This window comes from Bacteroides sp. An19, assembly GCF_002160215.1.
Taxonomy (GTDB): Bacteria; Bacteroidota; Bacteroidia; order Bacteroidales; family Bacteroidaceae; genus Phocaeicola; species Phocaeicola intestinalis.
Genome location: NZ_NFKD01000035.1, coordinates 1 through 45,188, shown reverse-complemented (window position 1 = coordinate 45,188; position 45,188 = coordinate 1). Strand labels below are relative to the sequence as shown.

The 45,188-nt window shown below is 46.1% G+C and carries 36 protein-coding genes and 3 pseudogenes; 24 read left to right on the top strand and 15 right to left on the bottom strand.

Annotated features, from left to right (window positions below; translation table 11 throughout):
* Positions 1-230 precede the first annotated feature (230 nt).
* Positions 231-581: a CidA/LrgA family protein gene (locus B5F25_RS13120; protein ID WP_022039627.1), complete on the top strand. Its 351-nt coding sequence runs from the start codon at positions 231-233 to the stop codon at positions 579-581.
* On the top strand, positions 562-1,257 hold the full coding sequence (locus B5F25_RS13115) for an LrgB family protein (RefSeq protein WP_022039626.1): 696 nt from the start codon (positions 562-564) through the stop codon (positions 1,255-1,257). Before B5F25_RS13120 ends, B5F25_RS13115 begins: the two co-directional genes overlap by 20 nt.
* Here B5F25_RS13115 and B5F25_RS13110 read toward each other — a convergent pair.
* A complete protein-coding gene (locus B5F25_RS13110) occupies positions 1,226-1,423 on the bottom strand; it encodes a hypothetical protein (protein WP_087250033.1) in 198 nt (65 codons plus the stop codon). The genes B5F25_RS13115 and B5F25_RS13110 overlap by 32 nt on opposite strands.
* 398 nt (positions 1,424-1,821) lie before the next feature.
* Here B5F25_RS13110 and B5F25_RS13105 point away from each other — a divergent pair, with 398 nt between their 5' ends.
* The gene (locus B5F25_RS13105; protein WP_022039625.1) at positions 1,822-2,793 is read left to right on the top strand and encodes a type I phosphomannose isomerase catalytic subunit; all 972 of its coding nucleotides are present in this window, start codon (positions 1,822-1,824) and stop codon (positions 2,791-2,793) included.
* Positions 2,794-2,925: 132 nt separating this feature from the next.
* A complete protein-coding gene (locus B5F25_RS13100; protein WP_239466183.1) occupies positions 2,926-4,200 on the top strand; it encodes an acetylxylan esterase in 1,275 nt (424 codons plus the stop codon).
* Between the two features lie 165 nt (positions 4,201-4,365).
* Here the strand turns inward: B5F25_RS13100 and B5F25_RS13095 are convergent, their stop codons facing one another.
* From B5F25_RS13095 to B5F25_RS13085, 3 genes are all read right to left on the bottom strand, one after another.
* On the bottom strand, positions 4,366-5,832 hold the full coding sequence (locus tag B5F25_RS13095) for an MFS transporter (protein WP_191764811.1): 1,467 nt from the start codon (positions 5,830-5,832) through the stop codon (positions 4,366-4,368).
* Positions 5,833-5,893: 61 nt separating this feature from the next.
* Positions 5,894-6,814 carry a 5-dehydro-4-deoxy-D-glucuronate isomerase gene (gene kduI / locus B5F25_RS13090; protein ID WP_087250031.1) on the bottom strand — a complete coding sequence of 307 codons (921 nt, stop codon included), beginning with the start codon at positions 6,812-6,814 and terminating at the stop codon, positions 5,894-5,896.
* 36 nt (positions 6,815-6,850) lie between these two features.
* Positions 6,851-8,239 (bottom strand): PTS transporter subunit IIC, encoded by a 1,389-nt coding sequence (locus B5F25_RS13085; protein WP_087250029.1) that lies wholly within the window; start codon positions 8,237-8,239, stop codon positions 6,851-6,853.
* Between the two features lie 277 nt (positions 8,240-8,516).
* On the opposite strand from B5F25_RS13085, the gene B5F25_RS13075 reads away from it, so the two are divergent.
* Positions 8,517-10,619 carry a pectinesterase family protein gene (locus tag B5F25_RS13075; protein WP_087250027.1) on the top strand — a complete coding sequence of 701 codons (2,103 nt, stop codon included), beginning with the start codon at positions 8,517-8,519 and terminating at the stop codon, positions 10,617-10,619.
* 87 nt (positions 10,620-10,706) lie between these two features.
* Here B5F25_RS13075 and B5F25_RS13070 read toward each other — a convergent pair whose 3' ends face one another.
* The 6 genes and pseudogenes from B5F25_RS13070 to B5F25_RS13050 form a co-directional block, all read right to left on the bottom strand.
* Positions 10,707-12,431, bottom strand: a complete 1,725-nt coding sequence (locus B5F25_RS13070; RefSeq protein ID WP_087209237.1) for a pectinesterase family protein — start codon at positions 12,429-12,431, stop codon at positions 10,707-10,709.
* Between the two features lie 19 nt (positions 12,432-12,450).
* Positions 12,451-13,563 carry an alpha/beta hydrolase family protein gene (locus tag B5F25_RS22490; RefSeq protein ID WP_239414079.1) on the bottom strand — a complete coding sequence of 371 codons (1,113 nt, stop codon included), beginning with the start codon at positions 13,561-13,563 and terminating at the stop codon, positions 12,451-12,453.
* Positions 13,564-13,596: 33 nt separating this feature from the next.
* Positions 13,597-14,556, bottom strand: a pseudogene (gene pelA / locus B5F25_RS22485) (pectate lyase); the annotation flags it as partial.
* A 98-nt stretch (positions 14,557-14,654) separates the two neighbouring features.
* On the bottom strand, positions 14,655-16,112 hold the full coding sequence (locus B5F25_RS13060) for a pectate lyase (RefSeq protein WP_140406940.1): 1,458 nt from the start codon (positions 16,110-16,112) through the stop codon (positions 14,655-14,657).
* A gap of 13 nt (positions 16,113-16,125) precedes the next feature.
* Entirely contained in the window at positions 16,126-17,703 is a 1,578-nt protein-coding gene (locus B5F25_RS13055; protein ID WP_087250023.1) for a pectate lyase, read from the bottom strand.
* Positions 17,704-18,018: 315 nt separating this feature from the next.
* The gene (locus tag B5F25_RS13050) at positions 18,019-19,263 is read right to left on the bottom strand and encodes a TonB family protein (RefSeq protein WP_239414077.1); all 1,245 of its coding nucleotides are present in this window, start codon (positions 19,261-19,263) and stop codon (positions 18,019-18,021) included.
* A 208-nt stretch (positions 19,264-19,471) separates the two neighbouring features.
* Between B5F25_RS13050 and mscL the strand changes: the two genes are divergently transcribed.
* Together mscL and B5F25_RS13040 are read left to right on the top strand one after the other, a co-directional pair.
* A complete protein-coding gene (gene mscL, locus B5F25_RS13045; protein ID WP_022039613.1) occupies positions 19,472-19,897 on the top strand; it encodes a large-conductance mechanosensitive channel protein MscL in 426 nt (141 codons plus the stop codon).
* A gap of 183 nt (positions 19,898-20,080) precedes the next feature.
* Entirely contained in the window at positions 20,081-21,487 is a 1,407-nt protein-coding gene (locus B5F25_RS13040) for a glycoside hydrolase family 28 protein (RefSeq protein ID WP_087250022.1), read from the top strand.
* Between the two features lie 127 nt (positions 21,488-21,614).
* Here B5F25_RS13040 and B5F25_RS13035 read toward each other — a convergent pair whose 3' ends face one another.
* A complete protein-coding gene (locus B5F25_RS13035; protein ID WP_087250020.1) occupies positions 21,615-22,016 on the bottom strand; it encodes a DUF6249 domain-containing protein in 402 nt (133 codons plus the stop codon).
* A gap of 324 nt (positions 22,017-22,340) precedes the next feature.
* Here B5F25_RS13035 and B5F25_RS13030 point away from each other — a divergent pair, with 324 nt between their 5' ends.
* Positions 22,341-22,904 carry an RNA polymerase sigma factor gene (locus B5F25_RS13030; protein ID WP_087213288.1) on the top strand — a complete coding sequence of 188 codons (564 nt, stop codon included), beginning with the start codon at positions 22,341-22,343 and terminating at the stop codon, positions 22,902-22,904.
* Positions 22,891-23,244, top strand: coding sequence for a hypothetical protein (locus B5F25_RS13025; RefSeq protein ID WP_022039609.1), 354 nt, complete (start codon positions 22,891-22,893; stop codon positions 23,242-23,244). Before B5F25_RS13030 ends, B5F25_RS13025 begins: the two co-directional genes overlap by 14 nt.
* Positions 23,245-23,363: 119 nt before the next feature.
* Here the strand turns inward: B5F25_RS13025 and B5F25_RS13020 are convergent, their stop codons facing one another.
* Complete coding sequence (locus tag B5F25_RS13020; RefSeq protein ID WP_087250018.1) at positions 23,364-25,661, bottom strand: glycoside hydrolase family 2; 2,298 nt, start codon at positions 25,659-25,661, stop codon at positions 23,364-23,366.
* A 737-nt stretch (positions 25,662-26,398) separates the two neighbouring features.
* Here B5F25_RS13020 and B5F25_RS13015 point away from each other — a divergent pair.
* The 12 genes and pseudogenes from B5F25_RS13015 (at position 26,399) to B5F25_RS12960 (ending at position 39,721) form a co-directional block, all read left to right on the top strand.
* Positions 26,399-26,710: a hypothetical protein gene (locus B5F25_RS13015; RefSeq protein WP_225226457.1), complete on the top strand. Its 312-nt coding sequence runs from the start codon at positions 26,399-26,401 to the stop codon at positions 26,708-26,710.
* 7 nt (positions 26,711-26,717) lie between these two features.
* A complete protein-coding gene (locus B5F25_RS13010) occupies positions 26,718-27,854 on the top strand; it encodes a DUF4377 domain-containing protein (protein ID WP_162614418.1) in 1,137 nt (378 codons plus the stop codon).
* Positions 27,855-27,964: 110 nt separating this feature from the next.
* Positions 27,965-28,420: pseudogene (locus B5F25_RS13005) on the top strand (AraC family ligand binding domain-containing protein); the annotation flags it as partial.
* Between the two features lie 112 nt (positions 28,421-28,532).
* Positions 28,533-29,047, top strand: a pseudogene (locus tag B5F25_RS13000) (AraC family transcriptional regulator); the annotation flags it as partial.
* 152 nt (positions 29,048-29,199) lie between these two features.
* The gene (gene rimP / locus B5F25_RS12995) at positions 29,200-29,667 is read left to right on the top strand and encodes a ribosome assembly cofactor RimP (RefSeq protein WP_022039701.1); all 468 of its coding nucleotides are present in this window, start codon (positions 29,200-29,202) and stop codon (positions 29,665-29,667) included.
* A 5-nt stretch (positions 29,668-29,672) separates the two neighbouring features.
* Positions 29,673-30,935: a transcription termination factor NusA gene (nusA, locus tag B5F25_RS12990; protein ID WP_022039702.1), complete on the top strand. Its 1,263-nt coding sequence runs from the start codon at positions 29,673-29,675 to the stop codon at positions 30,933-30,935.
* A 142-nt stretch (positions 30,936-31,077) separates the two neighbouring features.
* Positions 31,078-34,026 carry a translation initiation factor IF-2 gene (gene infB / locus B5F25_RS12985; RefSeq protein ID WP_022039703.1) on the top strand — a complete coding sequence of 983 codons (2,949 nt, stop codon included), beginning with the start codon at positions 31,078-31,080 and terminating at the stop codon, positions 34,024-34,026.
* Positions 34,027-34,179: 153 nt separating this feature from the next.
* Positions 34,180-34,641 carry a CvpA family protein gene (locus B5F25_RS12980; RefSeq protein ID WP_022039704.1) on the top strand — a complete coding sequence of 154 codons (462 nt, stop codon included), beginning with the start codon at positions 34,180-34,182 and terminating at the stop codon, positions 34,639-34,641.
* 3 nt (positions 34,642-34,644) lie between these two features.
* A complete protein-coding gene (sufB, locus tag B5F25_RS12975; protein ID WP_087211022.1) occupies positions 34,645-36,096 on the top strand; it encodes a Fe-S cluster assembly protein SufB in 1,452 nt (483 codons plus the stop codon).
* Positions 36,097-36,206: 110 nt separating this feature from the next.
* A complete protein-coding gene (gene sufC / locus B5F25_RS12970; RefSeq protein ID WP_087211019.1) occupies positions 36,207-36,959 on the top strand; it encodes a Fe-S cluster assembly ATPase SufC in 753 nt (250 codons plus the stop codon).
* A gap of 4 nt (positions 36,960-36,963) precedes the next feature.
* Entirely contained in the window at positions 36,964-38,307 is a 1,344-nt protein-coding gene (sufD, locus tag B5F25_RS12965; RefSeq protein WP_087250013.1) for a Fe-S cluster assembly protein SufD, read from the top strand.
* Between the two features lie 199 nt (positions 38,308-38,506).
* Complete coding sequence (locus tag B5F25_RS12960) at positions 38,507-39,721, top strand: cysteine desulfurase (RefSeq protein ID WP_087211014.1); 1,215 nt, start codon at positions 38,507-38,509, stop codon at positions 39,719-39,721.
* Here the strand turns inward: B5F25_RS12960 and B5F25_RS12955 are convergent.
* Positions 39,718-40,320 carry a lysine exporter LysO family protein gene (locus tag B5F25_RS12955; RefSeq protein ID WP_022039709.1) on the bottom strand — a complete coding sequence of 201 codons (603 nt, stop codon included), beginning with the start codon at positions 40,318-40,320 and terminating at the stop codon, positions 39,718-39,720. The genes B5F25_RS12960 and B5F25_RS12955 overlap by 4 nt on opposite strands.
* Complete coding sequence (locus B5F25_RS12950) at positions 40,317-40,595, bottom strand: LysO family transporter (RefSeq protein WP_087250011.1); 279 nt, start codon at positions 40,593-40,595, stop codon at positions 40,317-40,319. The genes B5F25_RS12955 and B5F25_RS12950 overlap by 4 nt, the downstream gene beginning before the upstream one ends.
* A 294-nt stretch (positions 40,596-40,889) precedes the next feature.
* Between B5F25_RS12950 and gpmI the strand changes: the two genes are divergently transcribed.
* Positions 40,890-42,404, top strand: a complete 1,515-nt coding sequence (gene gpmI, locus B5F25_RS12945; RefSeq protein WP_022039711.1) for a 2,3-bisphosphoglycerate-independent phosphoglycerate mutase — start codon at positions 40,890-40,892, stop codon at positions 42,402-42,404.
* A 144-nt stretch (positions 42,405-42,548) separates the two neighbouring features.
* The gene (locus B5F25_RS12940) at positions 42,549-43,130 is read left to right on the top strand and encodes a DUF3109 family protein (protein ID WP_087211037.1); all 582 of its coding nucleotides are present in this window, start codon (positions 42,549-42,551) and stop codon (positions 43,128-43,130) included.
* Positions 43,131-43,201: 71 nt separating this feature from the next.
* Here B5F25_RS12940 and B5F25_RS12935 read toward each other — a convergent pair whose 3' ends face one another.
* On the bottom strand, positions 43,202-44,530 hold the full coding sequence (locus B5F25_RS12935) for a FimB/Mfa2 family fimbrial subunit (RefSeq protein WP_087211009.1): 1,329 nt from the start codon (positions 44,528-44,530) through the stop codon (positions 43,202-43,204).
* 109 nt (positions 44,531-44,639) lie between these two features.
* Here B5F25_RS12935 and B5F25_RS21820 point away from each other — a divergent pair, with 109 nt between their 5' ends.
* On the top strand, positions 44,640-44,843 hold the full coding sequence (locus B5F25_RS21820; protein ID WP_162608555.1) for a hypothetical protein: 204 nt from the start codon (positions 44,640-44,642) through the stop codon (positions 44,841-44,843).
* Positions 44,844-45,188 lie beyond the last annotated feature (345 nt).

Genomic DNA, 45,188 nt, shown 5'->3' with positions numbered 1-45,188 from the left:
TTTTGTATTGCCGGATGACCCTGATTCCGGGCTTCCACCGCCTTCCTCCGCCCTTTTCGCTACGCTCCAAGGACGGAGGAAGGCGGTGGCGGAGTTGCACTTCTAACTTGACGGTGGGGAGAATTTTAATATGTTTGACAGCAGGAAAAATAAAAAAGCCCGTTTCTGTACAAGATAACACCAGAATGTTTACCTTTGCGTCCGTTTTCAATAGTTAAAGTTTTTAGGATATGGTTCGTCAGTGTTCAATTTTATTTGGATGCCTTGCGCTGGGGGAACTGGTAGTTTACCTCACGGGAATCCACCTGCCTTCGAGTATCATCGGGATGCTTCTGCTCACGTTGTTCTTGCAGCTGGGATGGATTAAGCTGGAATGGGTACAGGGGCTGAGCAATTTCTTGGTTGCAAACCTGGGTTTCTTTTTTGTTCCTTCGGGAGTTGCGTTAATGCTTTATTTCGATATTATCCGGGCGCAGTTCTGGCCCATAGTCGTTGCTACGCTGGTCAGCACAGTACTGGTATTGGTCGTTACAGGTTGGGTACATCAAATCGTCAGAAAACATGGATTTTTTCACAAATAAGTTCTTTTTGCTTGCCATTACTTTCGGGTTTTATTTTCTTTCGAAAGTGATACAGAAGAAGACGGGATGGCTCATTCTGAATCCCATCCTGTTGGCTATCGCATTGCTGATATGCTTTTTGCAATGTACGGACGTTTCTTACGAGACTTATTCCGAGGCAGGATCGCTGGTCGAGTTTTGGCTGAAGCCTGCCGTGGTAGCATTGGGGGTTCCCTTGTATTTGCAGTTGAAAATGATAAAGAAACAGCTTATGCCGATTCTCATTTCCCAGTTGGCGGGTTGTGTGGTAGGGCTGGTTGCCGTAACGGTTATTGCCAAGGTGATGGGGGCTTCGCCCGAGGTGATCATGTCTTTGGCTCCGAAGTCGGTTACGACACCGATTGCCATGGAAGTGTCGAACGCCGTAGGCGGCATTCCTTCCTTGACCGCAGCCGTAGTGATTGTAGTAGGGCTGTTTGGTGCCATCTGTGGATTTAAGGTGTTGCAGGTGGGGCATGTAGGAAGCCCTATCGCACAAGGCTTGTCGATGGGTACGGCTTCGCATGCCGTAGGCACTTCGCGAGCAATGGAAATAAGCGGCAAATACGGTGCATACGCCAGTCTGGGGCTGACATTGAACGGTATTCTGACCGCCTTGCTGGCTCCTACCATCCTGCATCTGCTGGGACTTTATTAGAAGCTGTTTTGAATTTCTCCAAAAAGTTTTTCTTGGCTTGATGTATCCGTTTTCGTGTGTGCTTTGGGCGATTTTTTGGTCCTTTTCGCTCCTGTTCTTCGTCAGATAGCCCGCTATCTTCCTCATCACAGAAGCGAAAATGCCTCAAAAACTCATCCCAAATCATCGCACGATAAATTCAAAACAGCTTCTTAACCGTTTCTTCTGTTATGCACAAGTTATCAACAGGCTGTTCATAACTGTTGATAACTTGTGCATAGCCTTATGGCGGGCAAAAGTCTCGGTTGATTTTGTGTGATGCAGTTACTTGCGGAGCAGGGCGCAACTATATACATTGCGTGCTATATATAGTTGCGCGGATAAATGCAGATAAGTGCATGGTTGGTAAGATTATTAATCTTCCGGCTGTAAGATTATTAATCTTACGCGTGCAAGATTATTAATCTTGCAGAAAGGTCAGTTATCTGGTGCGTTTGTCCTGTAAAACCATCCGAATGTATTTCGCAATTCCATAAGTTTTCTTACCTTTGCCGTAGTAATAAATTAACCTAATCTTTTAGTTCTATGTATCCATTAAAGTTTAAACCGATTTTAAAATCGACCATTTGGGGAGGAGAGAAAATCATTCCGTTCAAACACCTTGATATCCAGCAAGAGCAAGTAGGAGAAAGTTGGGAAATCTCGGACGTTCCGGGTGATGAGTCTGTGGTGGCAAACGGTGCTGACGCAGGGAAAAACCTTACACAGATGGTAGATGAATATAAAGCGGCTTTGGTAGGGGAGAGCAATTACAAACGTTTCAACGGCAAATTCCCTTTACTTATCAAGTTTATCGATGCTTGCCAGGACTTGTCTATTCAGGTGCATCCGGATGACGAACTGGCGATGAAACGTCATCAGTCGCTGGGCAAGACCGAGATGTGGTATGTTATCGGCAATGATGGCGGAAAAGCCCATTTGCGTTCGGGCTTGTCAAAGCAGATTACGCCCGAAGAGTATGCGCAGATGATTGCCGACAATACTATTTGTGACGCGCTTGCCGACTATGCGGTTCAGCCGGGTGATGTGTTCTTCTTGCCTGCCGGACGTATCCATAGCATCGGAGCCGGATGTTTTATCGCCGAAATCCAGGAGACTTCGAACATTACTTACCGTATTTATGATTTCAACCGTAAGGACAAGAACGGCAATACGCGCGAACTGCATACCGAGCTTTCGAAAGATGCCATCGACTATACGGTGAATGAAGATTACCGTACGCATTACACGCCGAAGCAGAACGAACCGGTAGAACTGGTGGCGTGTCCTTATTTCACCACTACGGTGTACGACTTGACCGAACCGATGGAAATGGATTATAGCGAGCTTGACTCGTTTGTGATTTATATCTGTATGGAAGGGGCTTGTAGTGTGACCGACAATGAGGGCAACCAACTTTCGCTTCAGGCAGGCGAGTCGGTATTGTTCCCGGCTACTACCCAGAAGCTTTCGGTAAAACCGGAAGGGCAGGTGAAATTCCTTGAAACTTATGTTTGATAATTGCGAGTATAAATGAAAGGTTAAGGCGCAAAAGAAAGTGTGTGGTTAAGAAAACATACTTTCTTTTGCGCCTTTATTGTGTATAAATGTAAAATGATGAATACGAAAAATTGGTTTATCTCTGTATGGATGTGTTTGCTTGTATGGGCGGTCACACCTCTTTTTGCGGAAAATTATCCTTATCGTAGTGATGTGCTGTGGGTAACGGTACCCGACCATCCCGACTGGCTTTATCAAGTGGGCGAGCAGGCAAAGGTGGAGGTGCAGTTTTATAAATATGGTATCCCTCAGGATGGAATAGAAGTGGCTTATGAGCTGGGAGAGGATATGATGCCGGCACACCGTAGCGGAAAGGTTGTGCTGAAAAACGGACGTGCCGTCATTCAGTTGGGTACGATGAATCAGCCCGGATTCCTGGATTGCCGGCTTACGGCAACCATAGACAGGCAGACCTACAGACATCATGTAAAGGTGGGATTCTCTCCTGAAAAATTGCAGCCTTATACACAGCTCCCTGATGACTTCGACGCGTTTTGGGAAAAGAATTTGGCTGAGGCTGCCAGGTGTCCGATGGAATATACCATAGAGCCAGCTCCCGAATATGCTTCGGAAACGACCGAATGTTTTCTGGTCAAGTTGCAATGTTTCCGTCCCGGTTCGTATGTATATGGTTATCTGACCCGTCCCAAGGCTTCGGGCAAATATCCCGTGGTACTTTGTCCTCCGGGTGCGGGAGTAAAGACCATTAAAGAGCCTGGGCGTCATATTTATTATGCCGAAGAAGGATGCATCCGTATGGAAATGGAGATTCATGGACTGAATCCGAAAATGACCGGCAAAGAGTTTAAGGAGATATCGGCGGCTTTCGGCGATTACCTGACGTTCGGTATTGATGACCGCGAGAATTATTACATGAAGAAAGTCTACATGGCATGTGTGCGTGCCATCGATTACCTCACTTCTTTGCCCGACTGGGACGGGAAGAATGTTATCGTACAAGGCGGAAGCCAAGGCGGGGCACTGGCACTGGTAACGGCTGGACTGGATAAGCGTGTAACGGCTTGTGTGGCAAATCATCCGGCATTGAGTGACATGGCAGGATATAAGGCAGGACGTGCCGGAGGTTATCCTCATTTTTTCAAGCGTTATCAGGATATGGATACACCTGCGAAAATCCGTACTATGGCCTATTATGATGTGGTCAACTTTGCCCGGCGCATCAAGGTGCCGGTCTATATGACATGGGGGTATAACGACAATACATGCCCTCCTACTACCAGCTACATTGTTTATAATGTATTGACCTGCCCCAAGGAGGCGCTGATAACCCCCATTAACGAACACTGGACTTCGGAAGCAACAGAATACGGACATCTGAAATGGATTCAGAGACATTTAAGGTAACCGTTGTATTGGGATTCAGTCTGTGAATGTGTTCTGGGACTCAAAGAATATCTTCTGAAAAAAGCGTGCCTGCATACTATGAGAACAATAGTAGTGCAGGCACACCGAAAATGAAAACCAAAATGTGCAAAAAATTAGAAACGGTTTCTAAATCCGTCTGGCGGATTATACTTCTACCAGTTTATATTTAGGTACCATGATCTTCATCATAATCCAACTGAACAGGTAGGCGAGCGATGCTACGATGAATACAATCATGTAGCCGGCATCGATACCCTGAAAACCAAGGAAAGACATGTTGGTTTCTTTCGAATAAGTAAATAGCAAACCCGAGCACTGGTTGAAAAGCAAGCAGCCTACACCACCTGCCATACCACCGATGCCTGTAACGGTAGCTACGGCCGATTTCGGGAACATATCACTTACTACTGAATAGACATTTGCACTCCAACTCTGGTGTGCTGCACCGATGATACCGATGATGATAATCGGATACCAGCAAGAAGCTGCACCGGTCGACTGGGCAAACAAACCTATCAATGGGAAGAACGAGAAAATCAGCATGGCTTTCATTCTGCCTTTATAGGGGTCCATTTTTTGCTTTTCAACAAAGAATGTAGGCAGATAACTTCCGTAAAGCGACAACATCGAAATCAGATACAGTGTAAAAATCAGCATCATTCCCATGGTAGAGTCTGAACTGTATCCGTATACATCACGGATATATGCCGGAGCCCAAAACAGGAAGAACCACCATACACCATCGGGCAGGAAACGTCCGAAGATGACCGCCCATGTCTGGCGGAAAGTGAAGCATTTCCAAAGTCCGATTTTCGGTCCGTCATTATTGTCTTTGCTGACCGTATTTTCGGCTATTGCATCCTGTTCGATGTATTCAAGTTCAGCTTTGTTCACATGCTTGTTGTCACGTGGCTTGTCGTAGAATTTGTAGAACAAAATCATCCAGAGCAGCCCGACTCCACTCATTACGATGAATGCCATTTCCCAGCCGAAAGCACGTGCAATGCCCGGTATGATGAACGGGGCTACCAGAGCACCTACTTGTGCACCTGCATTGAACAAGCCGGTAGCGAAGCCACGGTCTTTCTTCGGAAAATATTCGGCAGTAATCTTGATGGCTGAAGGGAAATTGCCCGATTCACCGATGGCAACAATGCACCGCATGAATACAAACAGCCAGACACTGACAGTTGATACCGCCAGTGCGATATTTCCAGTAGCTTTGATGGCGGCAAGGTTTTCGCGTGCGGCTCCGAAAGTGAACATCCAGTCGCCACTTACGATGCCATTGGTCAGTATGCCGGTAAAAGCATGTAAGAATGCACCCACTACCCATGTGCCGAAGGCAATGAGATAACCGCGGCGCGTACCTACTTTATCGATAAACTTTCCGATGAACAGCATACTGATGGCGTAAACTAACGAGAATACACCCGTGATGGTTCCATAATTGGCATCCGACCAGTTCAGTTCGGGAGCGATAAAGTCTTTATAGGTAAGCGATAGAACCTGGCGGTCCATATAAGTTGCTGCAGTAGCCAAGAATAGCATGCTACAGATTACCCAGCGGTAATTGCTCATCTTCGCTCCGGTATTAGTTGAATTGTTCATGGTATTGAATCTTGTTTTTATCGTTTAGATAGTTTTTAGTTAATAAATGACGGGAGGGTGCTTATCTCATTTCTGTGTAAGAAATCTTGTCCATATCTCCGTAGTCCAGGTTCTCACCAGCCATACCCCAGATGAACATGTAGTTGCTGGTGCCGGCTGCTGCATGGATAGACCATTCGGGTGACATGATAGCCTGTTCGTTGGCAAGCCATACCAGACGTTCTTCTTGTGGTTCGCCCATTAAGTGGCAAATCATGTTGCCTTCAGGAACGTTGAAATAGAAATACGCTTCGATGCGGCGGCTGTGGGTATGTGCAGGCATGGTGTTCCATACACTGCCGGGTTTCAGTTCGGTCAATCCCATTTGGAGTTGGCACGGGCCTTCTTCCAGTACGTTGTTCACAATCAGCTGGTTGATGACACGGTCGTTGCTTTCTTCCATTTTTCCGGCAGGGAATGAGTTGGCTTTCAAAGAGCCTTTGCGTCCGTCGATGGTAATCAGTTGTGTCTTGTACTCTTTATGTGCCAGTGCCGAGTTGATATAGAACTTGGCAGGCTTGCTGGCATCTTTGCTCTTGAATGTCACATTTTTGTTTCCACGGCCAACGTACAGGGCTTCTTTGAATCCCAGTTCGTATTCTTTGCCATCTACGGTTACGATACCTTCGCCACCGATGTTGATGACTCCCAGTTCGCGGTTGAACAGGAAATAAGGAGCTTTCAGTGCATCAAAGGTTTCCAGTGTCAGTTCTTTGGTTGCGGGAACGGCTCCGCCGAAGATGAAGCGGTCGTACATGGAATAAGTCAGGTTGATTTGGTCGGCAATCATTACTTTTTCCATCATGAAACTGTTACGAAGTCTTTGTGTGTCGTATGTTTTTACATCTTGGGGGTTGCATGCCGTTTGCATGCGTACGTTTACTTGTGCATTTGCCGATAAAGCGGCTGCACCTAACATCATTGCAATTGCTAATTTTTTCATGTTGCTTTCGTTTTTTATAGTTTGTTTTTTTATTGATTATTCAGCGTTGCGGCTTTCCTTGATAATCCGGCGTCGGTTAAAGATTGCCAAAGCCAGTGTAAAGGCAACAAGGATAATAGAACCTACAATCTTCATATTATATACAAGGTGGAAAATAGCCCATGAGAAGAGGCTTGAGGCAAAGTCGAGTGCACCTCCTTGGAACCCTTCGGGTATTTTTACGGCAGAGTCTTGTGTCTTTACATATACGTCTTGTGCGGCTTGGGTAAAGAAAGGAGCCAAATCGGTAACGAAATAGAGTCCTACAATCAAAGCTACCAGGCCGATGATGAATGTTTTCAATACGTTGCCTTTAGTGATGGGAAGGACCGCCGGAAACAAGTAGAACATACCAGCCAGCGAGGCAAGCGGCAAGAATTGGTTTCCGGGAAGTATAACCGATAAAAATAAAGTAACAGGAATCAGTAACAACGAGACAACAAGCGTTGTAGGATGGCCGATGACCAATGCAGGGCTCATACCAATGTTCAGTCCGCTTGCATTCTTGAATTTGCGGGCAATTAATTCACGGGTGGCATCCGAGATTGGGCGCAATCCTTCAATGAATAATGAAGTGATACGTGGAATCAATTCCATTACAGCTCCCATCTTAATGCCCAGTCCCAAAATGGCAGGAATGTTGTCGACCAGCTGCTTGCCGCTTTCACAAGCTAATGCACCAATGCCGCATCCCACGATGACACCTAGAAAAAGAGGTTCACCCATGATGCCGAATTTCTTTTTCATGCCTTCCGCATCGATGTTTAATTTTTCAAATCCGGGAATTTTATCCAGTGCCTTATTGATAACTACGGCAAAGGGTACAAAACCCTGGCAGAAAGGTTGAGGGATGGAGATGCCGTCCATCTTGTCGTAATAGGTCTGGAATTGTTTGCAGGTCAGGTCTGTCATTACCAAAGTAATAATGTAGCAGATAATGGCGGCAAAAAATCCCCACCAGATATTGTCTGATGCGAAATAGACCACAGCACCGATAAAAGCAAAGTGCCAATAGTTCCACAGGTCGATGTTGACGGTTTTGGTTGTTTTGGTCAGCAACATCACGATATTGACTGCAAGGCATACAGGAATGATGAAAGCACCTACAGATGTGTTGTATGCAACTGATGCAGCAGCAGGCCATCCCATGTCGAAGATACCTAGACTTAACCCATAGATTTCGGTGACTCGTTTCAGTGGTTCTCCCAGGCTGCTTGTCAACAAAGCGGTCACTACCGATAATCCTACAAAACCGACTCCGACGAGCAATCCGCTCTTGAGTGCTTTCCCGAATTTAATTCCGATACATACTCCTAAAATTGTAAAAATAATAGGCATCATCACCGCTGCTCCCAGACCGATGATATAGCTAAAAACCTGTTCCATACGTTACGTTTCTCTTTACTATAAATACGTTTATAAGGTTAATAATGAATGTAATTGCACCAAATGTACGGTCTTTTCTTTTAATTTGCAATTGATTTGGCAAGAAATTGCAGTATTTGTCGAAATTTTCCGTTATCGTACACGATAATTCTTGTTTCTTGAATAAATAATCCACTTTTAAGCCCAGAAAATCCACATGGCCCATCTACTTTTTCTTTACTTTTGTAACTGTTAAGGGAGTGTGGGCATTCATGCAAAAACAAATAAAAAACACGTTATGAGAAACAAGAGCTTTTTAGTTATGATGTTGGGGGTTGTGTTGGCAACTTTGGGTAAAATTCAGGCAAAGACCGATTCCTTCGAGCCGCAGAAGCCTTGGTCTGTCCGTATGGCAGAGTCGGAAATGGTAAGAAATCCTGAGTCGTGGCAACTTGATTTCCAACCGTCATTGAAATGGGATTATTGTCATGGGCTGGAATTAGGGGCTATGTTGGATGTGTACGACCGTTATGGCGACAACCGTTTTTTCGAGTATGCTTTGGCTTATGCCGATACGATGGTTAATGCAGACGGGACAATCAAGAAATACAAGGTAGAAGAATATAGCCTGGACCGTATCAATTCCGGAAAATTCTTGTTCCGCATTTATGAACAGACTAAGGAACCGAAGTACAAGAAAGCCTTGGATTTGATTCGCACACAGTTCGATGGACAGCCTCGCAATGCTGATGGAGGCTTTTGGCATAAGAAAGTATATCCTCACCAAATGTGGTTGGACGGTATCTATATGGGGGTTCCTTATTTGGCGGAGTATGCTTACCGGAATAATGAACCGGAAGATTATCAAGAGGTTATCAAACAGATAAAGTTGGCTGCGCGTCATACGTACGATTCAGAGACGGGCTTGTTCCGACATGCTTGTGATGTAAGTAAGACAGAAAAATGGGCGGATAAGACTACCGGTCAGTCGCAGCATTGCTGGGGACGTGCGTTGGGATGGTATACAATGGCAATCGTTGATGTGCTTGATTATCTTCCGATGCATGAACCGGGACGTGACTCATTGCTGGTGATACTGAACCACGTTGCCAAGACGTTGAAAAAATATCAAAGTCCGGAAGGATTGTGGTATCAGGTGATGGATCGTAGTGGTGATGAAGGAAATTATTTGGAGTCGTCCTGCTCTACGATGTTTGTCTATTCCCTCTTGAAAGCAGTGCGTAAGGGATATATCAGTTCTTCTTATTTCAATACGGCGCGTAAAGGTTACGAAGGCATTTTAAATCATTTTATAAAGGTGGACGAAAATGGGTTGGTGTCGATAACCCGTGCTTGCGCAGTTGCCGGACTGGGAGGCAAGAATTACCGGTCGGGTGATTATACCTATTATATAAATGAGAAGATTCGTGACAACGACCCGAAGGCTGTTGGACCGTTTATTCTGGCAAGCCTGGAATGGGAAAGTCTTCCTAAGGAGCAACGTCGTTTTGCCGAACCTAGAACGTTGATGGTGGCTCAGGATGGTTCGGGCGACTTTACTACTTTAAAAGATGCTTTGGAGTCGGCAAGAGCTTTTATGGATTATGATGTAAAGATTTATGTCAAGAATGGTGTTTATCGTGAAAAGCTGGTTGTGCCTTCGTGGCTTCAGCACATTGAGATTATCGGTGAAGATGCTGGCAAGACAATAATAACGAATGCCGATCATGCCAATATGAACAAAATGGGTACTTTCCGAACCTATACGGTGAAAGTAGAGGGCAATTACATCACGTTCCGTAACATAACTATTGAGAATAATGCACCCCGCTTGGGACAGGCTGTAGCCTTGCATACAGAAGGAGATTGCTTAAGATTCTATAATTGCCGGTTGTTGGGCAATCAAGACACAGTCTATACGGGGACAGAAGGAACTCGTCTTTATTTCGAAGGGTGCTACATAGAGGGAACTACTGATTTCATCTTTGGTCCTTCTACTGCTTGGTTCGAGGGATGCACCATTCACAGTAAAGCCAATTCGTATGTGTCAGCAGCTTCTACTCCTGCCTATATTTCTTATGGTTATGTGTTTAATAAGTGCAAACTGACTGCCGATGCCGGTGTAAATAAAGTCTATCTGGGACGTCCGTGGCGTCCGTATGCTTCTACCGTATTTATGAATTGCGAGTTGGGCAAACACATTGTTCCGGCAGGCTGGCACAATTGGAATAATAAGGAAAATGAGAAGACTGCTCGTTATGCTGAATACGGAAACACCGGTGAAGGTGCAATAACCGGCCAACGGGTCGGATGGGCAAAGCAGTTGACCGAAAAAGAGGTAAATGACATAACTTTGGACCGTTTTTATTTTATGTCAGGAAATTGGAATCCGTGCGAATAAAAGTCGTATAACTGTAAGAACTAATCAGGAGTTAAAAGTCAATAACCTTGTAGGTTTGGGCTTTTAACTCCTGATTAGTTCTTACAGTTACCGCTTGATGTCTGTCAATAGGGCATTGCCATTTTTAAGAGGATTCCATCCATCGTTTCCTGCCAATACCTTTTCGGGCTGGTATCTTGTGATGTCAGTCAGTTGGTGGCTATAGGGTACTCTAGTATTTGGGCTTGCTCCTTCGCCAGTGCTTTTGTATTCAGCGAAGAACGCGGTTTTTTCATTCGATGCTTTACCCCAGTTGTTCCAGCCTGCCGGAACAATGTGTTTGCCCAATTCGCATTCTATGTAAACCACTTGGGCATAGGGACGCCAAGGACGAGCCAGATAAACTTTGCTGGTTTCCTTGTCTGAAGTCAGGCGGCAGTTCCAGAATACATATCCATAGTCTTTCCCTTGGTCGGTAGAGGGAGCGGTCACATAGCCATCACCTAAGCTTCGTATCTCGCAATTTTTGAATAAGGCAGTGCTCCAGCCAAAGATGAAATCGACAGTGCCTTCTATGTAGCATTCCTCGTAGTATTGTCGGCTTTCTTTGCCATAGGTGTAGAGTGTGTCTTGGTTGCCCAGAAAACGGCAATGCCGGAAATAGGCACGATCGCCGTCGACAAAACATGCTACAGCTTGCCCTACCTTTCCTGCCGTATTGGCAAAAGTGATGTTTTCGGCATAAAAGTCGGGAGCGTAAATGTAGACGGTAGATGAACCGGAGGTAGACATTTCTTCGCCGAAAATATTTTTCTTCGAGGCATAATTGTCATCAGTGATTATGGCTCCCTCTTCGCCGATAAGTGATACATTGATTTTTGAGGCAGGGACGATGACACGTTCTTTGTATTCGCCTTTCCGTACAAGAATGGTAGTGCGATGTTTTTTGCGGAAATCGGGTACGGCATTAATTGCTTCCTGAACGGTGAAGAAATCGCCGCTACCATCTTTTGCTACTACAAAATCATAATAACGTACGTACTTGCCCAATTCGGGAATTTGCTTCTCGATGGCTTGTACGGCAAGTCTGGCTACCTGTCTGGCACCGTATACGTTGAAATGGGTATTGTCTTGGCGTCCTTTGGGGCAAGCGGGTGAAACACCTGCCGGAATCCACATGAAAAGTCTTTTTGAACCTTCTACGCCCATTGATTCTACCAGTTCCTTTGTGGCACGGTTGAGATCGATGAATACTACATCCAGTTCTTTTGCCACATTGCGTGGCGAGTCAAGATATTTTCCATGGGTATCTATCAGCGTATCTCCTTCTTCGATGGCATCTGTCTTTTCGGGACGGAGGTCATCAGCAGCAATCGCATTGGGGTTTTCACCGAAATTGCGGCGTACTACAGAATTAAACAAGACGGGAATACCTCCTTTTTCGCGTGTCTCACGTACGAATTTCCGGAGGTTTTCATCGAAAGTTGTACCTGGTTCGGTATGACGGTCAGGGTTCGTTTTCTCGTCATTATGTCCGAACTGGATAAATACATAGTCACCTGGGCGGATTTTGTTTACCACTTCTTCCCAGTGTCCTTGGTCAATGAAACTTTTCGAGCTTCTTCCGTTTAAAGCATGGTTGTCTACGCGTACGTCTTCGGTGAAAAATCCTCCTAAAACGTGTCCCCAGCCTCGTTCTAAATTACCGGCATCCAACGATTTATTGGCCATGGTGGAATCACCTATCATAAAAATCGTGATAACCCGGTCTGACTTGAATGCTGACAGGAACAGAACTGTCAGTAAGATGCAGAACAAATGAACTTTTTTCATAAAATGATGGTATATGTTTTCAATGGTTGAATTCTTTATTGAAAAACTCTAATACGGCTTGCTGGATTTCTTTGCTGCAGAAATGGGGCAAGTCGTAGAGTTGGGTATGGAGGTGTTTATCGGCTCCCTGGCTTTCCCATACTTTGTGCAGGATTTCGTATGCAGACTTTACCCCGTCTACCGGAAAAAGTTTGTCTTTCAGTCCGTTGGTGAATAACATTGGCTTGGGACAGGCGATGCTTGCTACGTGTGGATAATCCATGTAACGCCGGAGGTTCGGGATAATCATGGCGTATGCCGAACCACCTTTGTTCTGGTTGTTGGTTAAAGTCATCAGACTATCGGTGGTATTCATCCAGCATACGGCAGCTCCGGCTTTTACGGCATCGGTGGCCGCCATGGTCATCCATGCCCGATGTGCTCCCATAGAGAAGCCCATTGTACCGACTTTTTCCTTATCGACATTAGGAAGAGAACTCAAGAACTCAGCACTTCGGATATCGTCCCACGTGATGAGTGCTCCCCATGACATGCCCATCTGAAGCAAATTAGCAGATAAAGCTTGTTGCGAATCGTAGCGTGGATATTCTTTTCGTCCGCGTTCGCCCCAGAACAAGGCATCTACTGCCAGCACGATGTATCCGTGTTGCGCCAGATAATCACCTACGTATTGTCCGTCGTAGCAACGTGTTACCCAATCGTCTGCATCTGCTTGTACGACTTCTGATACGTGAAACGGACGTACCATCTTTTCTTTTCCGATGGTGAAATGTGCACCATGGTCGTGTAGTAGCAGGATAGCAGGAAATGGACCTTTTCCTTCAGGTACCAAGAGGTATGCCGGCACGCGAGACCATTTGGAAATATTAAATACGATTTTTTGTGCCGTATAGCCCTCACGTTGCTCACTCTCGATGACTTTCATATCGAAGGCAGATTCGGGAGGTGCAGGCTGCATGCATTCCAGCAATTTCCGGCGTGCCTGTTCACGCCAGCGGCTGAAATCTTTTTCTGGTGCATTGCCCCACGCCAGTGGATAGGTGAGTGTTTGCTTCAGTTCTTGGTAGAAGATAGGCATATCGTTTATGGTTTCGTAGCCTGTGTATGCCTGTTCTGCCTCTATTTTTTTTATCCATGCCGGATAAGCTTGTAAGATGGCTTCGGGAACGTATGTGTACCATGCATAGCCTACCCGTCGTTCGGGTGCTACATCTTTCAGCTGATAGACTTTTTTCCCATTGCGGTTAGCCATGAAGGGACGGTTGGTATCCAGTTCGTAAAAACGAGCCCAGATGCGTGGAGCTTTAGCGTCTTCCACGACAATTCTGTCGTAGGGATATTCTGCGTTGGTGATTTGCGTTTTGTCTATGGGTACCTTTTCGATGCGGATACCTTGGATTGCTGATTTTTCCAGCCAGGATATGCCGGCTTTTACGGCATCTATGACCGGAGGTGTAGGGTGAGGAATGTGCATCAGCAGGCGCAGGATACTACAGCTTTCGCTCGAAACCAATGACGGAAGTTCGAAGCTGCGGGCATGTGTAGGGAGCAATGTCTTGTTGTCGTGTTGCTGTCCCCATACAGTTTTGGTGCCGTTCTGTACATATTGAGTATGCAAAATCATGTCGATTCCCTTCCAAAATGCCTGGTGGATTTTTTTCCTCATTGTGTCGTCCAGCCAGGTGTAATGGATATCTCCTTCGTTGATGCGTAAAAAGAGTTCCAGTACACCGGTGGTCACCTCATCATTGTATGTGATGGCATCTACGTCCCAGCCGCGCCAGCCTCCGTTTTTCTTTTGAGTTTTAAGAAGGTAGCTCAACCCTTTGAGAGCGGCATCTTTGTAGCGTGCCTGTCTGGTCAGCGTATATACATGGGCAAGATAATCGATTTGTGAGTACGTATTGCGGTTGTCCAGCGTACTGCGTTTGTATCGGTCGCTTAATGTGCTGTATACCGAGTCGGGCGGCAGAATGGCCAGCCAGTCGATGTTTTTGGGCCATCCGCCGTCTTGATTCTGGTAAGCAATGAAATTGTTGGCTATTTCCTTGTACTGTTCAGGGGCATAGCGGGCATAGTTGCGGACGGGATGTCCCAGATTCCAGTGGTGGATGCCGTCATCCATACTTTTTAGTGAGGGGATATCTTGTGCGTGTGCGAAACTTGCCAGTCCACATATCAGCAGGCATAGTAATTGGTTTTTCATGGCTTAACTCTTACTTCTCAGTTTTTCGGATATAAATGGTTAACCAAACCATTCAGATAAACTTCCAGATTGGTATAGTCGGTACTCAGGCTGTAAACAGCCCCATCCGAGGCGTCGTTGGGGTTTAAGCCGTGTTGTTTTTCCCATTCATCGGGCATTCCGTCGGTATCAGTATCAATAGGAGCAGTGTCAGACTGGTATTCATCCCATCCGCCTACATCGCTGGGTTGGTCTATCATGCCGTTAGTACTTCCGTGGCTTCCTTCATAATGATAGATGCCCTGCCGGGTTTCGTCTACGATACGTTGGTCGTATGCATCCCGTTTGAAAGAAGCTCCTGCGTATTGCAATACGGCTTCATAAGCTTCGTGTGCCGGTTGGAGCGAAGTATGTTCGGCTATATCGAAGGGGGAATCGGATAAGTAAGTTGTTTTGTCTGCGGTTTTGTCTTTTAAAATCAACCCTACGGTATTGTCCTTGTTCACCTTTTGCATGTCTTTCCGTTGCTTTTCGCTCAGCTTGGTGCATGAATCATCCATGTAGTTCCCGTTCAGATAGAAAACACCGTGAATACCTTTTGTATTGGAGTTCGTTCCGTCATCGGGATATGCTGTAAACAAACGTTTGTATGAGGAGACCGTAGCGGTATAGGGACCGGGCTTATAGTAATTGTTCAGGAAATTATACGAACCTCCTTCGCCCGCGTATGCTCCGGCACTTCCGTAATTGTAGATGACATTGTTGAACAATTCCACCCGCTCTTCTTCGGGCTTGCCTGTATAGCGGCTTCCGCATAGGCGGGGCGTGCGGTTGGAGTGATGTGCCAGCAGATTGTGGTGGAACGAGGCGGGCTGTCCTCCCCAGATGCCTCCATAGCCGTGCTTGCCTTTTTCGTGGATGGAGTTGAGCAGGCTTTCGCTGGCGATGCACCATTGCATCGTGAAGTTCCGGTTATCGTAGAACGTGGCACATTCGTCCGTGCTCCAGCTCATCGAACAATGGTCGATGATGATATCCAGGTGGTTATTGAATCCGTTCATGGCATCGTTCCCTTTTTGCTTGATGTCCGCTCCCATGCGCGAACGGATGAAGCGGATGATGACGTTGTCCGCCTTGATTCCCAGCGTATAGTTTTTCAGGCAGATGCCGTCGCCCGGAGCGGTCTGTCCGGCAATGGTCAGGTCTCCGTTATTGATATAGAGTGGGGATTGCAGTTCGATGATGCCGCTTACGGCAAATACGATGGTGCGCGGTCCTTTCTTGCGGATTGCCCAGCGCAACGTGCCTTCCGACCCGTCGTCTTTCAAGGAATTGACGGTATATACTTTTCCGCCTCTTCCGCCGGTAGTATATTTCCCCGCACCGTCGGCTCCGGGGAATGCCGGTACGCGGTCGGTGGATGCTGATACCGGTAAGGCGCATAACGAGAGCGCAATCAGGCAGGCGGCTGTTCCGAGTTCTCTTTTCAGGTTCATATATAATAAGGTATTAAGGGTTAGGATATAAATCTTCTACTAAGCTATTCAGGTAAACCTCCAAGTTGGTATAATAGGGGCTGAGGTTGTATTTGGCTCCGTCCGAAGCATCGTCCGGGTTCAAGTGTTGTTCCTCTTCCCATGCATCGGGCATGCCGTCTCCGTCTGTGTCTGCCGGAGCTGTGCCCGGTGCGTAATCGGGCCATCCGCCTACGTCTTCGGCACGGTCTATCAGTCCGTTCGAACTTCCGTTGCTTCCCTCGGCGGTATAATTCCCTTGGCGCACGTTATCGACAATACGCGCGTCTACATCATCCCGGACGAGCGATGCTCCCGCATGAGCCAATACCCATTCGTAGGCATCTTGTGCCGGTTGGGTGTATTCGTCCGTATCGGGAGTGATGAGGAAGGCTTCTTCCGACCGGATGGCTTCGATGCCTCCTTCGGGCAAGGGGCAATTGTTTTCATTGGGATGTATGCCCGACCAGTTATCTGCATTGACTTCCGCTATCAGTTTTTTGTAGTTCTCGGGCAAGTTGGGGCAGGTATCATCAAAATAGTTTCCGTTTACGTAGAAGGTTCCCCATACGCCTTTCGGGTTTTGCTGGCTTCCGTCATCCCCGTTAGGCTGGAAGATGCGGTTGACAATGCCTTTCTTCGTACAGGTGGAAGGTCCCGGCTTGTAATAGTTGTTGATGAAATTGTACGAGCCTCCTTCGCCCGCATAGCCTCCGTTGGTCGGTCCCCAATTATAGAATACGTTATTCCGCAGGTCGATTTGCTCCTTATCGGGATTGCCCGTGGTGCGGCTTCCCGAAAGGCGGGGCGTACGGCTGCTATGGTGTGCCAGCAGGTTATGGTGGAACGAGGCAGGTTCTCCTCCCCAGATGCCTCCGTACCCATGCCTTCCTTTGCTATGCTCGGAGAGCGTAAGGCTTTCGCTGATGATGCACCATTGTAGGGTGAAGTTCTCGTTATTATAGAAAGAGGCACACTCGTCGGTGCTCCAGCTCATCGAGCAATGGTCTATCACGATGTTTTTCCGTCCTCTGCCCCACACGGCATCGCCTCCGTCGGCTTCGGTTTCCGTCAGGTTGTCCGATCCCATGCGGAAACGGATAAACCGTATGATGACATTATCTGCATTTACTACAACCGGATGCCCTTTCAGGCAGATGCCTCCTCCCGGTGCGGTTTGTCCGGCAATGGTTACATCTCCATGATTGATTTTAAGCTCTTGGCTTAATTCGATAAGCCCGCCCGTGGCAAAGACGATGGTACGCTTTCCCGATTGGTTCAATGCCCAGCGCAAGGTGCCCGTAGAGCCGTCATCGGCAAGGGAAGTGACGGTATATACCTTCCCTTCCGCTCCTCCGGAAGTAAAGCGTCCGGCTCCGAAAGCATAAGGAAAGGCGGGGGTTGCGTTCCGGTCGGGAGCGGGATAGTCGGGCAATTCTTCTTCGTCCGGCTCCGGTTCAGGTTCTTCTTGTCCGGGCTTTTCTTGCTCAGTTTTAGGGGATGTATCCGCACAGGCGGTAAATAAGCTAAAGCTAAATGCCATGGCAAGCCAGACTGGTTTCGTATGTTTCATAAAAGATGTTTTTGTTTTTGTATCAAAAGTACGCCTTTTTCGTGTGGTAGAGGGGGAAATATTGGTTTTTATATACCATATTTTGAACTAGGGCAGGATGGACTTGAATGGGAGTTTTAACGTATACGGCTTCATTTGCCTGCGAAGCTGTATGTGTCGGTTGATGAAACTTGCTTCGTAAGGCGATGAAGCCGTATGCGTTTATGTTTTCGCAATAGTTGCATCGCTTGTAAGATTATTAATCTTACAGCGTGAAGATTAATAATCTTTCAGCATGAAGATTAATAATCTTACAAGCAAGGCAGTTATGTGCTCTTATTTATCCTTGATTCCGAACAGCCAACGGAAGAAGCGGACAAAGATGTTGCGTTTCTTAGGCTTTTGTTCCGTTGCTTGCTGACCGGTAGAAATTTGTTCCAGCGAGTCTTTCGGTGCGATGGAGTCGGTAGGTAGCAGCAGGCTGTCTTTCTTCAGAAGTAACGAGTCGACCCCGATGTTCAGTGAGTCGGCTGGTAAAGATAACGAGTCTTTTTGTAGCCGGATTGAATCTGTACGCAACGAATCCGCCAATACTTTCCGGAGCATGTGCAAGGAGTCTATGGCAAGCGAATCGGTGCGGAGCGAGTCAACAGTCAGCGTGTCGCGGTGCAAGATGCTGTCGGCTTGTGCTGGTATTGGTCGGTGCTGTATAGGTTTCGGACGTTCTATTTTGAACTGTATGGGTACCGAGTATTTGCAGCGTACTGTGATTCCGTGGTCTTTTGCCGGAATCCAACGAGGCATTTGTTGGATAAGGGCTAGTGCCGCCGTGTCCATTGTAGGCTCCAGGCTACGTACAATGGTGGGTGAGGTGATCCGCCCGTTTCTTTCTACGACGAATTGTATTGCCACTACTCCTTCCAGACTGTCCCGTTTGGCACGTTCGGGGTATTTCAAATTCCTTTTTACATATCTTGTAAAGGCTTTCATTCCTCCTGGAAATTCGGGCATCTGTTCGGCAGAGGCATAGATACGTACCGAACTTTTGGCATACATTGTGATGGGGAGTGGTTCGTTCGGGTATTGCAGGAACTGTTGGATGGGAATAGAGAGGTTGTCCATCCCGTCGGCACGCACGGTCACCGGATGGTTGAAGTCGGCATCGATATGGAATAATCCGATTTCGTCGGTCGTAGTTCGCCGTCCTGTTCCCAGGATGCTGATGATAGCTCCCGTTATCGGTTCACCGGTATCAGAACTTACAATGCCTTCGACGGGGAAGGTCTGCTGGCTTTGCTTGAATGCTACAATATCTTGTGGGCTGTCCAGATAGAATGTCCGGGTAGCGTTTTCAGCTTCAAGGGCGAACGAGGCGACCGATTTATTGCGGTCGGTTGGAAAATATAAGTTTGCCGTACGGGTATAACTATCTTCGGTGGCATACCGGAAGGTAATGATTCCCTGTGCATCCCCGGTATACTCCTGGCTTCGTCCGGAAATTTTCAGAATTATGCCCGGCTGGGGTTGTCCGTTCGACTTCAGGACGGTAATACGGAATGTTGTTTCCGTTTCTATTCCCAACAGGTTTTGCGGTAGGATTAATGCAAGGCACATCAATAGTATGTGTCCTAATGTGTATAGTCTTCTGTTCCGGTTCATAATCATAGGAAAATAGCGGTGCAAAGCTACGAGTATTCTCTTTCATTTCAAAGTTTCTTGCCTGATTTCTGTTTCCTGTGTTTGATTTTATTATCTTTGTGCACGTAAACGGATTCAAAAACGGAGCAAGATGAAAAAGACATTCGACGAGTTTAAGAAATTTGCCATGCGGGGAAATGTCATCGACATGGCGGTAGGTGTCATTATTGGCGGTGCTTTCGGCAAGATCGTGTCATCGCTGGTAGGCGATGTAATAATGCCGGCGATAGGTCTGCTGGTGGGAGGTGTGAATTTTTCTGACCTGAAGTGGGTTATCAAGCAAGCGGTAGTGAAAGACGGAGAAGTGGTCACTCCCGAAGTGGCGCTTAATTATGGAAACTTTATCCAGGTGACTTTCGATTTTCTGATTATCGCTTTGGCGGTATTCTTTTTAGTGAAAGGCATCAATGCATTGACTCGGAAGAAAGAAGCCGAGACAAAGACTCCGCCTGCTCCTCCGGTAGATATCCAGTTGTTGACCGAGATACGTGATTTGTTGAAAGAAAAGAAGAATTAAGCGATATAATTAGAAGTTAAAATTAGAAGTTAAAGAAGTGAGAAGGAGTTATCGCCCGCTGAAACGGGCTTGGAGTTAAAAGCTAATATCCGGTTATGGCTTGCATAAGTAAAAGTATTGGCTTCTAACTCCTTGAAGCAACTCCCTTTTAACTCCTGATCTTAACCAAATAATGAATTATTTATGAAAACATTATTGATTTCCCTGCTGGCTTTTGCGGGTTTCTCCTTGCAGGCTTCCGAACCTGTTGACTTTGATAAGGCTTTTGCCCAATCGGTAAAAATCGAACAACAAATCAAACTTACTCATTTTCCCGACAGGGTGTACAATATCGTAGATTTCGGTGCAAGGCCCGATACACCCGAAGAACCTTGCCACGAAGCTATCAATCAGGCGATTATAACTTGTAGCCAGGAAGGAGGAGGCACGGTATTAGTTCCTAAAGGAACGTTTTATACCGGTCCGATAACCTTGAAAAGCAATGTAAACCTGCATGTGGAGGAAGGGGCTATACTGAAGTTTTCTACCGTTCAAGAACTTTATTTCCCTGCAGTTATTACCCGTTGGGAAGGATTGGATTGCTATAATGCTCATCCGTTGATTTATGCGTATGGCGAAACGAATATCGCGCTGACCGGTAAGGGAATCATTGACGGGCAGGGCTCGAACGAGAATTGGTGGTATATGTGTGGTGCACCCCGTTACGGCTGGAAAGAGGGGATGCGTAGCCAGAAGTTGGGAAGCCGCGAGCGTCTGATGGGCTATGCCGAACTGAAACGTCCGATTTACGAACGTGTAATGACTCCTGAAGATGGACTGCGACCTCAACTGGTTAATTTTTATTCGTGCAATGCCGTGCTGATAGAAGATGTGACTTTGCTGAACTCGCCCTTTTGGGTCATCCATCCTTTGTTTTGCGAGAGCCTGATTGTACGGGGCGTGAAGATATTCAACCGCGGTCCGAACGGGGACGGATGCGACCCCGAATCGTGCAAGAACGTGCTGATAGAGAATTGCCGTTTCGATACGGGAGACGATTGCATTGCGATTAAATCGGGACGGAACGAAGACGGGCGGAAATGGAACATCCCGAGTGAGAACATCGTTGTGCGGAATTGCGAGATGAAGAACGGGCATGGAGGCGTGGTTATCGGAAGCGAGATATCGGGCGGATACCGCAACCTGTATGTGGAAGATTGCGTGATGGACAGCCCGCAACTGGACCGTGTCATCCGTATCAAGACCAGCACCTGCCGGGGTGGTGTGATAGAGAACGTGTTTGTGCGGAATATCAAGGTAGGGCAATGCAACGAGGCGGTGTTGCGCATCAACCTGAAATACGAGGAGCGCGAGCAATGCAACCGGGGATTTGACCCGACGGTGCGCAATGTTCACCTGAAGAACGTGACCTGCGAAAAGAGCCGCTACGGCATCGTGGCTATCGGGCTGGACGATGACAAGCATGTATCCAACGTATCGCTGGAGGATTGTCACTTTAATAATGTAAAGGAGAACGGGAACCGCATCGAGAACGTGAGCGATATCACGATGAAGAACCTGTACATCAACGGGAAACTCTTTGAGAATTAAGAATGAAGAATTAAGAATGAAGAATCGCTTCGCCTGCATGGGATTGGCTAACGCCGAACGTTGTTTCTTCATTCTTAATTCTTAATTCTTCATTCTTAATTCTTCATTCTTAATTCTTCATTCTTAATTATTCTTCGTTCTTTTTATTCAGCTTCAGTTCTACAAGGAAAGCGACTATCAGTCCGATGCCTCCGCCTATCAGGACGCTGGCTCCATAGATAAGGGAAACGGTTTCGTTTACATGATGGTCGTAGTTTGAGAAATATGCCGGTTGTGTGTTGTAGACGATGCAATAGCCGGCAATTAGACCCAGCCCGATGCCCAAGAACAAGCAGCCCATGCGCAGGGCAGAGAAGAAACCCGAAGGAGAAGAAGAATTCGGATATTTCACTTTTTCTTTGTCCAGCAATTCGGAAGGTAGTTTTTCAATCAGCATGATTCGTTCTTTCCGTTTGGCATAAAGTTCGAACAACTTGTACATCACTCCAAAAATAATAGCCACATTGGCAACAATCATTAATTCATCCATATTATTATCAGTTTTATTTTGTTTCTTTGTTTCTTTAGACGCAAGTGGATGCGGAAGGTTACACCAAATGATAAAGATATTTATGAAAAAGAATGTCCGCAAACTTCCAGTAGAAACAAGCATATACTTGTCTTTGCCTTTAAAGATACTTGCATGGTCATTGCTTTATATATATGTAGCCAGTTGCAGATATATAAAGCTATAAAGGAAGAATATCGCGTTGGAGGGAAATGGTGTATATAGAACTATTGGACTATCATATACGAGAATTTTTTTCACCGATAGTTGTAACCTCTTTCTTCTGTTTGCGTCTAAAAGTATGAAATGAATACGAACGAGTCACATATCATCGCACAGGTGTTGGCGGGGAAAACCGAAGCTTTCGCTTATTTCCTAGATACATACGGACAACAGATTTTTACGTTGATTGTCCGGATGGTATCATCTCCGGAAGACGCCGAAGAACTGACGCAAGACACTTTCATGAAAGCCTTCCGCCACCTTGGCTCGTTTACAGGAGGCAGCAGTTTTTCTACGTGGATATACCGCATTGCCTACAATACTGCGCTTTCGGCATTGCGTAAGAGGCGTGAAGAAGTGCTGGCGATAGATGATAAGCAATGGGAGCGGGTTTCCGAAACAGAGGTGGACGAAGCACTGGATGACGATTCGGAAGACCGTGTTGCCCGTCTTCAGGAAGCCTTGCAACAGCTTGCTCCCGAAGAACGTGCCATCATCACTTTTTTTTACGAAGAAGAGAAGAATATCGATGAGATAGCGCATATCTTGAACCAAAGCGTTAGCAATATCAAGGTGAAACTGCACCGTATACGCAAGAAACTCTATCTATTAATGAACAAAGGAGAAATAAGCTATGACAACAGATAAAGGACTGAAAAAAGCACTGGGCAAACAATCGTCATACCGCTTGCCAAGTAATTTTACATATCGTATGATGCAGCAGGTGCGCGAGGAGGCCTTTGCACGTGAACGTCGGGAGGAACACCGTCTTTGGTGGGCATTGGCTGTATTTTGTTTGTGCACATTCTGTGGTGTGACCTATTATGTTGTTAAGTTGTATGGCGCATCCATAGTTCGTTGGTGGCATTCGTTGTCGTTTGCATTGCCTTCAGTCAATGCTGTCCTATTTTTCCTGCCTACGCTGGTGGCACTTCTTTGTTTGGGGAGATTGTATTGGTGGCTGGAGAAGAAAATGCAAAGTAATTAAGACAAGGAGACAAAGTCTGCCCTGTCTGATAGCAGGGGCGGCCTTTGTCTCCTTCTTGTGGAAAATCCTTTCAGTTAAGAAGCTATTTTGAATTTGAAACAGGCTTTAATTCTTGTCAGTTATTCTTCGTAAATCGAACGGGCATCTGTCCGTTTTTCAACACCTTTGTTCTGCTTGCTGAAAAAAGAAAGCAGGTCTTGTTTGCTGACGGTTCCGGTGGGGACAAAGTCTGCCGAATTCATGTATTGTGTCAGACTATAGAGCAGTTGCTTTACCTCAGGTTTCTGTTTGCTCTCAGTCGACAAGAGGTCTATTGAACTCATGATGAGTTTGCCCTTTCCGTATTTAGTTTCGAAGACGGAGGCCAGTCGGCGATTGTTTACGAAATTGTCTGTTACTTCTATGATAGGTTGCAAATCGGGCAACGAATCCATAACCAATACCTTGGAGTGTTTAACCAGGTTCCACCATTGCCAGTCGCTATGCATCTCGGTAGGGAAATGCAGAAGTGCCGGATGTTTGGGGTCGCAAAGTATGCCCATGGTTCCTGCCTGTTTGGGGAAATGGACGGGGCTCCAGAACACCGGAAGGAATTTGCCTTCCAATCCTTCCAGTTTATCGGGACGTGGAGAGAGGAGGACTTTTTTCCCTGCTTCCAAAGCCGACAGTGCCTGGCTGATGTCTTGAGTCAGCACAACATCACCGGCATTCAGTTCCTTAAGTGGAGGATATACCCATATCGACCAGCTGTTTTCCCAATCTGTATCTTCGATGGTTGCTTTCAGGCAGAGCTGGGCTGCGTTTCGCACTTTCTCTAATCCGGCGTGTATTTCACCTGCGGAAGTGACGGTTCCTTTTTTGAAGGTACCGGCATCCAGTTTCCCTCGTCCCACTTCATATCCGGTCTTGTCTGTCAATTGCCACAGGATATGCTTGCCGCGGATGTCTTCTTTGTAATAGTTGGCTATTTCCACCTGTGCATGAAAGGTTTCGTCTGCCGTCCAGACCGCTTTTTCGAAACGGGCGAGCGGGACGACCGGTGAGCAGAACTGACGGAAATAACGTTCATCGGTCAGCTTCTTCGATTCCCAAAACGCATTGACCAGACCGACGAGTGCCGTGCCTTGTCCCGGGAAATCTTGCAGGCCAAGCAGTTGATAGCCGCTGAATTGCGGTGTTTTCATGGCACGTTCGATTTCTTCTTTGTAGAGTTGTACCGCAAATCTGCCTGAAGCTTGCAGGTAACGTTCGGCTTTGCCGGCAAGCCCTTTCTTTTCCAGGTCTTTTTGGATGGCTTTCAGGTTGAGCGGTTCCAAGGTGCCGGTGTAGTTCCCGATTTCTTTCATGTCCGGATATACCGAGTATTGCCCTATCTCGTGCGAAATCAGCGGGACTTTTATGCCTTCTGCCGCTTTCCGGTAGTCTTTGTTGAAGTTGGGTTCTTCGGCATCGAATACGCCTTGTCCGCGTATCCAGCCTTTGTCTGTCCATTGGGTAACGAAGAAGTCGTCTTCCGGTTCGGGTTGTGTGCCATGCCCTTGCTCGAAAGTGAATGTGGTGGTGGCATACAGGTGACGGTTATCTTGCCGTTTCATGTAGCCCACAAATGCGTTCAGAAACTGGAAGTCGGGCTGCAGCTCGTTGCCTGCGCTCAACATGCAAAAAGAAGGATGGTTTCCATACGCGGCAATGATGCGGTCGAACTCCTGGTATAGGAAACGGTTGGTGGCGGTGTCCTTTCCTACCGTAAGCGACCAGTTGGGCAATTCCACTTGCAGGTAAAATCCCATGCGGTCTGCTACCTTGAATGCGGCTTCGGGCGGGCAATACGAATGGAAGCGCAAGTGGTTCAGTCCCCATGCTTTGGCGGTAGAGAATACTTTTTCCCAGCCGGCTTCATCGGTCGGAGGCGTTCCGATCAGCGGAAAGATGCAGCATTCCAATGTTCCGCGCAGGAATACCCGGTTGCCGTTGATGGTAAGATAACCGTCGGTATGCCCAATCTCGCGCATGCCGAAAGTGGTTTCATAGCGGTCTGTACCCTGCCGGGTATGGCAGCTTGCCTGCAATGTATAGAGGGTGGGAGAGAACTCGTCCCACAGGCGCATGTCCTCGCCCAGTGCATATTCTTTTTCTATGCAGACCGTATCATGAGGGAATGCGGCCGGATAGGTTTGCGGCTCGTATGACTTGCCGGTCTCAGCGCAGTTAACTTGTAAGGTAATCTCTGCCTGGGTGGTTTGGGGATTGGTCCGCACCAGGACGGCTTTTACTTTTATCCGCTTGCCTGCGATGTCCGGATACACGTTTACTTGTTGTAGCTTGACATCGTTTTCCGCTTTCAGTTCCATGCGTCCCAACACGCCGTTCCATTTCACTTGTGTGTCTTCGGTATACGCATGTGCCAGTTCGCGCATGGAAATATCGTGTTGTTTGCGGTTATCTATGCGGAGGAATATAGGTGCATCCGCTGTAAGATTATTAATCTTCAGGCTGCAAGATTATTAATCTTACAAGCGCAAGATTATTAATCTTACAGCAGACGAAGCTATCTGTGTTGAAGCAAGAAGATAATAGCAGCAACCTTTTATCAAAAGATATACACTGATAAAACCAATGCGCCTTGCTCATCGTACATTCTTGACTATTGGCTCGCATAAAGCAGGAACTAATTTCGTGTTTCAGGGAAAAACTTTTGAAAATAGGAGATTATCGTAAAAATCTTCTATCTTTGTATTCGGGTAGAACCAACTCTTTCCCAAAACATGCGAGAAAAAGAAGAAACGTTATGCGCATCAAGTATTTGGAAACATAGGAAATTTTCAAATTGCATATTCAGATGGCATGGTGGTTCTGACGCTATAGCGTGGGCTGCTATAACTACATCTGTATACAAGGTTTCCTACGACCTCCAAGTAAAGACGTGGCATAGTTGGCTCACGTTTCCTGTAATACAAATGAAAATTCTTAGGAAGTCAACAAGAATTTTATAACGATGAAGATGAAAAACATTTTAAGAAAACTCCCGACATTCATCGGTGTCTGTATACTGATGATTCTGACAAGCTGTACTACATCTAAATCCGTCGTCTCACAAGGTGTCAATTTATCTAAGTATAAATACGTAGCGGTTATAGACGATGATACGTACAGAATGCCCCCCGAACTTGTACAATATCAGATACAATTATACGATGCTGTCGAACAGTCGGGGTTAACATTGATAAACCAATATCGCATTAACGAACTGACACAGAGTGAGCAGTCGGCGTTATTGCTGGCGACATTCGGTGTCGCTGTAAGCCAAGAAGAAACCGTAATCACGGTCAACTTCATCGACTTCAACACCGACCGCCCTTTAGTTTCCTGCCGAGGTGCTTATACCACGTTAGGAATAAGTCACGATGCCGACATCAAAGGTGCTCTTAAACGTGTGGGTGAACAGATTTCAAAAACCTTTAAATAAACAAGTCGTGACAATCAAGAATCTTTCTTTCGTTTTATTGACGGTCCTAAGTTTTATATGGGGCGGTTGTGACAATGAAGATACTTCAGGAGACAGTTATGCGGATATCATCATGCAGGTATCCGAAACAACGGTTTGGGAGTCCGTATGGGGAAGTAATGTTCCAATGGAATACATGCTTGTAAAGGAGCCGTCTGATACGGAATGGCAGCGTCTTGTCATGGGCAGCATCGAAGGCTTTGAATACGTGCAAGGACATGCCTACGAATTGAAAGTGCGCAAAACCACTCTCGCCAATCCACCGCAGGACGGGATGAATTGCACTTATCGGCTGATTGAAATACTAAGCGATACACAACCGGACACACCTGTCACGCCCGAAGAATGGCCCGAAGAAGCAAAATTCAAGCTTAAAATGGTGCAACTGACTCCGTTTATGTATTTAGATACACCGCTGGCGGCACCCTTCGACTTGTTGACATTCAGAATACTCGACCATCGGGATGAATACACTCCCTTTGGCAATCCGGAGTTCCTGCAATACTATGATTCGATTGTGATGTCGTCTCCGGTCATGCCTGACACCTATCCTATTCTTCAACGGAAAAAAGGTGATAGTGGAACGTCTGAAAGCTACACATCGCAATGGAGCTCGTATTTTTTCGAGAAAAGCGATTTCCTGATATCGCTTAAAGGATACAAGGATGGCGAGGTGAAGTATGAATATACAATTGAACAGATTATGCGTGAAAGGGATTTTCTCGGTATAGATTGGGAAAGAGGAAGTATTGCGGTTGCCAACCCACAGACTCACACCATTTATTGTGTACTTGATACCCGTTATGAGTTTCTGTTGACCAACACCCAACAGCGCAACAATACCCCTTTCGTGGAAATCAGGGTAGCGGTCGCATCCCATCTTACTGATGCCGAAAATCTTCAAAGGCAGGAAGACGGGCTGCGTTGGCTGCTGACAAAATATTTGGAAAAAACATCCGAGACAACCGCCAGTTTCAAGACATTGCCCGAAGATGCCAGCATCGTGGAAACTTACGGCAATGATACTACACGTGTAGCGCTTCTTCATATCGAGGGTGATGACTTTCATGAAGAATGTTATTACTTAATCGCCGAACCGAAATAACATCTAAAGCCCTTATGTTTTTGATGGTGATATTGCAAGAGATTGTAAGATAGGAATTACAAAATAATTTTGTATATTCGGCACGTAAAACAACTTTAGATATTTCTGCCATGATACGATTGAAAGACGGATTTGACGGTGAAAGGGCGTTGGTGCTTCCGCAGCTCATTACCCAGTTTATGGAAAAAGACCCGTTGCTCGCCGCCCTCCATATTACTGATATCGGTTATTACCCGAAGGCAAGTCATCACTTTAGGGAACGGACAACTCCTATCAATCAGTTTGTGTTCATTTATTGTATAGATGGAGCGGGTTGGTACCGTGTTAACGGATATACTTACGAGGTGCACGAAAACCAGTATTTTATACTTCCGGCAGGAATGCCACATGCCTATGGGGCAGACGAGGGTAATCCATGGACGATTTATTGGATTCATTTCAAGGGAACTTTGGCTTCTTGTTATGCTAAAAATGCTGCGCAGCCTATGGAAATTTTGCCCGAGAAACATTCGCGCATCAATAATCGCATCAACTTGTTTGAGGAGATTTTTCTTAGAAACTGTTTTGAATTTATCGTGCGATGATTTGGGATGAGTTTTTGAGGCATTTCCGCTTGTGTGATGAGGAAGATAGCGGGCTATCTGACGAAGAACAGAAGCGGAAAGGACCAAAAAATCGCCCAAAGCACACACGAAAACGGATACATCAAGACGAGAAAAACTTTTTGAAGAAATTCAAAACAGTTTCTTACACTGAAGTCGGGCTATAGCAACGAGAATCTGTATTATGCATCTTCGCTTTTTCATCATTATTTAGGCTCGTTGCGTTATGTCCAACAATACCGTGCGGCTTATGGTGGGCGGACAGATGATGAAGGACTTGTTGATGTGACTATACATTATATGAAAGAGAATCTGGAAAAACGGCTTACACTTCAGGAGCTGACGGCGCAAAGTGGTTATTCGGCTTCACATTTCTCGATGTTGTTCAAACGGAAGACGGGACACAGTGTGTTGGAGTATTTCAACTTGATGAAGATACAGGAGGCTTGTTTCTTGCTTGACTCGACAGACATGAAGGTCAATCAGATCTGTTACAAGGTAGGCATAGATGATGCCTATTACTTTTCGCGTCTGTTCAACAAGATTATGGGCATGTCGCCTTATGCTTACCGGAAAGCCAAGAAGGGATAAGGCAGGAATCCAGCTGTGTTAAATTGAATTAAAAATGAAATAATTATTCTTATATTTTGTAGTGCGTCAGATTATTTGTATCTTTGCAGGCGAGATGAAAAAGAAGGTGGAGGGGCGGTAAGGCTCCTTTTTTTATTCACTATTAATATTGCATGATAGACAAACAAGCAGTGACCCGTATAGTTGAAGAATGGCTGGACGGGAAAGATTATTTTCTGGTAGATGTCTCTGTAAGCCCAGATGACAAAATCGTAGTAGAAATAGACCATGCCGAAGGGGTGTGGATTGACGATTGTGTAGAGTTGAGCCGGTTTATCGAGTCGCGGCTGAACCGGGAAGAAGAGGATTATGAACTGGAGGTCGGTTCGGCAGGTATCGGACAGCCTTTTAAAGTGTTGAAACAATACTTGATGCATATCGGTAAAGAGGTAGAGGTGATGGATGCTGCCGGCAAGAAATGGACCGGTATCCTGAAAGCAGCCGACGAAGCTGGTTTTACGATTGCGATAAAAGTGAAGGTGAAGCCGGAAGGGGCGAAACGTCCGCGGCTGGAGGAACAGGACAAGGCTTTTGCATACGATGAGATAAAATACACCAAATACTTAATTAGCTTTAAATAGATGTTATGGCGAAGAAAGGACCTGCAGTCAGTTTGATTGACACGTTTTCGGAATTTAAGGAGTTGAAAAACATAGACCGCACCACGATGGTAAGCGTGCTGGAAGAGTCGTTCCGCAGCGTGATAGCCAAGATGTTCGGTTCGGATGAGAATTACGATGTAATTGTGAATCCCGATAAAGGGGATTTCGAGATATGGCGCAACCGTGAGGTGGTGGCAGATGAAGACTTGACCGACCCTAACCGACAGATAGCACTGAGTGAAGCACGGCAGATAGATGCTTCGTATGAAGTGGGTGAGGAAGTGACCGATGAGGTAATCTTCGAGAAGTTTGGGCGGCGTGCCATCCTGAACCTGCGGCAAACGCTCGCTTCGAAGATATTGGAGCTGGAGAAAGATAGCTTGTATAACAAGTATATCGACCGTGTAGGTACGGTGATGGCTGCCGAGGTATACCAGATATGGAAGAAGGAAATCTTGCTGTTGGACGATGAAGGGAACGAATTGTTGCTGCCGCGTACCGAACAGATACCGGGTGATTTTTACCGTAAAGGTGAAACGGTACGTGCCGTAGTAGCACGGGTGGACAACAAGAACAATAACCCGAAAATCATTTTGAGCCGTACCTCGCCGATGTTCCTGCAGCGGTTGTTCGAACAGGAAGTGCCTGAAATAGCAGACGGGTTGATTACTATCCGGCGTATAGCACGTATTCCCGGCGAACGGGCAAAGATTGCAGTAGAGTCATACGATGATCGTATCGATCCGGTAGGTGCGTGTGTGGGAGTAAAAGGTTCGCGTATTCACGGTATAGTGCGTGAGTTGCAGGGCGAGAACATTGATGTTATCAATTACACGGCCAACTTGCAGCTGTTTATCCAGCGTGCACTGAGCCCTGCCAAGGTGTCGAGCATCGTGATGCACGAAGAAGAGAAGAAGGCAGAAGTGTACCTGAAACCGGAAGAAGTATCACTGGCTATCGGTAAGGGAGGTATGAACATCAAGCTGGCAAGTATGCTGACCGAATACACGATAGACGTATACCGCGAGGTGGAAGAAGGTACAGTAGATGAGGATATCTATCTTGACGAATTCAAGGATGAGATAGACGAATGGGTGATAAATGCTATTAAAGGCATTGGCATCGATACAGCCAAGGGTGTGCTGAACGCTCCGCGTGAGATGTTGATTGAGAAAGCCGACTTGGAAGAGAATACGGTAGACGATGTCTTGAGAATACTGAAGGCGGAGTTTGAAGGCAACCAGTAACGTTTGCCATTTACCATTTACAATTTACAATTTGTCTTTATTACAGTGCGCAGAATTGTACATCTGTAAATGGTCCCGAAATGGTAGACTGCAAACGGTGAATGCCCGAATGGTAAATTGTAAATGGTAAATTGTAAAGGGAATGATGATAAGACTGAATAAAGTAACAAGAGATTTGAATGTGGGGATAGCTACAGCGGTCGACTTCTTGCAACGGAAGGGATATGCTGTGGAAGCGAATCCGAATGCGAAAATAACTGATGAACAATATGCTGCACTCGTAAAAGAATTCAGCAAAGACAAGGATTTGAAGATAGAGTCGGAAAAAATATTTCAGGAACGCCAGAATAAAGAGCGTAGTAAGGCTTCTGTTTCGATAGAAGACCTGCACGGGGGAAAGGCACAGCCTGAAATGATAGAAATAGAAGTGCCAGAGGAAAGCCGTCCACGCTTCAAGCCCGTAGGAAAGATTGATTTGGACAGTCTGCGTACTGGAAAGAAGTCTGCAGGCGGACAGGCAAGCGCAAAAGAAAAGGATGCAAAGGTTTCTTCTGCTTCAGGAAAAGAACAGCAGGCAGATACGGAAGTGAAACCTGTACAACCGCAGGCGGAGCCTGAAGTAACGGAAACGGGGACGGCTCCCCGACCGGCAGCACAGCCGGATGAAAAGCCGGAACAACCAGAACAAGAAAAAGCTGAGGAACAGAAACCGGAGCCGATGGAAGAAAAGAAAGAAACAATAGAGGCACAGAATGTGCAGGGTAAGACAGAAGACGGGATATTCAAGATACGTCCTACCGAGTTCAAGTCGAAAATCAATGTAGTGGGACAGATTGATCTTGCTACGCTGAATCAGTCGACTCGCCCGAAGAAAAAAACAAAAGAAGAAAAACGTAAGGAACGGGAGGAAAAAGACCGCCAGCGGCAAGAGCAACGCCGGCAGATGAAAGATGCCATTATTAAGGAAATACGGAAAACCGATGAAAAAACTGAAAAAGCAGGAGATGGTGATAACACGGCAAACAGTAAGAAGAAACGTAACCGTATAGGAAAAGAACGTGTGGACATCAATACAGCTGCAAGTCAGGTTTCGCGGGGTGGAGAAAGTAGTGGAAAATCGGGAAAGAATGCCCAAGGGGGCGGCAAGCATGCCAAAGACCGTTTTAAGAAAGCCGTAGCAAAACCTGAAGTGAGTGACGAGGATGTAGCAAAACAGGTGAAAGAAACCTTGGCACGCCTGACCAGCAAGGGAAAGAATAAGGCTGCCAAGTACCGGAAAGAAAAACGTGAAATCATACAGAACCGCCAGCTGGAGCAGGAAGAACAGCAGGAAGAAGAAAGCAAAGTATTGAAGCTGACCGAGTTTGTGACTGCTAATGAATTGGCGAACATGATGAACGTGCCGGTAACGCAAGTCATCTCTACGTGTATGAGCGTGGGTATCATGGTGTCTATCAACCAGCGTCTGGATGCTGAAACCATAAACTTGGTAGCAGAGGAATTTGGCTTCAAGACGGAATACGTAAGTGCAGAAGTGGCACAGGCGGTTGAGGAAGAAGCTGATGCAGAAGAAGACCTGCAGCCTCGGGCACCGATTGTAACGGTAATGGGTCACGTAGACCACGGAAAAACTTCGTTGCTCGACTATATCCGTAAAGCGAATGTGATAGCTGGTGAGGCTGGAGGTATCACACAGCACATTGGTGCTTATAACGTGAAGCTGGAGGACGGGCGCCACATTACTTTTCTGGATACTCCGGGACACGAAGCATTTACGGCTATGCGTGCCCGCGGTGCAAAAGTAACAGATGTGGTGATTGTCATTGTTGCAGCAGATGATAACGTGATGCCGCAGACCAAGGAAGCCATCAATCATGCGATGGCGGCAGGCGTGCCCATTGTGTTTGCTATCAACAAGATAGACAAGCCCAATGCCAACCCTGATAAGATAAAGGAAGAGCTGGCACAGATGAACTTCCTGATAGAAGAATGGGGAGGCAAGTACCAGTCGCAGGACATTTCGGCCAAGAAAGGTACGGGTGTGAAAGAACTTTTGGAAAAGGTATTGCTGGAAGCCGAGATGCTTGACTTGAAAGCGAATCCGAACCGTAAAGCTACAGGCTCTATCATTGAATCTTCGCTGGATAAAGGACGTGGTTATGTAGCTACGGTACTGGTATCGAACGGTACGCTTCACGTAGGTGATATCGTGCTGGCTGGAAAATATTATGGCAAGGTGAAGGCTATGTTCAACGAGCGTGGCCAACGCATGAAAGAGGCCGGTCCGTCGGAGCCTGTATTGATTTTGGGATTGAATGGTGCTCCGGCAGCGGGTGATACATTCCATGTATTTGATAGTGAACAGGAAGCACGTGAGATTGCCAATAAGCGTGAACAGTTGCAACGCGAACAGGGATTGCGTACCCAGAAGATGCTGACACTGGATGAGGTAGGGCGCCGTCTGGCATTAGGTGATTTCCATGAACTGAACATCATTGTGAAAGGTGACGTGGACGGTTCGGTAGAGGCATTGAGCGATTCACTTATCAAACTTTCTACTCCACAGATACAGGTAAATGTCATTCATAAGGGCGTAGGACAGATTTCGGAGTCGGATGTATCGCTTGCTGCAGCTTCGAACGCCATTATCGTGGGATTCCAGGTGCGTCCTTCGGGCAGTGCGGCAAAGCTTGCCGAGCAGGAAGGTGTAGATATCCGCAAATATTCCATCATCTACGATGCTATCGAAGAGGTGAAGGCTGCAATGGAAGGTATGCTTGCTCCTACGGTGAAAGAACAGGTTACTGCCACTATTGAAGTGCGTGAGGTATTCAATATCAGCAAAGTGGGTATGGTAGCCGGTGCAATGGTAAAGACCGGCAAAGTGAAACGTACCGACAAGGCACGTCTGATCCGTGACGGTATCGTGATTTATACAGGAAACATCAATGCCTTAAAACGCTTTAAGGATGATGTGAAGGAGGTGGGTACCAACTTCGAGTGTGGTATCAGTCTTACGAACTGCAACGATATCAAGGTGGGTGATGTGATAGAAACCTACGAAGAAGTGGAAGTAAAACAAACGTTGTAATCAATGAATAACTAACAGTGGACTATGAATAACGGAACTATGTTTGTCTCACCGTTATTCATAGTTCACTGTTAGTTATTCATTGTTAAGTATTAATTAATTATTAATTAGGAAGTGTCTTCGCTGGATTGGTTAATAACGGCAATAGTGGCAATGGGGGCGGCGGTAGGTTTTTGGAAAGGTGCCATCCGTCAATTGGCTTCCATCGTAGGGCTTTTGGCTGGCTTGTTGCTGGCGCGTGCTCTGTTTGTGGCCGTAGGTGACCGGCTAGGCGAAGCGTTAGGTACCTCGGTGGCACTGGCACGTGGCTTGGCTTTCGTGCTTATCGGTGTAGGGGTGCCTTTGTGTTTTCTGATACTTGGCTCGTTGCTCACCCGGCTTGCCGAAGGGCTTCGGTTGGGATTCGTAAACCGGTGTCTGGGAGCAGGGTTGGGAGGCTTGAAATTTGTATTGCTGCTAAGTATTGTGCTTCGTATCCTTGCATTTGCCGATGGTGAAGATTATTTAATCGGCCGAACCACAAAGGAACAATCGTTGTTCTATATTCCGGTGAAGGATGTGTCGGGCTATTTCTACCCGGCAATGAAAGATATGACTAATCATTTAACCGACTGAACTATGCAGTTAGAACCCAATAAATATGTAAAAGAACTGACCCGTGAGAAGTATAAATATGGCTTCACTACGGACATTCATACCGATATTATCGATCGTGGGCTGGACGAAAATGTGGTAAGGCTTATCTCGGCAAAAAAGAACGAGCCTGAATGGTTGCTTAATTTCCGCCTGAAAGCTTACCGCCACTGGCTGACAATGGATATGCCCACCTGGGCACATCTTACGATTCCTGATATCGACTACCAGGCTATATCGTATTATGCCGACCCTACACGTAAGAAAGAGGGTCCGAAGAGTCTTGATGATGTAGACCCCGAACTGTTGAAAACATTCAATAAGCTGGGGATTCCGTTGGAAGAACAGCTTGCATTAAGTGGTATGGCGGTAGATGCGGTGATGGATTCGGTGTCGGTAAAGACTACCTTTAAGGAAACATTGATGGAGAAAGGCATTATCTTTTGCTCTATCAGTGAAGCGGTACGCGAACATCCTGACTTGGTAAAGAAATACTTAGGTTCGGTAGTAGGGTATCGTGACAATTTCTTTGCAGCTCTCAATTCGGCAGTGTTTAGTGACGGTTCGTTTGTTTATATTCCTAAAGGTGTCCGGTGTCCGATGGAACTTTCTACTTATTTCCGTATTAATGCTGCTGGTACCGGACAGTTCGAACGGACACTTATTGTGGCAGATGATGACAGTTATGTGTCGTATTTGGAAGGATGTACGGCTCCGATGCGTGACGAGAATCAGCTTCATGCAGCTATTGTGGAAATTGTGGTGCTTGACCGTGCTGAAGTGAAATACTCTACAGTGCAGAACTGGTATCCCGGTGATGCCGAGGGTAAGGGAGGGGTATATAACTTTGTTACCAAGCGGGGCATTTGTAAAGGTGAAGGCAGTAAGTTATCATGGACGCAGGTAGAAACCGGTTCTGCCATTACTTGGAAATATCCCAGCTGTATTCTGAGCGGTGACAACTCGACTGCCGAATTTTATTCAGTGGCGGTTACGAACAATTACCAGCAGGCAGATACGGGAACGAAAATGATTCACCTGGGACGTAACACTCGTTCTACCATCGTCAGCAAGGGCATCAGTGCCGGACGAAGTCAGAACTCTTATCGTGGACTGGTGCGTGTGGCTGAACGGGCGGATGGTGCGCGCAACTATAGCCAGTGCGATTCACTCTTGTTGGGTAGCGAGTGTGGCGCACATACATTTCCCTACATGGATATCCATAACGAGACGGCAGTGGTAGAACACGAAGCTACTACTTCGAAAATATCAGAAGATCAGCTTTTTTATTGTAACCAACGTGGTATTTCTACCGAAGATGCAGTCGGTTTGATTGTGAACGGATATGCTAAAGAAGTGTTGAACAAGCTCCCGATGGAGTTTGCCGTGGAAGCGCAAAAGCTGCTTTCGGTTTCGTTGGAGGGAAGCGTAGGATAATGAAGAATTAAGAATGAAGAATGATGAATTAAATATGCAATGAGGGATGGGGGATGAGGAATCTGTTGATTCTTCATTCTTCATTCTTCATTCTTAATTTATAAAAGTTTATGTTAGAAATAAAAGATTTACATGCCTCGATTAACGGCAAAGAGATATTAAAAGGAATCAACCTGAGTGTGAAGACTGGCGAAGTGCATGCCATTATGGGACCGAACGGTTCGGGAAAGAGTACGCTGAGTAATGTATTAGTAGGACATCCGGCATACGAGGTGACTCGCGGTTCGGTCACTTTCGACGGGAAAGACCTTTTGGCTATGAGTCCGGAAGACCGGAGCCATGAAGGATTGTTCTTATCGTTCCAGTATCCGGTAGAGATTCCGGGAGTGAGCATGGTGAACTTTATGCGCACGGCAGTAAACGAGCAACGGAAGTATAAGGGGCTTCCTGCACTGACGGCAAGCGAATTCCTGAAACTGATGCGCCAGAAGCGCGAGGTAGTGGAATTGGACAGCAAGTTGGCAAACCGTTCGGTGAACGAAGGCTTTTCGGGTGGTGAGAAGAAGCGGAACGAAATCTTCCAGATGGCTATGTTGGAACCGAAGCTGAGCATTTTGGATGAAACAGATTCGGGGCTGGATATCGATGCATTGCGCATTGTGGCAGAAGGTGTGAACAAATTGAAGACACCGGAAACCAGTTGCATTGTCATTACCCATTACCAACGTTTGCTGGATTATATCAAGCCAGATATAGTACATGTGCTTTATAAAGGACGCATAGTGAAAACGGCTGGACCTGAATTGGCACTGGAACTGGAAGAAAAAGGATACGACTGGATCAAGAAAGAATTGGGAGAGTAAGTGTATGAAAGCGGAACAACAGTATATCGACCTTTTTACGCAGTATGAGGCACTTCTCTGCCGTAACAGTGCTGAGGCGATGAATGCCCCGCGTGCCAAGGCTTTTGCCGATTTCGAACGCTTGGGCTTTCCTACGCGTAAAGAGGAGGATTATAAATATACGGAGGTGGGGAAGTATTTTGCTCCCGACTTCGGGTTGAATCTGAACAGGTTGGAATTTCCTGTCAACCCGTATGAAGTGTTCAAGTGTGATGTGCCGAATATGAGTACTTCGCTTTATTTCGTAGTCAATGACACGTTTGATAAGCATGTGCATCCTTCGGCTCAATTGCCCGAAGGAGTATTGTTCGGTAGCTTGAAGGATATGGCCAGACTCTATCCGGACCTGATAAAGTCGTATTATGGAAAGCTTGCCGATACATCGCAAGACGGGCTGACCGCGTTCAACACGATGTTTGCACAAGACGGTGTGCTGATGTATGTCCCGAGTGGCGTGGTGATGGAACGGCCTGTCCAGTTGGTAAATATCCTGCGTGCCGATGTTGATTTTATGGTGAACCGCCGTTTATTGGTTATCGTAGAAAAAGATGCGCAGGCGAAGCTGCTGGTATGCGACCATGCAATGGATAATGTGAACTTCCTTTCCACGCAAGTGACGGAAGTTTTTGTGGGGGAGAATGCTGTATTCGACCTTTATGAGTTGGAAGAAACTCACAACAGTACGGTGCGTTTCAATCAGTTGTTTGTCGATCAGCAGGCAGGAAGCAATGTCTTGCTGAATGGCATTACGTTGCATAATGGAACTACCCGGAATACTACCCGTGTGACACTATCGGGAGAGAGAGCCGAGGTGAACCTTTGTGGTATGGCAATAGCCGACAAGAACGAACAGGTAGATAACAATACTTTTATCGACCATAAAGTGCCTGGTTGTACAAGCAACGAGCTTTTTAAGTATGTGCTCGACGACCAGGCGACAGGTGCTTTTGCCGGAAAAGTATTGGTTCGTCCAGGTGCTCAGCATACGTCTTCGCAACAGACCAACCGAAATTTATGTGCTACCCGTGAAGCACGGATGTACACGCAGCCTCAGCTGGAAATTTATGCCGATGATGTGAAGTGCTCGCACGGTGCTACGGTAGGTCAGCTTGACGAGAATGCATTGTTTTACATGCAACAGCGTGGCATCCCCCTGAAGGAAGCCCGTCTATTGCTGATGTTTGCCTTTGTGGGTGAAGTTATCGACTGTATCCGGATGGAGGCATTGAAAGACCGTCTGCACCGTCTGGTAGAAAAGCGTTTCCGTGGCGAACTGAACAAGTGCCAGGGATGTGCGATATGTAAATGAGTTTTTGAGTTTTTAGGTTTATAAGTTCTTAAGTTGATGTGGTTAAAAGATTTGAGAATTAAAGAACTTAAAAACTCATTCCCAATCAGCACACGCGAACGAACGCATCAAGGCTAGAAAACTTTTTGGAGAAATTCAAAACAGTTTCTTGCTTTATTGGAACATTTAAAACAGGCTCTTAAAAACTCAAAATCTGAATATGTACGACATAACAAAAATCAGAGAAGACTTTCCGATACTTTCACGAACGGTGTACGGCAAACCGCTGGTCTATCTGGACAATGGGGCTACTACGCAAAAGCCTCGGTGTGTAGTGGAGTCGATAACCGATGAATACTATTCGGTGAATGCCAATGTACACCGTGGAGTGCATTTCCTTTCGCAGCAGGCAACTAACCTGCACGAGGCTTCACGCGAAACGGTACGTAAGTTTATCAATGCGCGCAGTATTTCTGAAATTGTTTTTACACGGGGGACGACAGAGAGCATCAATTTAGTGGCTTCCACCTTTGCCGATAGCCAGATGAAAGAAGGTGACGAAGTGATAGTCTCGGTAATGGAACACCACAGCAATATCGTATCGTGGCAATTACAGGCAGCACGTAAGGGAATCGTCTTGAAAGTGATTCCGATGAATGAACGTGGCGAACTGTCGCTGGCTGAATATGAGAAACTTTTCACGCCGCGTACCCGTATTGTGTCGGTTGCTCATGTGTCGAATGTACTGGGTACTATTAACCCGGTCAGTGAATTAGTTCGGATAGCTCATGCTCACAATGTTCCTGTGTTGATAGACGGAGCCCAAAGTATTCCCCATATCCCGGTAGATGTACAGGCACTGGATGCCGATTTTTATGTGTTCAGTGGGCATAAGGTATACGGTCCTACGGGTATTGGCGTGCTTTATGGTAAAGAGGCTTGGCTGGATAAGTTGCCGCCCTATCAGGGAGGAGGCGAAATGATTAAGAACGTAAGTTTCGAAAAAACCACATTCAATGAGCTTCCTTTTAAGTTCGAGGCGGGTACTCCCGATTATATTGGCAGTACGGCATTGGCAAAAGCTCTTGACTATGTATCAGCAATTGGGATGGAACAGATAGAGGCTTACGAACACGGACTGACGCAGTATGCCATGCAGCGCCTGAAAGAGGTGCGGGGGATGCGTATCTTTGGCGAAGCTGCACAGAAAAGTTCGGTTATATCCTTTTTGGTTGGCAATATCCATCATTTTGATATGGGCACCTTGCTCGATCGTTTGGGTATTGCTGTTCGTACGGGACATCATTGTGCCGAACCTTTGATGCATCGTTTGGGTATTGAAGGTACTGTACGTGCATCTTTCGCGCTATATAATACAAAGGAGGAAATCGATGTGCTGGTCGCAGGCATAGAGCGGGTAGCGAAGATGTTTTAAATCGAACAGAAAAAAGTCACCAGAAACGGTACGCTGAAATCTGTTATAAAACCATGGAAGATGGATACTACGGCAAACTGCTGTCCTGCACATTGAGTAATGACAGGCAGGGTGGTGTCTGCCGTGGTGGCTCCTCCGGCTGATATGGGTGCCAGATTGCCAAACCAGCGAACCAGTAGTGGTGCGCACAGCAGTGTGAGAATTTCACGCAAAATGTTCGATAAGAGGGCGATGGTGCCCAGTTCCGGACCTTTATATTCGGTAATGAAGATACTCGACAGCGAGTAATAACCGAATCCGGCACCTACTGCCATGCAGTCGGCTGCACTGCGGTGTGGAAGCAGCAAGCTTACCAGTGCCGTGGCAGAAAGAGTGCCAAAGATGGTCATTATGGGAAGAAATGCCAGACGAGGATTCAGACTACGGAAATTATTCAGCGTCTGTGGATCATTGCCGATGCTTAGTCCTACACTGAACATCAGGGCACACAACGTGTAAAAACTAATGTCAGTCTTAGCCAAAGAAACAGGGATGATATGGAATAATCCACATAAACATCCCAATGCGAAAAAGCCCACAATAATCAAACTTCCTTTCATGCCTCTCTTCTTTTTCGTTTGTATACAGATTTCCACAACGCCCAGGCTGCCAGGCAGCTTCCGATAACGGCAGTTATGGTGATAGCTAATGCTTCCAGGCCTAATGTGGCAAGCCCCTCGATAATTTGCCGGTTTTCCCCGACTTCGATGCCCAATAAAAACAACAAGAGCCAGATAAGTACCGTGATAATCTGGTGTATTCCAGTAAGTTGCCGCCTGCGTAGCAAAAAGCCGATACACATTCCTCCCAACATAAGTCCGATTACTGTAAACATATCTTTCGATTTTTATCGGCAAAGGTAAAGAAAACTTTGTCAATGACAATGGATAATGGACGATTGACAGGGTAAATGCATCTAATTTGTGCAGATTATCCGATATTGAAAAACATTTGTGGGAATACGGATTACCATTCTGACCGCTATCGGGATTACATTAGGCGTGCCCATTAGGCGTGCCCTTGTGTTTCTAAACGATTTTTCATTTAAAAAAGTATGTTATAAGGAAGAGATTTTGTAATTTTGCGTGTTGTAAAACAGGATATATCAACTTTTAAACAAAATAAGATTATGGCTAAGAAAGCTCTTTTAATGATTTTGGACGGTTGGGGTTGTGGAGACCACAAGAAAGACGATGTGATTTTCAATACCCCTACTCCGTATTGGGACAGCCTGTTGGCTACGTATCCACACTCCCAGCTTCAGGCAAGTGGTGAAAACGTGGGTTTACCAGATGGGCAGATGGGCAACTCGGAAGTAGGTCATCTGAATATCGGTGCGGGTCGTATTGTGTATCAGGACCTGGTGAAAATCAACCGCGCATGTGCCGACGGTAGCATTCTGAAGAATCCGGAAATCGTGTCTGCATTCTCTTATGCTAAAGAGCAGGGCAAGAATATCCATTTTATGGGATTGACTTCGAACGGCGGGGTACATTCTTCGCTGGAGCATCTCTTTAAATTGTGTGATATCGCCAAAGAATATGGTTTGGAAAATACGTTCATCCATTGCTTCATGGATGGCCGTGATACCGACCCCAAGAGCGGTAAAGGATTTATCGAACAACTGACTGCACATTGTGCCCAGTCGGCTGGTAAAATTGCTTCTATCGTAGGACGTTTTTATGCTATGGACCGTGATAAACGCTGGAACCGTGTGAAGGAAGCCTACGATTTGCTGGTAGAAGGCAAAGGTAAGCAGGCTACGGATATGGTGCAGGCAATGCAGGAATCGTATGACGAAGGTGTGACTGACGAATTCATCAAACCGATTAACAATGCCAATTTCGATGGTACCATCAAAGAGGGAGATGTGGTGATATTCTTCAATTACCGTAACGACCGCGCGAAAGAGTTGACCGTAGTACTGACCCAGCAGGATATGCCGGAAGAAGGCATGAAAACTATTCCAGGTTTGCAGTATTACTGCATGACGCCGTATGATGCTTCGTTCAAAGGGGTTCATATCATCTTCCCGAAAGAAAACGTGGCAGATACGCTGGGTGAATATCTGTCGAAGAATGGTAAAAAGCAGCTCCACATAGCTGAGACTGAAAAATATGCGCATGTTACTTTCTTCTTTAATGGTGGACGCGAGGCTCCGTTTGATGGGGAAGACCGTATCTTGGTTCCGTCACCGAAGGTGGCTACTTACGACCTGAAACCGGAAATGAGCGCTTACGAGGTGAAAGACAAGCTGGTGGAAGCAATTAATACACAGCAATACGATTTCATCGTAGTGAACTATGCCAACGGTGATATGGTAGGACATACGGGAGTTTACGAAGCTATCGAGAAGGCTGTAGTGGCTATTGATAACTGTGTACGCGATACAGTGGAAGCTGCTAAGGCAAATGATTACGAGGTTATCATCATTGCCGACCATGGTAATGCCGACCATGCCTTGAACGAAGACGGTACACCGAACACAGCCCATTCGCTGAATCCGGTTCCGTTTGTATATGTGACGGCAAACAAGGATGCTCAGGTGGCAAACGGTGTACTGGCAGATGTGGCTCCGTCTATTTTACATATCATGGGGATGCCACAACCTGCAGACATGACAGGAAAAGATTTGATTAAATAATCTGAGAAAGACAATTGACAAGGGTATCAGTTGATAAGATGGCAAAGCTTTTGAGGAGTTAGAATTCTTGAAGCCTTGTTGTCGTATCAATTGATACCTTCTTATTTAAAAAGGAACTTTGTTTATAAATCACCAAAAGATATGATGATTGAAGTTGGAGATGTCGTGGTTTCATCTGACATCTTTACCGGGAAGTTTTTTTGTGACTTAGATGCCTGCAAAGGTGTATGCTGTATTGAGGGCGATGCTGGAGCTCCGGTAGAATTGGAGGAAGTGGAGAAACTGGAAGAAGTGTTGCCGGTGGTATGGGAAGATTTGTCACCCGAGGCGCGGGAGATAATCGACAGGCAAGGAGTGGTATATACTGATCAGGAAGGTGACTTGGTGACTTCTATCGTGAACGGGAAAGATTGTGTATTCACTTGTCACGATGAGAAGGGATATTGCTATTGTGCCATAGAAAAAGCTTTTCGTGAAGGACGTTGCGCTTTTTACAAACCGATATCGTGTCACCTCTATCCGGTCCGCCTTGGCAAGTGCGGACCTTACACGGCATTAAATTATCATCGTTGGGATATTTGCAAGGCTGCTGTAGTGTTGGGCGAAAAGAAAGACGTGGCGGTTTATCAGTTCTTGAAAGAACCTCTTATCCGCCGGTTCGGTGAAGACTGGTATGCTGAACTGGAACTGGTGGCAGAAGAATTGCGGAAATATGCCGGTAAATGAGTAGACAAGATATCAGTTGCCTGCTGTTTAAAAACATTTCAACTGATATCTTGTCTTGTTATTTTGACTTGTTACCTGACTGTCAGGTGTACAGTTTTTACGGGACGGAGGTAATAGGTACGTTTGGAGCCGACTTTTGATATGCTTGAACTCCAGAAAGCAAAACTTGACTGGCAATCATTACATAGGTATCGGTCTTCATCATCTTCATTGCCATAGAAGGGTGCCAGCCCGTTATCTTGCAGCAATTGGTTTAAATCGAGGTCTCTATATTGAGCGATAAAGCTTTTGGCTTCTTCCTTAGTGAATACCCGCCAGCCATCGATACCGCTTATTTCGTAATCCGCCAGGATTTCTTCTCCTTTGTCTGCCTGTGTTTCCCATTGTTCAGGGGCAATAAGAAAGGCTTCGCATTCAGTGTCGGAAATTTCGGTTATTTTCCATACAAAGAAATTTTCCCAAATACTTTCTTCTTCTTCGGGTAATGTTGATACATAATAAGTATCTGCATTTCCTGTAATTGTGCCAGGATTTTCTTCTGTATCATCGGGATTATCGGGGATGGTTTCGCTTATGCCGAACTCTACGCCTACCAATGGGTGCCAGCCTTCGGCTTGAAATTCTCCGTTCAGCGTGATTCCGTCTTTATAATTGCCGGTAAACTGGTATGGATATCCGGCTAGCAGTGCTGATTGGTAAGTGTAGCCGTAGGTTTTATTTCCTTCAGGTTGGTCTATCTGTACAGACAGGTGGGTAGACGAGCTTTCATGAGGAAGGATATAAACGGTTTCGCTCATCCATTGGTTACCTTCTTTTGCGCAAGGTATGGTACATGATTGCTGGTCGTTTTTGTATGCATTATTGAAGGCGATGCCTGAACTGACTGGAGATATGTCTATACTGACGTTGGTGGCTTCTTCGGGTACGTCATTGATAACAAAACTGACAGAAGCTACAGCGTATGACAGGGTCATTTGTACTGTTGTTGATTTTGTCAGGTTTATTTGGGCTTGTGCTATCTGGATGGGAGCTTTGGCAAAATTAGATTCCTTGATGCTGATGTAACTTTCGGGAGTGATGTCGAGTGGCATGAAGTATTCGTCTTCCGTGATGCCGGATAGCAGAATAATGGTGTATTTCCCTTCTGCAATGCTTTTGCTATATGATGCGGATTCATCGGCGATGATGTCTTGCTGGATGCATTTACCTTCTTCATTAAACAGGTAAACAGTGAGGGGGTAATGAATAGGGGCGTTGTTGTCGCTTCGGGTGACCACTTGTACGGTGTGGGGGACGTTTTCGATGGTTTCACCCGTCTCTTCTTCAAGCTGATACTCTCCACAGGCGCAAGTTAGCCACGTCAGGAGAAGAGGTAGATAGAAATGTTTAGTGTAACTCATATTAATTAAGGTATATGTTTTTTCTATCTATAACGCAAGTTTCTCGGTTTGTGTATGTTTGATCTGCAAAAAAAATTCCGATAAGAAGCTGTTTTGAATTTATCGTGCGATGATTTGGGATGAGTTTTTGAGGCATTTTCGCTTCTGTGATGAGGAAGATAGCGGGCTATCTGACGAAGAACAGGAACGAAAAGGACCAAAAAATCGCCCAAAGCACACACGGAAACGGATACATCAAGCCAAGAAAAACTTTTTGGAGAAATTCAAAACAGCTTCAAATTTGTTTAGCGGATATGAATCAATGTATGATTGAAAGGTTCAGTATCTGTTTCAAGCTGTCTTCCTTTTACGTTCTCCATATCAAAACCGTACGGTTTCCATATCGAGAACGTACGGTTTTCAATTGGAGAACGTACGGTTTTGATATGGAAACCATAAAAGGATGATGGCTGGATTGATAGTATAATCCAATCAGATATTTCAATTATATGGCTTTGGGAATTTGATTATAAATGCCCATAACATTTTTCTTTGATTAATTTAAGAAGCTGTTTTGAATTTATCGTGCGATGATTTGGGATGAGTTTTTGAGGCATTTTCGCTTCTGTGATGAGGAAGATAGCGGGCTATCTGACGAAGAACAGGAGCGAAAAAGACC

Bases quoted from the DNA above. Each gene is read 5' to 3' on its own strand.
- B5F25_RS13120 (WP_022039627.1), top strand. From the start codon at position 231: ATGGTTCGTCAGTGTTCAATTTTATTTGGATGCCTTGCGCTGGGGGAA.
- B5F25_RS13115 (WP_022039626.1), top strand. From the start codon at position 562: ATGGATTTTTTCACAAATAAGTTCTTTTTGCTTGCCATTACTTTCGGG.
- B5F25_RS13110 (WP_087250033.1), bottom strand. From the start codon at position 1,423: ATGATTTGGGATGAGTTTTTGAGGCATTTTCGCTTCTGTGATGAGGAA.
- B5F25_RS13105 (WP_022039625.1), top strand. From the start codon at position 1,822: ATGTATCCATTAAAGTTTAAACCGATTTTAAAATCGACCATTTGGGGA.
- B5F25_RS13100 (WP_239466183.1), top strand. From the start codon at position 2,926: ATGTGTTTGCTTGTATGGGCGGTCACACCTCTTTTTGCGGAAAATTAT.
- B5F25_RS13095 (WP_191764811.1), bottom strand. From the start codon at position 5,832: ATGAACAATTCAACTAATACCGGAGCGAAGATGAGCAATTACCGCTGG.
- kduI (WP_087250031.1), bottom strand. From the start codon at position 6,814: ATGAAAAAATTAGCAATTGCAATGATGTTAGGTGCAGCCGCTTTATCG.
- B5F25_RS13085 (WP_087250029.1), bottom strand. From the start codon at position 8,239: ATGGAACAGGTTTTTAGCTATATCATCGGTCTGGGAGCAGCGGTGATG.
- B5F25_RS13075 (WP_087250027.1), top strand. From the start codon at position 8,517: ATGAGAAACAAGAGCTTTTTAGTTATGATGTTGGGGGTTGTGTTGGCA.
- B5F25_RS13070 (WP_087209237.1), bottom strand. From the start codon at position 12,431: ATGAAAAAAGTTCATTTGTTCTGCATCTTACTGACAGTTCTGTTCCTG.
- B5F25_RS13060 (WP_140406940.1), bottom strand. From the start codon at position 16,112: ATGAACCTGAAAAGAGAACTCGGAACAGCCGCCTGCCTGATTGCGCTC.
- B5F25_RS13055 (WP_087250023.1), bottom strand. From the start codon at position 17,703: ATGAAACATACGAAACCAGTCTGGCTTGCCATGGCATTTAGCTTTAGC.
- mscL (WP_022039613.1), top strand. From the start codon at position 19,472: ATGAAAAAGACATTCGACGAGTTTAAGAAATTTGCCATGCGGGGAAAT.
- B5F25_RS13040 (WP_087250022.1), top strand. From the start codon at position 20,081: ATGAAAACATTATTGATTTCCCTGCTGGCTTTTGCGGGTTTCTCCTTG.
- B5F25_RS13035 (WP_087250020.1), bottom strand. From the start codon at position 22,016: ATGGATGAATTAATGATTGTTGCCAATGTGGCTATTATTTTTGGAGTG.
- B5F25_RS13030 (WP_087213288.1), top strand. From the start codon at position 22,341: ATGAATACGAACGAGTCACATATCATCGCACAGGTGTTGGCGGGGAAA.
- B5F25_RS13025 (WP_022039609.1), top strand. From the start codon at position 22,891: ATGACAACAGATAAAGGACTGAAAAAAGCACTGGGCAAACAATCGTCA.
- B5F25_RS13020 (WP_087250018.1), bottom strand. From the start codon at position 25,661: ATGCGCGAACTGGCACATGCGTATACCGAAGACACACAAGTGAAATGG.
- B5F25_RS13015 (WP_225226457.1), top strand. From the start codon at position 26,399: ATGCCCCCCGAACTTGTACAATATCAGATACAATTATACGATGCTGTC.
- rimP (WP_022039701.1), top strand. From the start codon at position 29,200: ATGATAGACAAACAAGCAGTGACCCGTATAGTTGAAGAATGGCTGGAC.
- nusA (WP_022039702.1), top strand. From the start codon at position 29,673: ATGGCGAAGAAAGGACCTGCAGTCAGTTTGATTGACACGTTTTCGGAA.
- infB (WP_022039703.1), top strand. From the start codon at position 31,078: ATGATGATAAGACTGAATAAAGTAACAAGAGATTTGAATGTGGGGATA.
- B5F25_RS12980 (WP_022039704.1), top strand. From the start codon at position 34,180: ATGGGGGCGGCGGTAGGTTTTTGGAAAGGTGCCATCCGTCAATTGGCT.
- sufB (WP_087211022.1), top strand. From the start codon at position 34,645: ATGCAGTTAGAACCCAATAAATATGTAAAAGAACTGACCCGTGAGAAG.
- sufC (WP_087211019.1), top strand. From the start codon at position 36,207: ATGTTAGAAATAAAAGATTTACATGCCTCGATTAACGGCAAAGAGATA.
- sufD (WP_087250013.1), top strand. From the start codon at position 36,964: ATGAAAGCGGAACAACAGTATATCGACCTTTTTACGCAGTATGAGGCA.
- B5F25_RS12960 (WP_087211014.1), top strand. From the start codon at position 38,507: ATGTACGACATAACAAAAATCAGAGAAGACTTTCCGATACTTTCACGA.
- B5F25_RS12955 (WP_022039709.1), bottom strand. From the start codon at position 40,320: ATGAAAGGAAGTTTGATTATTGTGGGCTTTTTCGCATTGGGATGTTTA.
- B5F25_RS12950 (WP_087250011.1), bottom strand. From the start codon at position 40,595: ATGTTTACAGTAATCGGACTTATGTTGGGAGGAATGTGTATCGGCTTT.
- gpmI (WP_022039711.1), top strand. From the start codon at position 40,890: ATGGCTAAGAAAGCTCTTTTAATGATTTTGGACGGTTGGGGTTGTGGA.
- B5F25_RS12940 (WP_087211037.1), top strand. From the start codon at position 42,549: ATGATTGAAGTTGGAGATGTCGTGGTTTCATCTGACATCTTTACCGGG.
- B5F25_RS12935 (WP_087211009.1), bottom strand. From the start codon at position 44,530: ATGAGTTACACTAAACATTTCTATCTACCTCTTCTCCTGACGTGGCTA.
- B5F25_RS21820 (WP_162608555.1), top strand. From the start codon at position 44,640: ATGATTTGGGATGAGTTTTTGAGGCATTTTCGCTTCTGTGATGAGGAA.